We start from the raw sequence: 40,829 nt of genomic DNA, 5'->3' as shown, positions 1-40,829 counted from the left end.
CAGATGTCCGAAGGTCTTCCTGTCCGCCATCGCCCTCGCAGCCCTCGTCATTTACTGGCTATGAGTCCTGAGCCTAGCTCGCTTGGCTATAGGCGAATATGACTATCTTACCAAGTTCGCCCAAAAATGTCCTCTAATGAGTTCGCCAGATTTTGCGGCCCCCCCCCACGCCGCGTCAGCGGCGCCAGGCCCAACGGGAGCGGATCATGCCCATGATCCGGCGACGGGCGGGAGAGCCCCCGCCTCAGCCGTCCATGTCGCCGTGGATGGCGAATTGCTCTAGGCCCGCCGATTGCGCCTCGATCATGCGGTAGCTTTCGCGCACGCCGGCCTCGGTCAGCTCTCGCATCACCGTCAGCAGGGTGTTGGGCGCGTGATCGGCGCAGAGCTCGGCCATATGGGCGAGCTCCTCGGCAGCCACAGGCCGGGCGGCGGCCACATCGGGTGCGCCGTAGTAGCCGACGAAATGATGCGCCAGAAGGTCGGTCAGCGTCTCCAGCTCCGCCTCCTCGATCTTGGTCACCGCAACGAAGGTCACCCGCCCGCCGGTTTCCAGCCCCATCCAGCCGTTGGCAAAGGCCTGGCGCTGCTTGCCGGTCAGATCCGCCTCGCCCCAGTTGGAGAATTCGAACCCGCCCGAGATGCACCACTCCCCGGTGCGCGCGGGGCTGGCAAAGACGTTTTGATCGCTCTCGTCGAAGTGGATGGCGCGGGCCAGGTGCATCACGGGGTCTCCAGAAGTGTTGTCAGGGGAATGAGGTGGGTGGTCTCACCATCGCGCAAGAGCATGCCGAATGCCTCGTCTATGCCAAGGAAGGTGCCGCTCAGGGCCTGCTGCTCGATAGGTTCACCCATGCCATGGGCCAGGCTGCGCCATTCTTCATGCAGCGATTTGGAGCCTTCCTCTTCCCAGCGTGCGATCCAGTGTAGGCAGTGACGTGCCCAGCCTTCGACCAGGGCGGGGGCCGCCACATCGGCGCAGCCTTCGGCATAAAGCGCGGTCTGGTCCGGGGTCTCGCCGCCATCGCCATCGGCGGGCCACAAGGGCAGTTCCAGCCCGATCACCAGCCAGTCCGGCACCTCTGCCGGATCGGTGGTGCTGGCGGCGGCGCGTAACTGCCCGCAGCGGGCACCGTTGATGCGGATGGCGCCATCCCATTCCAGGTGCACGGCCACCTCGGGCGGGGCCAGCGTGCCAAGCGCATTCTGGAACCCCACGCCACAGGTGGGCAGCATTGCCATGGCCTGTGCCAGCGGCACTTCGGGCGCAAAGACCAGTGCCGCGCGCAATGTGTCATGGGCAAGGTTATAGACCACGAGACCCGCATCGCAGCCCAGGACCGCCCGTTTGCAGGCGGTCTCGAACGGATCCTCAAGGCCGGTCACGGCCTCGCCCGACATCAACGGCGGAAAGGAAAGCGCTGTGGCAGTCTCGCTCATGCGGCGCCCCGTGCGATCAGCCCCTTGGCGACATCCTGGAAGGCCTTCGCCTGCGGGCTGTCGGGCTTGCTGACCACCACCGGCGCGCCACCATCGGCGGCCAGGCGCACGTCCAGATGCAGCGGGATCTCCGCCAGGAGCGGCACGTTCAGCTTCTTGGCTTCGGCGGCAACGCCACCATGGCCGAAGATGTGCTCCTCATGGCCGCAGTTCGAGCATATGTGGGTCGACATATTCTCGATCAACCCGACGATCGGCACATGCAGCTGCTTGAACATGTCGATGCCCTTGCGCGCGTCAATCAGGGCGACGTCCTGCGGGGTGGAGACCACGATGGCGCCGTCCACATGGGCCTTTTGCGCAAGGGTCATCTGCACATCGCCGGTGCCGGGCGGCAGGTCCACGATCAGCACGTCCAAGGCGCCCCATTGCACCTGCATCATCATCTGCTGCAAGGCGCCCATCAGCATCGGGCCGCGCCAGACCACGGCCTGATCTTCGTTGGTCATGAGGCCAATGGACATCATGGTGACGCCGTGGTTGCGCATCGGCAGGATGGTCTTGCCATCGGGGCTGGCTGGGCGGCCAGAGACGCCCAGCATGCGCGGCTGCGAGGGGCCGTAGACATCTGCATCCAGCAGGCCCACCCTGCGCCCTTCGGCGGCCAGCGCGCAGGCGAGGTTGGCCGATACCGTGGACTTGCCGACGCCGCCCTTGCCCGAGGCCACGGCGAGGATCCGATCCACGCCGGGGATCTTCTGCGGGCCTTGCGGCTGCGCGGCTTTCTTCGGCTTCAGATCCGGCGGCGCCTTGTCGGAATGGGCGGTCAGCAGCGCCGAGACCTTTTCGACCCCGGCCAGAGCCGTGACCTTGGCTTCGGCCTCATCCCGGATCGGTTCGTAGGTCTTGGCGCGCGCCGGGTCGATCTCCAGCACGAAACGGACCTCTGCCCCTTCGATGTTCAATGCGCGCACGATGCCTGCGGCGACGATATCGCTGCCGCTTGTAGGGTCGGTGATGGTCTTCAGTGCCTCGAGGACAGCTTCACGGGTGAGGGACACGCCGGTCTACTCCTTTGGTATTGTCGTTTGTCGTATTCGGACGGAACACTTGACTGAGATCTAGGTTGCTTCCTAGCATTTCGAATGGCCCGTTTGTTTTTTCTCTATCCGATCCGCTGGTGTTGCGCAGCGATCAATCGGATCAGCCCCGCGCCAGGCCGCCTTGCTGTTCTGGCTGCCGGTATCGTGTTTGTCGCGCTGGTGGCCGCTGTGCCCGCGCGTGCTGAGGATCGTCTGGTGCGGATGGCGGTGCCGGAGGCGCTGGTCGAGACCGGTTTCCTGCGACACCTTCTGCCGCGGTTTTCCCTGAAAACCCAGGTCCGGGTGCAGATCGTTATGCCCGGAGAGGCGGCAGAGGCCGCGCTTGGCACCGAGACGCGCGCGGGCGGAACACCGGTGTTCCAGGCCGGTGCGGACCTGTGGTACCTCACGGTTCTGGACAAGGACCACCCCGGAACCCAGCGATTTCTTGACTGGCTGAATTCCGAGATCGGCGCGCGCACCATCACCGCCTATGCGCCACAGGGCGTGCAGATGTTCACCCTGCCGCAGGTTCAGCGCGCCACGGTCGAGGAGATCTCTTTCGACGGCGATGCCGAACGGGGGCAAAGCCTGTCGCAGGTGATGTGCGGACGCTGCCACGTGGTGGCAGAGGACCGGCGGATGTCCGATATCGGCTCGACCCCTTCGTTTTTTGTGCTGCGCACCCTGCCGGACTGGGATTACCGCTTCCAGGCCTTCTATGCGCTGAACCCGCATCCCGCCTTCACCCAGGTGGAGGATGTGACGCCGCCCTTCCCCGAGGATCGCCCGTCCCCGATCGTGCCGGTCGCCATGACGCTCGACGATCTGGAGGCAATCCTTGCCTATGTGGCCGGCCTCACGCCGGCGGATCTGGGGGCACCCTTGCAGCATCAGTGATCGCGGCGCTTGCTGAGGTAGTCTTCGGTGGTGCGCACGGCGGGGCGATCCTTGCCCGCGAAGGGATTGTTCTGCTGATGGAACTGCGCGTTGACGCGGCAATCATCACACATCTGGATCATCCGCGCCGCATCGGATGTGGCAAACATCGCGTGTTTGCCAGCCAGTTTCTCGGTGATCTTCTCGATGGTGGATTTCACCCCGAACAGGCTGCCGCATTCGATGCAGGCAAAGGGTTCCTCCTCGTGCAGGACCACCTGGCTCAGCGCTTCGGGTTGCAGGTTCAGGCGCGGCTCGTAAGTGATCGCCTGCTCGGGGCAGACGTTGGCGCAAAGGCCGCATTGCAGGCAGGCGTCCTCCTGGAACCGCAGCTGTGGTTGGTCCGGGTTGTCCCCCAGCGCGCCCGAGGGGCAGAGCGACACGCAGGACAGGCACAGGGTGCAGCTGCCCTTATCCACCAGCACCGCGCCATAGGGGGCGTCTTCGGGCAGGGGCAGCATCTCGGCCTCGGGCGCCAATGCGCGGGCCGCCTGGCGGGTGATCTGGCGGCGGGTGCCCATGGGTCGCAGCGGCGCGGCAATCGGCGCAGGCACCTGTGCATCGTATAGCGCATCGCTGAGCGCATCCGGGTCGTTGAGATCCAGAAGCGTGGCCTTCTCGCCTGCGATGGCGCAGGCGAGGTTGCATTCGCGCTCTTGCACCTCCCGGTCTGCCTTGGGCGACAGCAGAATGGACACATGGGCAAAGCCTGCTGCCAGCGCCGCCAGGATCTCGGCGTGGCCGAAGGTGTTCAGCGCCTCCACCTCCAGCGGCAGCACATCGGCGGGCAGGCCGCGGCCAAAGCGCGCCGCAAGGCGGATCATCTCGGCGCCATGGGCATTGACCACCAAGAGGCGCGGCGCATGGCCGCCCGCATCAAGGTAGGCTTTCGCCAGCACCTGGATGCGGCGCATCAGGGTTTCGGTGGGCGGCGCGTCATAGGTGATCGACCCCGAGGGGCAGAGCGAGGCACAGGCGCCGCAGCCGGCACAGATCATCGGATCGATGCTGACGTGATCGCCGCTCGCGGTGATCGCGCCGGTGGGGCAGACGTCAAGGCAGTTGCTGCAGCCCGTCTGGCTGGCGCGGGAATGGGCGCAAAGCAGCGGCTCGCTGCGCACATAGAGAGGTTTCTCGAAGGTGCCGATCAGCTGGCTCGCCGCGAGCACCGCATCGGCCACCGCCTGGACGCCCTTTGGATCGGCGCGCAGGTAGCCTTCGCGTTTTTCATGGGCGGGAAACAGCGGCGTGCCACCGGTCAGATCCAGGATGATATCGCATTCCGAGCGCCCGCCATCGCGGGCATCGCTCCAGGTCCAGGCGCGCCCGGTGACATCGATCTGCTGCAGGGCGTCGATGGTCACGTGGAACTGGCCAAGTGCCCCGCTTGCCTGGCGCAACCGCCCCCGGATCACATCAAAGGCGCGGGTTGCCGGGGCCTCGACCGCATCTGTCAGCAGCACGGTCACACCCAGCGTATCCTGCAGCCGTTCCGCAGCGGCCAGAGCCACGTCGGAGGTGCCGACAATCAGGCACAGCCCTTCGGAGACCACATCCACGGTCTTGGCCGCGGACCGATCCACAGCCGCCTCTGCCACCAGGGCGGACATTTTGGGCAGCAGATCCCCCTTATCGGCGGTCCATCCCCCCCTGTCCCGCAGGTCGAGAAAGGCCGGGACCGGGGCGCCGATTTCCTCCGCGATCTCCTCGAAAAGGCGCTGTTCCTGGGTGCAACAAATCACTGCCTCGCCGGTGGCGATGGCGGCGGCGGCGCTGTCGGTCTGGCGGGTGCAAAGGGCGGAATGCACCTTGGAGCAGGGCAATTCGGTTGCCTGTGACAAGCCTTGCGCATCGATCTTTTGAGATCCGGAACAATCGCATAAAATCAGATGCTTAGTCATATTTTCCTCGCTTGCATCAGGGCTGGCGTGACGGCGAATTTCCGCTGTCAGGGCCTCAGATTAGGCATGATTCGAGGGCCGCGTAAACCGGTTTGGCTGGAGCCGAGGCGCATCTTGCGGGGGCAAATTGCCGGGGTGATTCGCTGGGAATTGTGTACTGCGGTATTCCGACAAAAAAGATCGACATAGACAATTCGACCACGGCGCCTCTCTGGGTCTTGCTGGCTGCCCCAATTTGTCCGGCTGGTGCGAATTATGGCCAGACACCGCACAGCAGGCTTTCACGATAGCGCGATGATGCTGCACAGTTTCGGTGACGCAGGGAGAGCCGGGATCCAACCGACCGTGAACCAGACTTTGGACAAGACCGATGTGATGCCGCTGGGCATCGTCATCCGCCGCACCCCCGGGGTTACCCGCTGGGCCAAATGGTCGTGGCGGGTGTCCGGGGTCCTGCCGGCCGCGAAACCGGCCGATTGGCAGCTCTTGCGCGAAGAGGAGGGCGCCAGCGAATTCCACGCCGCCACCCTGCCGCTGGAGCTGCACCGGGCCGACGCCGAAGCTTACATGCAGGGTCTCACCGCCGAGCCGCCCTGCGTCTACGTGGTCCTGCGCGACAGCGATGATACCGCCCGCCCGCTGGAGGTGACGCTGGTCACCGCCTCTCCGTTCGAGGCGCAGGACTACGCCGACAACGGCGAGGATATGGTGGAGCGGGTGCCGATGCCCTCGGGCCTGGTGGCCTGGGTGCGGGAGTTCACGCTCAAGCATTTCCAGGAAGAGGAATTCAAGAAGCGCCGCCGCGACAAGCGCACCGTGGGCGAGGCAGAGGATGGCGTTGGCGATCCGCGCATCGCGCAGCTGACCGATGTCTACCGCTCGCCCGCGCTGGTCAGGAAGGGGCGCCTGCAATGAGCCGCGATTTCTGGTCCCGCCGCAAGGCCGCCGTGGAGGCAGAGGCCGAAGCCGAAGCCCGCGCCGAGGCTGCCGCCGAAATCGCCGAGCGCGAACAGGCGCTGGAAGAAAAGAGCGACGAAGAGATCCTGGCCGAGCTGGAGCTGCCGGATCCCGACACGCTGGAGCAGGGCGACGATTTCAAGATCTTCCTGCGCGATGTGGTGCCCGCGCGCATCCGCACCCGGGCGCTGCGCCGCCTGTGGCGGCTCAACCCGGTGCTGGCCAATGTCGATGGGCTGGTGGACTACGGCGAGGATTTCACCGACAGCGCCATGGTCGTCGAAGGCATGCAGACCGCCTATCAGGTGGGCAAGGGCATGACTAAACACGTCGAGGAACTGGCCCGCCAGGCCGCCGAAAGGGAAAAGGCGGCAGCAGCCGGGTCAGGGAGTGCGGCAGAGATGGCCGCAGAAGATGCCGCGCCCGCGCTGGACCAAGACGAACAGGTTGAGGAACAGGCCGGTGAACAGGCCGAAGCGCTGGCAGCAGATGCCGCCATCGAACAGGAGGCCCAGGCCGCGATGGCCGAAGATCGGCCGGTTCCGGTCTCTGCGCCCGTCACTTCTGTGCCTGCCACCCAGGTGGCTGACAGAACGGATGAAGCCGGTGATACTGATCCCCTGGACACCCTGCCGCGCCGGATGCGGTTTTCCTTTGATCAGGATCGGGCTGACGCGCGGGTGAGGGCATGAACAAGGAGTACACCATGACAGCCACCGCTGACCCTTCAGCGCCGCTGGTAAGCGAAGAGGACCGCCTGCGCGCGGATCTGTATAATTTCCTGGGGCTGATCCTGTCGGCGCCGCCGGATGAATTCCTGCTGGCCCAGACGGCGGGCCTGCAAGGGGATGACACCGACCTGGGAGTGGCGATCAACGCGCTGGCCAAGATCGCGAAGCTTTCGAAGCCTCCTGCGGTGGAGCGCGAGTTCAACAAGCTGTTCATCGGTCTGGGCCGGGGCGAGCTTCTGCCCTATGCAAGCTATTATCTGACCGGTTTCCTGAATGAAAAGCCGCTGGCACAGCTGCGCCGTGACATGGCGGCGCGCGGCATGACGCGGGCGGCGAATGTCTATGAGCCCGAGGACAACATCGCCTCATTGATGGAGATGATGGGGGCGCTGATTGCGGGACGGTTTGGCGCAGCGGCCAGCCTTGCGGATCAGAAGACCTTCTTCAACACCCACATCGGCCCCTGGGCCGGTCACTTCTTTCTGGATCTGGAGAAGGCCAAGAACTCGGTTCTCTATGCCTCGGTCGGCGCTGTCGGCCGGGTGTTCATGGAGATCGAGGCCGAGGCCTTCCGGATGAGCGCGGAGCAATCCGCATAAACCGGGGCAGAATTGCCTGCCCCATCAACGTGAGCGACCACCAAGGAGGAGACACTCACATGACCAAGAAAGCAGAGGCAGCATCGAGCCGCCGCGACTTTCTGAAAGTCGCCGCAACAACGGCGCCGCTGGCAGCAGTGGCCGTTGCGACGACCGGGGGCGCGGTGGAGGCCGCAGAACCCGATCTTGCAAAGGAGACGATGCAGGATACCGCGCATACCCGCGCCTATTACGAAAGCGCCCGGTTCTAAGGCTCCGTTCGCACATTAATGGCCTGAGGCAACTGGTTGCGTGACGCCCGACCGCCAACAGGTTTTTCGTCAACCCAGCGCGCTTTCTGAGGAGGAAGCAAGCAAGGGAGGTTCTAAATGCTTAGGAAAAAGACCAACGGGGTTGCGAGACGCCCCCAGCGGACCAGTATCCTGTCCAAAGTCGGCGAAACATCCGTCGACCGCCGCGCCTTTTTGCGTGGCTCCGGCCTGGCCATCGGCGGCCTGGCTGCCATCAGCGCCACCGGCGGGTCGGTGACCCAGGCCAATGCGGCCACCGCGGCTGCGGGCGCTGTTGAAACCGTGAAATCCGTCTGCACCCACTGCTCGGTCGGCTGTACCGTGGTGGCAGAAGTCCAGAACGGTGTCTGGGTCGGGCAGGAACCCGGCTGGGACAGCCCGTTCAACCTCGGCGCCCATTGCGCCAAGGGGGCATCCGTGCGCGAACACGCCCACGGCGAGCGCCGCCTCAAGTACCCGATGAAGAAAGAGGGTGGCGAGTGGAAGCGCATCTCCTGGGATCAGGCGATCAACGAGATCGGCGACGGCATGATGCAGATCCGCGAAGAAAGCGGACCTGACAGCGTCTACTGGCTCGGCTCGGCCAAGCACAACAACGAACAGGCCTACCTGTTCCGCAAGTTCGCCGCCTACTGGGGCACGAACAACGTGGATCACCAGGCGCGGATCTGTCACTCCACCACCGTTGCGGGTGTTGCGAACACATGGGGCTACGGCGCCATGACCAACAGCTACAACGACATCCATAACTCCAAGGCGATCTTCATCATCGGCGGCAACCCGGCCGAGGCGCACCCCGTCTCGCTCTTGCACGTGCTGAAGGCCAAGGAGCAGAACAACGCGCCGCTGATCGTCTGCGATCCGCGTTTCACCCGCACCGCGGCCCATGCCGACGAATATGTGCGCTTCCGTCCCGGTACCGACGTTGCGCTGGTCTGGGGCATCCTGTGGCACATCTTCGAGAACGGCTGGGAAGACAAGGAGTTCATCCGCACCCGTGTCTGGGGCATGGACCAGATCCGCGAGGAAGTGGCCAAGTGGACCCCCGAAGAGGTCGAGCGCGTCACCGGCACCCCCGGTTCGCAGCTGCGCCGCGTGGCCCTCACCATGGCCAACAACCGTCCCGGCACCGTGATCTGGTGTATGGGCGGTACCCAGCACACCAATGGCAACAACAACACCCGTGCCTATTGCATCCTCCAGCTGGCGCTGGGCAACATGGGCACCTCGGGTGGTGGCACCAACATCTTCCGTGGCCATGACAACGTGCAGGGTGCAACCGACCTTGGCGTTCTCTCGCACACCCTGCCGGGCTACTATGGCCTGTCCAAGGGCGCCTGGGCACATTGGGCCCGCGTCTGGGAGGAAGATCCGGAATGGCTTGCGGGTCAGTTCGACACGCTGAAAGGCGCTGACGGCAAGGACAAGAGCCTGCAGAACCTGACGGGTATCCCGGTCAGCCGCTGGATCGATGGTATCCTTGAAGACAAGGAGAACATGGATCAGCCGAACAATGTTCGCGCCATGGTACTGTGGGGGCATGCGCCCAACTCGCAGACCCGGATGACGGAAATGAAGACGGCGATGGAAAAGCTGGACATGCTGGTCGTGGTCGACCCGTATCCCACCGTTTCCGCCGTGCTGCATGACCGCACCGATGGCGTCTACCTGCTGCCGGCCTGTACCCAGTTCGAAACCCGTGGCTCTGTCACCGCGTCGAACCGCTCGTTCCAGTGGCGCGACAAGGTGGTCGATCCGCTGTTCGAAAGCCTGCCCGATCACGTGATCATGGCGAAATTCGCCAACAAGTTCGGCTGGGCCGACCGCCTGTTCCGCAACATCGAGATGGAAGACGCGGAAACCCCGAACATCGAAAGCATCACGCGGGAGTTCAACCGCGGCCTGTGGACCATCGGCTATACCGGTCAAAGCCCGGAACGGCTGAAGAAGCACATGGCCAACCAGCACACCTTTGACCGCACCACGCTGCGCGCGGTGGGTGGCCCGGCCGATGGCGACTACTACGGTCTGCCCTGGCCCTGCTGGGGCACCGCCGAGATGAACCATCCTGGCACGCCGAACCTTTACGACATGTCCAAACCGGTCTCCGAGGGTGGTCTCACCTTCCGCGCCCGTTTCGGCGTGGAGCGGGACGGCGACAACCTCCTGGCCGAGGGCGTCTATTCCGCAGGTTCGGAAATCCAGGACGGCTATCCTGAATTCACCATGGCGATGCTGCATGACCTGGGTTGGGACCAAGACCTGACCAAGGCCGAATGGGCGATCATCCAGGCCATCGCCGCCGGTGAATTCACCGATGTCGAAAGCCTGAACCTGAGCGATGCGGATTTCGAGGATGGCGAAACGCCGGATGCGATCCAGGCGATCTTTGCCAAATCGGGCGATGCGATCGGAAAGATCAACTGGAAGACCGACCTGTCGGGCGGCATCCAGCGGGTCGCGATCAAGCACGAATGCGCTCCCTTCGGCAACGCCAAGGCGCGTGCGGTTGTGTGGACCTTCCCGGATCCGGTGCCGCTGCACCGCGAGCCGCTCTACACCAACCGCCGGGATCTGGTTGCGGATTATCCGACCTACGAGGATCGCAAGTTCTATCGTCTGCCGACGATGTACGCCTCGATCCAGAAGAAGGATGTCTCGCAGGAGTATCCGATCATCCTCACCTCCGGCCGTCTGGTCGAATACGAGGGTGGCGGCGACGAGACCCGCTCGAACCCCTGGCTGGCCGAATTGCAGCAGGACATGTTCGTCGAGATCAACCCGCGTGACGCCAATAACCTTGGCGTGCGGGACGGCGAACAGTGCTGGGTCGAAGGTCCGGAGGGCGGCAAGGTCAAGGTCATGGCCATGGTCACCGAACGGGTCGGCGCGGGCGTTGCCTTCATGCCGTTCCACTTCGGCGGTCATTTCCAGGGCGACGACCTGCGCTCGAAATATCCCGATGGGGCTGATCCGTATGTGTTGGGCGAAAGCACCAACACGGCGCAGACCTACGGGTATGACAGTGTGACCCAGATGCAGGAGACCAAGTGTACTCTCTGCAAAATCATGCCAGCGTAAGGAGTTAGAGTAATGGCAAGAGCGAAGTTTCTCTGCGATGCCGAACGCTGCATCGAATGTAACGCCTGTGTCACCGCCTGTAAGAACGAGCATGAGGTGCCCTGGGGGATCAACCGTCGCCGTGTCGTGACCATCAATGATGGCAAGCCCGGCGAACGCTCGATCTCGGTCGCCTGCATGCATTGTTCGGATGCGCCCTGTATGGCCGTTTGCCCGGTGGATTGCTTCTACCAGAACGAGGAAGGGGTGGTTCTGCACTCCAAGGACCTCTGCATCGGCTGTGGCTACTGCTTCTACGCGTGCCCCTTTGGCGCGCCGCAGTATCCGCAGGCGGGCAACTTTGGCAGCCGTGGCAAGATGGACAAATGCACCTTCTGCGCCGGTGGCCCGGAGGAGACCCACTCCAACGCGGAGTTCTCCAAATACGGCCGCAACCGGATCGCAGAGGGCAAGCTGCCCATCTGCGCCGAGATGTGCTCGACCAAGGCGCTGCTGGCCGGTGACGGCGACGTGGTGTCGGCGGTCTACCGCGAACGCGTCGTGGCGCGCGGTTTCGGCACCGGTGCCTGGGGCTGGGGTACGGCTTACGACCAGAAGGGCGGCTAAACCCGCCTTTTCAGGGTAAACTAGGGGATGGCCTGCAATGCGCGGGCCATCCTGCCCTACGTGATTCACAGATGACACACCCGTACGACACACCCGTCCGTACGTACGACAGACTCGAAGGAGTGTGGCTCATGCTGCGCATGGTTTTCGCATTTGTTCTGCAATTGACGCTGCTGGTCGGCGCGGTGCAGGCACAGGACACGACCGCGCCAATCGCGCCGGATCGCAGCGCCACCGGCGGCGCGCAGACGCTTGAAGATATCCTCGCCCGGCAGCGGGGCGAGAGACTGGACGACTCCTTCCGCCGCGATGCCACCGGCAACCCCGAGATCGCTGCCGGTATCACCGAACAGCTGGGCACCCTTGGCGGCGCCTCCGATCCCGAGGTCTGGCGCCAGCTGCGCTATGGGTCGGCCGATGTGACGGTCTCGGCCGGGGGCGAGGTTGCCAGCGTGCTGATGCAGGACGGCGGCATGACCTGGCTTTCCTTCCGCGACGGGCCGTTGCGCAGCTACGGGGGCTGGCTGCTGCTTGGCACCATCGGCGCTCTGGTGGTGTTCTTCCTCTTGCGCGGGCGCATCGCCATAGATGAAGAGCTGACCGGGCGCACCGTAACCCGCTTCAAGTTCATCGAGCGCATGGCCCATTGGACGCTGGCGGGTTCCTTCATCGTGCTGGGTATCACCGGACTTCTGACCCTGTTCGGCCGCGCGCTCATTGCGCCCTACCTTGGCAAGGATCTCAATTCCTTCTTGCTGATTTATGGTAAATGGCTGCACAACTCGGTCGCCTGGGCCTTCATGGTGGCGCTGGTCCTGGTCTTCGTGATGTGGGTGGTGCACAACATTCCGAACCGCACCGACCTGGTGTGGATCCGCCAGTTCGGCGGCATCATCGGCAAGAAACACCCGCCCGCAAAGAAATTCAACGCAGGCCAGAAGGTGATCTTCTGGTCGGTGATCCTGTTTGGCGCCTCGATCTCGGTCTCGGGTCTGTCGCTGCTGTTCCCCTATGAGCTGCCGCTGTTCGCCAAGACATTCGCGGTGCTGAACGATATCGGCGCACCCCAGTGGATCGGGCTTGGCGCCCTGCCGGAACAGCTGTCGCCGCAGGAAGAGATGCAGTTCGCGCAAGCCTGGCACGCCATTATGGCCTTCGTGCTGATGGCGATCATCATTGCCCATATCTATATCGGCTCGGTCGGTATGGAGGGTGCCTATGATGCCATGGGATCGGGGGAAGTGGACGAGGCCTGGGCCCATCAGCACCACTCGATCTGGCTGGAGGAAGAAAAAGCCAAAGCCGCCGCAAGCGCCAAGGGCGCAACCCCGGCGGAATAGGCCTCCACAGACCGAAAGCAGATGCGTCTTCTTGCCAGCCTGACCCTTGTTGCCTGTCTCTGCGCCGGATCGCTTCCGGCGCAGGAATTCGTGACGCTCAAAGGACACGGCGGGCCGATCATGGGGGTGGCGACGGCGCCTTCGGGGCAGGTGGCCAGCGCCAGTTTCGACAATTCCGCAGCGCTTTGGCAGGCGCGCGCGCCGCAGTGGCTGGAGGGCCATGATGCGGCGGTGACGGCGGTCCGTTTTGTCGGGCAGGATCGCCTGGTGACGGGGGGAGACGATTTTGCCCTGCGTCTTTGGGCGCCCGATGGCAGCTCAAAGCTGCTGGGGCGGCACAAGGGCAAGGTGCGCGGGCTGGCGGTGTCAGCCGATGGGGGCGCCATTGCCTCGGCCAGCTGGGATGGCAGCATCGGGATCTGGCCACTGGATGGCGCGCCTGCGCGGATGATTGAGATCGGCAGTGGGGTGAATGACGTGGCCCATGGGCCGGAGGGTCTGCTGTTTGCCGCAACCATGGACGGGCGCGTCCTGCGGATCGATCCCAAGGGGGATGGCGCGCCGCGTCCGCTGGCAGAGCAGGGATTTGGCGTCAACCGCCTGATCGTCGATGCGACAGCAGGCTGGCTCGCCTATGGCGCCGTCGATGGGGCGACGCGTATCATTGACCTGAACGACGGCGCTGCAATCGCGGATTTCACCCTCGACCGCCGCCCGATCCTGGCCATGGCCTACCATGCAGCCACCGGCCAATTGGCGGTGGGTGATGGGCACGGCTATATCATGATGATCGCCACCGGGCAGGGCAGCGCCAACGAGAATGATGGCTGGCGTATCGCCCGTGATTTCCGCGCCACCCGCAAGGGCCCCATATGGGCGCTTGCCTTTTCCCCCGATGGCAACACCATATGGGCCGGAGGGTTGGATGACGTGATCTATGGCTGGCCAGTGGCACTGATGGGAGACTTCGATCCCGCCATGGGGCAGGAGCGCACATTCCTGCGCCCGGCCGACAGCATGCCCAACGGCGAGCGGCAGTTCATGCGCAAATGCTCGATCTGCCACGCGCTGACACCTGGCGACAGCCGAAAGGCGGGGCCGACGCTTTATGCGTTGTTCGGGCGCCGTGCGGGCAGCCTGCCGGGATACCGTTATTCGCCGGTTCTGGATGGATCTGATATCATATGGACCGACGACACCATTGACGCGCTGTTCGATCTGGGGCCGGATCACTATATTCCGGGTTCCAAGATGCCGATGCAGCGCATTACCGCCGCCGAGGATCGCAAGGATCTGGTGGCGTTTCTGAAACGCGCAACGCGACCGGAGGAGTGACAGGATGAAAGCGATGATTGCAGGCTTTGCGGCGATTGCCGTGATTGCCGTGGGGGCGGATCTGGCCTTGGATCGTGCAGGGTTTGCCGCTGATGAGAAATTCTCTGGCCAAGCGGTGCGACTGGATTGAACCAGCCTGTGATCTCTGCCGCCCCGCGCGATGAATACGGCGAAAACCTTGCCGGTGCCTCGATCCTGGTGATCGATGACGAACCGGGCATGCGCAATTTCATGACCAAGATCCTGAGCCCCCGCTGCAAGCGGGTGGAGCAGGCGAGCTCTGCCGCCGAAGCCTCGCAGATCCTGGACAAGGCCCATTTTGACCTGGTGATCCTGGACAATATCATGCCCGGCAAGACCGGCCTTGAGTGGGTGCAGGAACAGCGCCGGGTGGGGCTGTTTGCCGATACCATCCTGGTCACGGCCTATGCGGATCTGGAAACCGCGATCCTGGCGCTGAGGGCCGGGGTGGCGGATTTCGTGTTGAAGCCTTTCCGCGCCAACCAGATCCTGAACTCGGTGGCCCGCGCGCTGGATCGAAAATACCTGCGGCGGGAAAATTACCTGCTGAAGCACGAACTTTCGGCCGAAGGGGCGACGGCGCGGGGGCGGCTGCTGGGGAAATCGGCGGCCATCACCCGGGCGCGGGAGATGCTGACCCGGCTGGCGCCGCTGCCGACACCGGTGCTGTTCACCGGTGCCAGCGGCACCGGCAAGGAGATCGCCGCCCGCACCCTGCATTCCCTGTCGGAACGCGCGGAAAAGCCATTCGTGGCGGTCAACTGCGCCGCCATTGCGCCGGATCGCATCGGGCAGGAGCTGTTCGGGGTGCTGGATGACAACGACCGGCGCCGGGACGGATTGTTCCTGCATGCCGACGGCGGCACCCTGTTCCTGGACGAGGTGGCGCAGATGCCCGATCAGGTGCAGGCGGCCCTGCTGCGGGTGCTGGAGGATCAGCGCGTGCGGCCCGTGGGCGCCGAGCGGGACATCCCGCTGAACCTGCGGTTCCTCTTCGCCACCAATGCCGATCTGGAGCAGGCGGTGGCCGAGGGGCGGTTCCGCGCCGATCTCTATCACCGGATCAACGTGGTGAAGATCGAGATGCCGCCCTTGCGCGACCGCATCGAGGATATCGTGGAACTGGCGGCGCTGTTCATGGAGCAGTTTTCCGCAACCCTGGCCATGCCAGCGCTGGAGCTGGACGAGGAGACGTTGCTCAAGTTCTCGCGCTACGAATGGCCCGGGAACGTGCGCGAGCTGCGCAATCTCATCGAACGTTCGGTGATCCTCGGCGCCTTCCCGGAGGAGTTTTCCGGCAAGGGGTCGGTCACGGGACCTGCGGCGATTGAAACGCTGGACCTGGTCACCCAGCGGCACATCATGCACATGCTGGATGCCTGCGAAGGCAACCGCGCCGAGGCGGCCCGGCGCCTGGGAGTGTCGCGCAAGACCATCGACCGCAAATGCGCCTCCTGGGGGGTGTGACGGGGGGCGGGCCTGACGCAGGGCGGGAGGCTCCCGCGCCTGTTGCATGATTTGCAGGGCAAATCCCGCAAAACAGCCTTGGGCCCAGCGCTGCGCTATTGCGCAGCGCGCTCGTGCATAGATGGCTGCGCTATTGCACAGCGTGGGCGCGTCTAGTCGCGGCGTTCCGGCAGCCAGATCGAAAAGGCAGCCCCGCCTTCGGGGCGGTTCCGGGCGGTGATGATACCGCCTGCGTGCTGGATCAGGGTCTGGCTGATCGACAGGCCGAGGCCGGTGCCTTCGCCCGGTTTGGTGGTGAAGAACGGGTTGAAGACCTCGGCGATATGCGCCTCATCGATCCCGGTGCCGCTGTCCGAAACGGTCAGGCAGGCGCCGGGCGCACCATCGCGATCCTGAGCCGCAAGAGACAGGGTCAGGGTGCCGCCGTCCTTCATCGCGTGGACCGCATTGATGATCAGGTTGATGATCACCTGCTGCAATTCGCCCGGATCGATCCGCACCAGCGGTGCAGCCCCCAGATCACCGGTGACCGTGATGTCATGTTTGGCGATCAGGTGATCCACCAGCACCAGGCAATCGGTGATGACATTCGCGATATCGACGCTTTCCTCGAAGGTGCCGAATTCCGAGGGCCGGGCGAATTGCAGCAGCTTGCCGACGATGGCGCCGATCCGCATCACCTGATTGTCGATGAGGCCCAGCTCGGTCTGCACCTCATCCGCTGCGGGCCCCAGGGTCATCCGCATCACATCGACATTGCCCTGGATCACCGCCACCGGATTGTTGATCTCATGGGCGACACCTGCGGTGATCTCACCGATGGAGGCGAGCTTTTCGTTCAGGACCAGCTGTTTATAGGTCTCTTCCAGCTTGCGGTTGGCGGCCTTCAGCTCGCTGGTGCGCTGATCCACGCGGGCATTCAGCTCTTCGGCCCAATCGCGCAGCTTTTGGTCGCGCTCCTGGATCTGGTCCAGGAGCGTATCCAGATGGCTGGCCACCTGGCCAATCTCGTTGCGGCTGCCCACATCGCCGTTGCGGGCCGCAAGGTCGCCGCGCTCCACCTGTTTCATGGTGTCGGTCATCCGCTCAAGCGGCGCAAAGATCCCCTTGGCCAGCTTGAGAAACAGCGGCGCCGAGATTGCCAGAACCAGAAGGAACACCCCGACGATGGTCCAATAGGCTTCGGATTTTGCGGCATTATAGGGGGCTTCCAGAAAGCCCACATAGAGCATGCCGACACGGGCGCCGAAACTGTCGGTGAGCGGCAGGTAGCCCGAGATATACCAGTCGTTGACCACAAAGGCCCGATCAAGCCAGGTGCGCCCTTCCTCCAGCACCAGGGTGCGCACCGCCGCAGAGACCCGTGTGCCCAGGGCGCGCACCTCCTCGAACAGGCGCACATTGGTGGAGACCCGGGTATCCTCCAGGAACAGCGTCGCCGTGCCCTGCCGGTTGCCGCCGTCCTTGTCGCCGAGATAGACCAGCGCGTTCAGCCTGTCGATGAAATCGAGGTTGCGGTTCAGCAACAGCCCACCGCGCAGGACACCGTTATGGCCGGGCATGATCACCGGGGCCGCGGTATGGACCACCATGCCGCGATCCTCGATCCGGCGCGTGGTTGGGGCGGCGGCTTCGGTTTCGATCAGCGGGATGATGGCGCGTTCCTGCAAGGCTGGCGACAAAAGCGCCAGGTCAGCGGCGGAAAAGATATCGATCTCCGAGGCCAGCCGTCCGCGCGCGGCGGTCTGCACCACGGGCCATTTTCCCTGCGCGCCACTCAGCGCCGTCAGAGGCAGATACTCCAGGAAATCCAGCTGCATCTGGGGTCTGCGATCGCTCAGAAAGCGGCTCACCGCTTCCGGTCCCTCCTTCAGCGCGGTCTCGAAAGCGGTGGATTGCGCCAGGCTCAACAGGCTGTTGGCGCTGCCGGTCTGCAGATGGCCAAGGTACTGTTCGGCGATCCGCAGATCGCTGTCCACCTTGGCGATCAGCACCGCGTCGTAATCCGCGTTCCAACGGGTCATCGCCAGGATCAGCATCAGCGGCATCAAAACGCTGAGTGGTACAAGCGCCAGCAAGAGCAGGCGTAGGCGAACGGATTTCAAGGTGTGGCCCCTCCCATGGCCGGGGCACTGTGACATCGCTTCCATGAGGAGGGCAAGGGGCAGGCCCGCATAATCGACCTGGCAGGGATCAGGCGGGAATGACTTTCCCGGCCCAGTCGAAGACCTGGCCGCTGACACCGGGGTGCAGGTCTGCGATGACCTGCGCCAGACAGCTGGCGGCGTGGTCTGCTGTGAACAGCTTTTCCTTGGGAACCGCGCGGCTGAAGGGCCGGGAGAGATCCGTGTCTACCGTGCCGGGATGCAGACCGGCGCAGATCAGCTGCGGATGGGTGCGCGCCATCTCGATCGCGTAATTGCGCAGAAGCATGTTCAGCGCCGCCTTTGAGGCGCGATAGGCGTGCCAGCCGCCCAGGCGGTTGTCCGAGATCGAGCCCACCCGCGCCGACAGCGCCGCAAAGACCGCGCGGCGGTCGCGCGGCATGCGGGGCAGCAGGTGTTTTGCCACCAGCGCAGGCCCGAAGGTATTGACTGCAAACACCTGCTCAAAGGCTGGCAGGCTCTGTTGTTTCAGGGATTTCTCGGGCCTGAGGGCCGTACCGTCCGACAGAATGCCGGTGGCGACGATCACCAGATCGGGGGCCTCCACACGGGCCGCGAGGGCCGCAAGACTGTCCTCATCGGTGATCTCGGCCTTGTGAGAGATGACCGGACCGGGGGCGGATGCGGTACCGCTGCGGCTGACCGCATGGATGGCTTCCACGCCGGGCTGCGCTGCATAGTGGCGCAGCAGGGCGTCTCCGATCCCGCCGCTGGCGCCAAGGATCACCACCTCTTTGGGGGCAGGCTCTGCAGACATGGATGGCCCTCACATCAGTTTCAGGAACAGGCGACGGGGCAGGACGCGGCCAAGGGTGAAGACCCAGGAGAAGGGCGCGGGAAAGGAGGTGGAAAACCGCCCGCTTCGCATTGCCTGCAGGCAGCGGCGCGCGGCCTCTTCCGGCTCCATGATCTGCGGCATCCTGAATTTGTTCTTGTCCGTCAGGCGGGTGCGAATGAAGCCGGGGTTGATCACCTGCACGCGCACGCCGGTGCCGCGCAGATCTGCCTGCAGGTTCTCGCCCAGGTGCATCAATGCTGCCTTGGAGGCGCCATAGCCGATGGCGCCGGGCAGGCCGGTGTGCCCCGCCAGCGAGCCGATCAGCACGATATGGCCGCTGTCCCTTTGACAGAACTGTGGAACGATCTGCCCCAGCACCCGCATGGCGCCCATGAAATTCACCTGGCACATGGTCTCGACCGCCTCCGGCTGCCAATCCCGCGCCGCCAGCGGATCATAGGCGCCGGCGCAGTAGATCAGCCCATCCAAGGGGCCAAGTGTAGCCATGGCCTGCGACAGGCTGTCGGCGTCGGTGACATCCAGCGGCAGCGATGTGGCATCCCTGAGCCGCGATGCAAGCACGTCCAGACGCGCAGCATTGCGCGCCGACAGGATGAGCCGCGCACCGGCCTCGTCCAGCGCCTCGGCCAAGGCATAGCCCAGCCCCTCGCTGGCGCCAACGATCCACCATCTGCGGCCCTGAAACATCTCAGCCCTCCACCGGCCGCATGGTGGCGATCAGCTCTGCGACCTTGATGCCGAACTTGCGCATTTCGGAGCGGTTGAGGATGGTGCCGTTCTCCATCAGGTACATCCAATCGGTGACGTCCAGCACATGGCCACCTGCATCTTCGGGCAGGCGGATGCGGTAGGACAGCTGCACCGTGGCGCCCAGCTGGCGCCCTGTGCCGGTGCCGATGATGTCGTCGGCGGTGGCGGTGAAATGCCCGTCACTCCCCATGGTGAGGTACCATTTGCGGGCCTGGGTGCTGCCATTGGCGTAAGAGAAATCCTCGCTCAAGGTGCCGCTGCTGCCGTCCCACTCCCCGCGCATCCGCGCCACGAAGCGAGAGACCACGCGCCCGCGTGGCCCGTAGATCATGCCTTCCGAGATCAGATCGCCCGACAGGCGTTCCTGGATGTCAAAGGCGGGGCCAGTGCCCGCGTAATGCTCCAATCGCTGGGAGCGAAAGCCGAAACCGGGCCGCCAGAGGGCCAGCACAAGCGCTGCAACAAGAAGGAGAAGGATCAGTTTCATGAAAAAGAGACCTCGCGCGGCAAGCGCACCACCAGGGCGATTGCCAATAGCTTGATAAGACAGGGAAGAACCGCATAGGCGAGCGTGAGCGCCTGCAGGGCGGTGGCGCTGTTTGGCTGACCCGGCTTGAACCCGCTGAGCTCCAGCAGCGGCAGTAGGATCAGCGCGGCAGCGGCGAGGGCCAGTTTGGCCGCAAAACTCCAAAGGCCAAAGGCCTGCCCGGCCTAAATACCTGCCCGTGCCAGGGCCGAGGAAAACAGGACCGGCAGGATCACCATGTCCGCGCCCAGGGCGGCGCCCGATCCGAGGCAGATCAGGGCAAAGGCCAAGGCGGCGCCCTCGGGCAATGTGGCAGCCGAGATGAAGGACAGGATTGCCAGCGCCATGGCGGGAACCAGCACCTGCCGCGCGCCGTATTTGGCGCTGGCACGGGTCCAGAGGGGAACCGACAGGCCCGCGGCCAGGAAGAACAGGATCAGGAAGGAACCGGCCAGATCCGGCAGGCCCAGCCTTTCCTCCACGAAGAACAGGAACAGGGTGGAGGTCATCGCCACCGGCAGGCTGTTGATCAGCGCCAGCACCAGCAACCGGGTGCCCCCGGCGCCGTGCAACGCGGACAGGGACAATGGCGCTTCTGCGCGGGCAGGCAGGTGCCAAAGGGGGCGCGTCAGCAGCCAGACCAGAAGGCAGATCAGTGCCAGCAGCACGCCAAAGGCGCCGTAGCCCTGACCCGCGGCGCCAAGGACCACCAGAAGCGTCGGGGCAAGCGCGGCCAGGATGATGCCGGTCAGGCTGCCGCCCTCACGCCAAGCGGCCATGCGGATCAGGGCCTCTGACGATCCCGCCAGCGACAGGCTTTGGCCGTAAAAGAGGATGGTGCCCAGGCTATAGGCGCTGAACAGCAGCACCAATGCGACGACCAGCCAGACCAGCGTCCCCGAGGCTGGCAGCAGCGTGTAAAGCAGCAGGAACCCCGCTGCCATGCCAAGGCAGGCCACGGCGGCAAAACGGTTGCGTGCCTCGGGGTGGCGGTCGATCAGCCAGCCAAGCGCCGGATCCTGCACGAAATCAAGCACCCGGATCCCGGCCAGCACCGCGCCCAGCGTCGCCAGGCTCAGCCCCAGCTCGGCGGTGGCATAGCGCGGCAGGTGAATGTAAAGCGGCAACCCGGCCGCCGCCAGCATCAGGGCAAACAGGCTGATTCGGGCGGCGTGCATGTCATTGCCCCCGCAGTTCGGCCGACAGGCGCGCCGAGCGGCTGTTCTCGGAGAGCCAGATACCAAGGAAGCGCTTGCGCAGCCCCTCATGGCGGATCGCGCAGGTGCGTTCTCCGTTCAGATACAATTCCATGCTGTCCGGGCGCACCGACACGGCAGTGAAGACATCGCCCTTGTCGACATCCCGAAAACAGCCGTCGAGCTTGCGGGTCAAAGCCTCAAGATCGGGGCGTGTGCCCTCGATGCGCTGGAGTTCCGACCGGGTCGATTGGGTCAGATCGGCGCGGGTGATGCTGCGGAAATACTCGATCTCCAGCGCCAGGGGGCGGTTCCAGTCGAACCGATTGGCGCCATCCGTGTGCAGGCGCGCGCGATAGACCGCAAGGCCCAGCCAGCGCAGGGTGGCGCTGCCCAGTTCGACCGGCTGTACCAGCCCGTAGCTGCGCAGGTTCGCCAGCGCCGGGGCAGGCAGCACCAGGGCCGCCACAGCTCCGGTGATCAAAACCCTGCGCAGAAGGTCACGCATGGCTCAGCTCCACCTGCACCACATCGGTCTGGCCAACGGCAAAGGAGCCAGCACAGATTTCCAGGTAGTAGCGCCAGTTGCGCAGGAAGGCGGCATCATAGCCCAGCTCCATGATCTTGGGCGCGCGCTCGCCCAGCCGTTCGGCCCAGATCCGGCAGGTGCGGGCGTAGTCCTGCCCGAAGGCAAAGGAGTTGGTCACCTTCAGCCCCGCCTGCCGCGCCTGGTGCGAGATCACCGCATCGGACAACAGCATGCCACCAGGGAAGGTGTACTGGCGGATGTAGTCCGAGGAATTGCGGTAGATGTCGAAATAGCTGTCCTGCACGGTGATGGCCTGCACCAGCGCCTTGCCGCCCTCCGCAAGGCGCGATTTGACGGTTGCGAAATAGCTCGGCCAATAGCGTTCACCCACCGCCTCGATCATCTCGATGGAGACGATATTGTCATAGGTGCCGCTGGATTTGCGGTAGTCGCACAGCTCGATCGCGGCGCGCCCATCCAGCCGCGCATCCGCATAGCCGTGCTGGCTGGGTGAGATGGTGAGCCCGGTCACATGCCGCCCGGTATCTGCGGCACGTTCGGCAAAGCCGCCCCAGCCGCAGCCGATTTCCAGAATGCGCTCACCTCCGGTCAGGCGACTGAGCGCGCGGTCGTATTTGCGGTTCTGGGCGCGCTCCAGATCGTTGTCGCCGGGTGCAAACAGAGCCGAGGAATAGGTCATGCCGCTGTCGAGCCACAGCTGGTAGAACTCATTGCCGACATCGTAATGGGCCTTGATGTTGCGGGATGAGCCACGGATCGAATTGGCGCGCAGGATGCGGTCCACGGCGCGGAACTTCAGCCCGCTCCAGAAGCTCGGGTAGGCAAAATCGCCAAAGTAATCGAGGTTCAGAAGGGCCACCTGGATCAGGGTCTCGATGCTGGAGGTCTCCCACAGGCCCTCGATGTAGGTCTCGCCAAGGCCGATGTCGCCGCGCGCCGCCATGGCGGTGACGGCGGCCCAATCGAACAGGACCATCTCGGCCTCGGGTCCGCCCTGGCCGAAATCATGCACTTCGCCTTCTGGGGTGGTCAGGCGCAGGCTGCCCTTTCGGATGCGGGCGCAGCTGTCGAGGAAATCACGTTTTACGCGGTTGGTAATGAACAGCATCAGCTGACCTCCTGTTTCGGGGGCAGGGGGCGCCGACGATAGGGCGCGCCCTTGAGTTTGAGTTTCAATGCCTGCCAGTGGATCAGGGCGATGGTGCGAAAGGCGCCAAGCGGGCGGCGCAGGCTGGCGCGCAAAAGCGAGGCATTGCTGAGCGGTTGGCGCCGCCCGGCAAGGGTGGCAATCACGCCGTCCGCCCCGTCTTCCAGGGCGATGCGAATGGCGATCCGGTCCGTGCGGATGTCGAAATGGAACCGGTATTCCCCCGCGATCTTCTGGAAGGGCGAGACGTGGAATATCTTGCGCGCCGTGATCTCGTCCGGGCCGGAAATTGGCGCGAACCCGTCCCGATGGCACAGGTAACTGTGGCGGTCTCCGAAGGTGTTGGAGACCTCCGCGATAACGGCGCGCAGATCCTCGCCTTCCATCGCCAGCCAGAAGCTGACAGGATTGAAAGTGTACCACAGAAAGCTGGGTTGCGTCAGCAACAGGATCCGCAGCCCTTCAAGGTTCAGACCGGCGCGTGCAAAGACCTCTTGCGCCCAAGGCAGGCCGCGCCCGGCGCCGACGGGGCCGCCGTGGTTGCGATCATCGACCGAGGCCAGGTTGAAGCGATTGCGCGAAAACAGCCCCGGTCCTGCGTCGCTTTCCGGGTCGATCAGCACGTAATCGACACCATAGCGAAAGGCATTGCGGATGCTGCCGCGCCGCGCGTGTGTGGTATGGCCCGCGATGTGGTCGGGCCAAAGAGGTGCGGCAAACAGGTTCATGCCGTGATCCGCGCGGCTGTTCTGGCCTCGATCGCGCGGGCGACGCGCACGGCACTGGCGAACCCGTCCTCGTGGAAGCCGTGGCGCAGATAGGCACCGGCAAACCAGGTGTTGTTCTGCCCTTGGATTTCCTCAATCTGCTTTTGGGCGCTGAGGGCGGCGCGGTCAAAGATCGGATGGCGGAAGGTGTTGACATCGTAAATGGTGTCGTCACGCACCGGTTGGACCGGGTTCAGAGAGATGAACAGCGGGTCGTCTTCGGGGATGTTCTGCAGGCGGTTCATCCAGTAGGTGACGCCAATCGCCGGGCGGGTATCGCGGGCCTCGGCCTTGTAGACCCAGGAGGACCAGCAGGCGCGCCGTTTCGGCATCTGGGCCTCATCGCGGTGCAGGATCACCTCGTTGTCTTGATAGCGCATATTGCCCAGAAGGGAGGCTTCCCGGGCGGTTGGATCCGCCAGAAGGCGCAGGGCATCGTCGGAATGGCAGGCCATGATCACCTGGTCGAAGTCCTGCGCCTCGCCCGTGGGCAGGCGAAGGGTCACGCCATCGGGGCGCCGTTCGACGGACTGCACCGGTGTGCCGGGGCGCAGGGTGCAGCCCTTGGCCAGAAGATGCGCTTCCAGCCTGCGCAGATATTCGATGCTGCCGCCCTTCACGGTCCACCATTGGTGCTGTCCGGTGGCGCTGAGCAGCGCGTGGTTGCGGAAGAACTGGACCAGGGTGCGGGCAGGAAAGCCGTGGATTTCCTCCATCGGGGTGGACCAGATGGCGCCACAGATCGGCATCAGGTAGTAGCGCTGGAACCAGTCGCCAAGGCGCAGCTCCTGCATCAGCTGACCGATGGTGACATCGTCGCTTTGGGCGGCCTCCACCGCGTGGGCGTTGAAACGCAGGATGTCGCGCACCATCGCGTAAAAGGCCGGACGCGCGGCGTTCAGCGGCTGGCCGAACAGCGACCGGAGGTTCTTCAGCCCGTATTCCACCGCGCCCCCGTCGATGCTGGCGCCAAAGGTCATGTCGCTTTTGACGATGGGCACATCCAGATCGCGGAACATGGCCGTCAGATGCGGGTAGTTCACGAAGTTGAAGACGATGAAGCCGGTATCCACAGGCTGATCGCCCCGGCGCCCGGCCAGCACGGTACGAGCATGGCCACCAAGACGCGGCGCGGCCTCGAACAGGGTCACGTCGTGGCCGGGGGACAGCCGATAGGCCGCCGCAAGGCCGGAAATACCACCGCCGACAATGGCAACGCGCTGGCGAGGAACTGGGGGGGCATCAAATGACATGGGAACTCCGTTGCTTTTCAACCAGTACGCAGGCCCATCGGGGACGGATCAAAACTTTGTCGAAAGGGTGGGAAAACGGCGGCTCTGTCGCGCGACAGGACAAGGGGAAGAAAAAACTTGCGCAGCTGTGATCCGGATGCGAGGCGGCAACGTAATGGACATATGTTGGAACTTGACCCCGATCCCGCACTTGAAGCGCTCGTGCCACCGGTTACGGTGAACGCTGCGGCAGCGCGCCCGCGCGAAAGGGAACAGGTGGACAGAAACAGGCTCTCAGAGCAGACGCAATGGATGCTGGCGGTACGGGACAACCGGGACCGGGCGGCCTTTGGGTGGCTGTTCGATTATTTCGCACCACGGCTCAAAGGGGTGATCTGCCGGTCCGGCATTTCCCAGGGCCAGGCCGAAGACATCGTGCAGGACGTGATGCTGACCGTGTGGCGCAAGGCGCATCTATTCGACCCGCAGCGGGCGCAGGTGTCGTCCTGGATCTACCAGGTTGCGCGCAATCGCCAGATCGATGTGATCCGAAAGGAGCGCCGCCCCGTACCCGAAGAGCTGAAGCAGCCCGAAGAGGTTCAGGAAGACGCAAGTCAGATCGTGGCCCTGGAACAGGAAACCACACGTCTGAGGGATGCACTGAAGCGGCTGAAGCCTGCGCAGCGCGAAATGGTGGAAAAGGCTTACTTTGGCGAGTTGAGCCACACCGATATCCGCGCCGAGACGGGCCTGCCGCTTGGAACGATTAAATCCCGCATCCGCCTGGGGCTGGAACGGTTGCGGCACGAACTAAAGGGAACGGACACTCCATGAGCGGCATTACCCATCATGTTCCTGATGAGCTGCTGATCGCCTATGCTTCGGGCACACTCGATCCGGCCTTTGCGCTGGTGGTGGCGACGCATGTTTCCATGTGTGATGAAAGCCGGGCGCGTCTTGGCGCCCATCAGGCTGTTGGCGGTGCGCTGCTGGACAGTCTTGCCCCGCCCGAGGACCAGGGGATCTCCATCTCCGCCGATATGAAGGCCCGGCTGATGGATGCGCTGGACGATCCTTACGAGGCACCGCCAAGCTATGGCGCCTCCGGCATCTTCCCGGCGCCGGTGATGGAGGCGTTGGGCGGTCTGCCACCCAAGTGGAAACCGCTGGGCGGCGGCGTACGCCAGTCGATCCTGTCGCGTGGGACGGGCGGCAGCGTGCGGCTTCTGTACATCCCCGGCGGCCAGGCCGTGCCTGACCACGGCCACAACGGGCTGGAGCTGACCCTGGTGCTGCAGGGGGCGTTCTCCGATGAGACCGGCCGCTTTGGCGTCGGAGATGTCGAGGTTGCCAACGCTGATCTGGAACATACCCCCATCGCCGAAGAGGGGCCGGCCTGCATCTGCCTGGCGGCGACGGACGCGGCGTTGCGGTTCCGCTCGCTTATCCCGCGCCTGCTGCAGCCCGTCTTCCGTATCTGAGGCGCCGCTGCGGGGCTTTCCCTGCCGCAGAAACCGGCGGGCAGGTGGACCGAGCGCTCCATCTGGGACCCTGGTTCAAGGGTTGTTAAGGTCTGTGGCCTATAAGGGGCACTCCTTACTGGGGAGTGGGGCCATGATGTTACGATTTTTTGGATTTCTTGCTATCGCGCTGAGCGTCCTTGCGGCGGGCATTGTCTATGCCACGCGCAGCAGCGTCTTTGAGGCGATGCGCCGCGAGTCGGTCGACAAGGCGGTGCACCATGCGACCTATATGGCGTCGCAGATCCGCGATCTCCGAGGTCTGCTGAACAGTGCCACCCCCGCTCCCGATCAGTTAGACCAGATCCGTGACCTTCGACACCTAGGCGATGTCTTCCGCTTCAAGCTTTTTGATGCGGCCGGGCGGCTTGTCCTGGTGTCGGATGATCCGTCGCTCAAGGGGGGCTTGCCTCAGGTCCTGGGCGAGCCCGATCCCGAGGCCGTGAAGGTGATCGCATCCCACGTGCCCTTTGCCGAAGTGAAGGACGGCACCGAGAAGCCGAATCGCCCCGATCTATATGCCGAGGCCTATGTGCCACTGGTGGACGCAGAGGGTGAGATCTTCGGCGTGGCCGAGGTCTATATCGATCAGACGGATACCTACGGATATTTCCATGAAAGCTTCAGCCGCTTTGCCGTCCTGCTGACAACGGTCTGTGCGCTGCTGTTCTCGGTTCCCTACATCGGCTACATGCTGCAGAGACGGCGCGCCGAGCATTCACAGGAAGAAGTGGAATTCCTTGCCAGCTACGACTCTCTGACCGGGTTGATGAACCGACGCGAGTTCCTGCAGCGGGCTGATGCCTTGAGGGCCGAGGGAGAGCTGTCGGCCATCTGCTATATGGATGCGGACAAGTTCAAGGCGATCAATGATGTCCACGGGCATGCAGTGGGGGATGCCTATCTCGTTCATCTTGCGGGGATCTTGCGCAGCTGCACCCATCACAATGATCTTCTGGCCCGGTTTGGCGGGGATGAGTTCGTCATCGGCTTCCGGAACCTGGATCACGACGGGGTGGTCGCACGGGTGCGCAGCATTATCGTCAACGCCTCTGAAGAGTTCCATCACGATGATGCGGTCATTGCCGGTTCCATGAGTGCGGGCATTGCGCTGTTGGGCAAGGATACCTGTCTGGATACCACGCTATCCTACGCCGATGCCGCGCTTTATCATTCGAAATCGAACGGTCGGAACACCTTCTCGGTCTACGGCGAGGAAATGGGCGATGAGTATCGCAAGCGCATGGCGCTGCATGCCCGGCTGCGACAGTCGACCAAGGAAAAGAACTTTGCCATCGTCTATCAGCGGCTGGTGGATGCGCAATCAAAACAGGTTGTTGGCTATGAGGCGCTGTTGCGGATGAAGGACGAGGACGGCTCGGAGATTGAGCCCTCCATCTTCATCCCCGTCGCCGAGGAATTGGGCCTGATCGCAGATATCGGCGCCTGGGTGATCCGGAAAGCCACTCGTGAGATCGCGCAGCTGGACGATCACAGCACCGTTGCGATCAACCTCTCGGCGGCGCAGCTGTGCGATGGCAGCCTGCCCGACATCGTGCGCTCCGCGCTGGCAGAGGCTGAGCTGCCGGCGCACCGGCTGGAGCTGGAGATCACCGAATCCCTGCTGTTGGATGACGATCCGGCGGTGGCCTATCAGATCGACTGCCTGAAGGAGATGGGCGTCTCGCTGGCCATGGACGATTTCGGCACCGGCTATTCCAGCCTCAGCTATCTGTGGCGCTTCGGCTTTGACCGGCTCAAGGTGGACCGCTCTTTCGTGACGGCGCTGGACCGCGATCCGGAACGCTCTCGCCAGATCATCGAGGCCATCCTCCTCTTGGGTGATCGTCTCGACATGCGGGTGACGGCGGAAGGGATCGAAACGCGGGAACAGTCCGAGTACCTGTCGCAATTGGGCTGCGACATCCTGCAGGGCTACCTCTATGGTCGCCCCACATCCCTGGACGGGATCGAAACCCCGGAGGACTCCGAGGATCCTGGCACGATTTCGCGCGCCTCCTGAGCCTAGCTCGCCAATGGCATCTGTGCGCTGTGCAACAGCCGCCCCATGTGGCGACCGGTGTCCAGCATCCGGTTGGCAAAGCCCCATTCGTTGTCATACCAGCTGACCACCCGCACCAGACCTTCGCCGGTCACGGCCGTTTGCGCCGCGGCAAAGCAGGAGGAATGCGGGTCGTGGTTGAAATCGACCGAGACCATCGGATCCTCCTCATAGGCGAGGATGCCTGCAAGATCGGTGTCCGAAGCCGCGCGGATGGCGGCATTCACCGTTTCAACCGTGGCAGGGCGTTCGGGCATGAAACTCAGATCCACAACAGATACGTTCGGCGTCGGCACCCGGATCGCCGATCCTTCCAGCCGTCCCTTCAGATGCGGCAGCACCTCTGCAATGGCGCGGGCCGCGCCGGTCGAGGTGGGGACCATCGACAGCGAAGCCGCACGGGCGCGATAGGGATCCTTATGCGGGCTGTCATGGGTGGGCTGATCGCCGGTATAGGCGTGGATCGTGGTCATGTAGCCGGTCCTGATCCCAAAGGCGCGGTCCAGCACCTGCGCCACCGGGGCCAGGCAGTTGGTGGTGCAGGAGGCGTTGGAGACGATCACATCCTCTGCCGTCAGATCCATATGGTTGACGCCATAGACCACGGTACGGTCCGCATCCTTGCCGGGGGCCGAGATCAGCACCCGTTTCGCACCATTCTGCAGATGCGCCGCCGCCGCGTCGCGGGCGGTGAACAACCCGGTGCATTCATAGGCGATATCCACATCCTGCCAGGGCAGATCCGCCGGGTTGCGTTCTCCGCTGAGCCGGATCGTCTGGCTGCCGACCCGCAGCACCCCGCCTGACAGCGCGACAGGCGCGCGCAGACGGCCATGGACGGAATCGTATTTCAGCAGGTGCAGCAGCATCTCCGGCGGTGCCAGGTCGTTGATCGCCACCACTTCGATATCCTTGTCGCCGCGCTCCAAGAGGGCGCGCAGCACGCCGCGGCCAATGCGGCCAAATCCGTTGATTGCGATCTTGAGGGTCATTGTCTCTGTCTCCGTGCGGCGGGCCTGCGGGTGCCCCTTGGGTATGGAATGGAATTTGGTATCGCTAACATTGAGGAAATCGTTATCGATAACGGATTTGAAGATCAACCCCGCTCGCGGAGTTTTGACGCCCAAGGGGCGCAGCCCCTTGCGGCGACGGGCAAAGTGCTGGACGATGCGCCCATGACGAAGAAACTGTTGCTCAAGGATGTTGCGCGCCTCGCCGGGGTCAGCGAGATGACCGCCTCACGGGCGTTGCGCGGGACGGCGGATGTCTCCAAGGCGACGCGGGCGCGGGTCGAGGAGATCGCCCGCACCCATGGCTATGTGCCCAACCGCATCGCCGGGTCGCTGTCGTCGCAATCGGTGAACCTGGTGGCGGTGGTGGTGCCCTCGCTGAACAGCTTCGTCTTTCCCGAGGTGCTGTCGGGCATATCCTCGGTGCTGAAGGAGACGCCCTTGAAACCGGTGGTTGGGGTGTCGGGCTACGAGCTGGAAGAGGAAGAAGAGGTTATCCGCGAAATGCTCAGCTGGCGGCCGTCGGGGCTGATCGTGGCGGGGCTGGAACATTCTGAGGCGACCCGGCGGATGATGGCGCAGGCCGATTGTCCGGTGGTCGAGGTGATGGATGTGGACGGCATCCCGGTGCGCCATTGTGTCGGCATTTCCCACCTTCAGGCGGGGCGCGACATGGCGGCGCAGATCCTGGCGCGGGGCTATCGGCGGATTGGCTTCATCGGCACCAAGATGCCGCAGGATTTCCGCGCCCGTAAACGGTTTGACGGCTTTGTCGAAGGGCTTGCAGAGCAGGGCGTCGCGCTCTTGGATCGCGAACACTATGCCGGAGAAAGCTCGATCCAGACCGGGCGCCAGCTGACCGCGCAGATGCTGGAGCGCAACCCTGACCTTGACTGTATCTACTATTCGTCGGACGTGATGAGCGTCGGCGGGCTGATGCATTGCCTGGGCGCCGGGCTGTCAGTGCCCCAGGATGTGGCGCTGGCGGGGTTCAACAACCTGCAGATCCTGCAAGGCCTGCCGCTGGAGCTGGCCACCACCGATGCCTGCCGCCGCGAAATCGGTGAGAGGGCGGCAAAGATCGTCTTGCAGGCGCGCGACGCAGAAAAGCCGCTTGATCCCATCTGCACGCGGCTTGGCCCGCAGATCAGCCTTGGCCAGTCGCTTTAGCTGCAACTCGGCCCGGGGCTGAGGATCGCCTCCATCCCGGCGGTGCAGAAATCGATCAGCTGGTCCACCTGCGCCTCTGCCGCGCCGGGGCTGAGCGCCTCGATCCGCCAGCCGGTGTTGAGAAAGGCCAGCATGGCGGCGACGGAATAGACCTGGCCGGTGGCGGCGGCCTGCCGTTCGGCGGTCGGGTAGAGCGCCAGGATCTCTTCGATGAACCGGTTCGCGGTGGGGTCGAAACACTCCGCCGCCAGGGGGCGCCAGCGCGGATCGGCGGAGACATGCGCCACCAACCGACCATAGTGCTGCCAATGGGGACCGCCAGTGCGGGCCAGCGTCACATAGGCCCGCGTGAAGGCATCCAGCAGCCCGCGCAGGGTCGCATCCCCCGACTGTTTCAACGCCTCCAGTTCCGCCAGGCGCAGCGCCGCCAGCTCATCGGCGCGGCGGGTGACGGTCTGGTGAAACAACTCTTCCTTGCCGCCGCCATGGTGATGCACCAGCCCCACCTGAACCCCAGCCAGCGCGGCGATGTCGCGCAGCGATGCCCCTTCGAATCCGCGTTCGGCAAACAGCTGTTCGGCAGCATCCAAGATGCGCGCCTTGGTCTGCAGCGACCGGGCCGATGGGGCGCGTTTGCGTTGTTTTTCCACGAAAAACTCCCTGTGACGAAAATATCTTGCCTTATTTTGAACGATTGTTCAATCTAAAGCCGGAGGACAGGGAGGAAACATGACGGAAACGCGCGGGCGCTATGCCCTTATCGGCGCTGGGCCGATGGGGCTGGCTATGGCCAAGGTATTGGTCGAGCAAGGCATTCCCTTTCAGGGGTTTGAGCTGCATTCGGATGTGGGCGGTTTGTGGGACATCGATGGGCCAAAGTCCACGATGTACGAAAGCGCGCATCTGATCTCCTCCAAGCGGATGACGGAATTTGCCGATTTTCCGATGAAGGAGGAGGTGGCCGAATATCCCTCGCACCGGGATCTGAAGGGCTATTTCCACGATTTTGCCGATCATTTCGGGCTGCGGCAGCACTACCATTTTGGCGCCGAGGTGCTGAAGACCGAACCCCTGGGCGGCCCCGGCGAGGGCTGGCGTGTCACCTGGCGCGATGCGGAAGGTGAGCATAGCGAAGACTTCGCAGGGGTGCTGATTGCCAATGGTACCCTGTCCGAGCCGAACATGCCGACATTCCCGGGAGATTTCGCGGGGGAGCTGATCCACTCCAGCCAGTACCGCAGGGCCGAACAGTTCGGCGGCAAGCGGGTGCTGGTTGTGGGCGCGGGCAATTCGGGCTGCGACATTGCGGTGGATGCGATCCACCATGGCGCCACTTGCGATCTGTCGATGCGGCGCGGCTATTACTTCGTGCCAAAATACGTCTTTGGCAAACCGGCGGACACAATGGGCGGGTTGATCCAATTGCCGATGTGGCTGAAGCGGCGCATCGACGGGTTGATCCTGAAATGGTTCGTGGGCGATCCGCAAAAATATGGCTTCCCGAAACCCGACTACCAGCTTTACGAAAGCCACCCGGTGGTGAACTCGCTGGTGCTTTATCACGCGGGGCATGGCGATCTGAAGATCCGCCCCGATATTGACCGGATCGATGGCAACACGGTGCATTTCACCGATGGCAGCCAGGCTGACTATGACATGATCCTCGCCGCGACTGGCTACAAGCTGCATTATCCCTTCATCGACAAGGATCTGCTGAACTGGCAGGGCGCCGCGCCGCATCTCTATCTCAACGCGATGCACCCTGCCCGCGATGACCTGTTCGTCCTCGGCATGGTCGAGGCCAGCGGCCTTGGCTGGCAGGGACGGCACGAGCAGGCCGAGATGGTCGCGCGCTATATCAAGGGGCTGCAAACCGGCAATGCCGAGGCCAAGGCCCTGCAGGCAGAAAAGGCCGCAGGGTTCGAGCGCGCCACCGGCGGCATGGCCTATCTGAAACTCGCGCGCATGGCCTATTACGTGGACAAGGCGACCTATCGCAAGGCGGTCACGGGTTGGATCAAGCGCCTGTCCGGGGCGGGCGCATGAACGGGATTGATGACGTCGCGCTGAATTTCAGCCCCGCCTCCTTGACGCTGCTGAACGGGATCCTCGCGGTGGTGATGTTCTCCATCGCCATCGACCTGAAGCCGTCCGATTTCCACCGGCTGCGGCGGGCGCCGAAACCCTTGATCGTGGGCCTCATCTCACAGTTCCTGGTGCTGCCGGTGCTGACCTTCGCGATGGTCTGGCTCACCAATCCGCGCCCCTCGATCGCGCTGGGGCTGATCCTGGTGGCGGCCTGTCCGGGCGGCAATATCTCCAATTTCATCACCCATCGTGCGGGCGGCAACGCGGCCCTGTCGGTGTCGATGACCGGCTTTGCCACTGTGGGGGCGATCCTGTTGACGCCGGTCAATATCGGTCTGTGGGGCGGGCTGTACCCGCCCACCCGCGCGATCCTGCAACAGACCGAGATCGACCCGGTGCAGATTGCCATCACCGTGGGGCTGATGCTGGTGCTGCCATTGGTGCTGGGCGTGCAGCTCAATATGCGAAAACCCGATCTGACCGCGCGCATTCGCCGCCCGCTGCAATGGCTGTCGATGGGCATCTTCATCGCCTTCATCGTGCTGGCGCTGGCGGCCAATTGGGGTTTCTTCCTGCAGTTTGCCGGCGCGGTTGCCGGTCTTGTGGTGCTGCACAATGCGCTGGCGCTGGGCGGCGGCTGGGTCACGGCGACGCTGGCGGGGCTCTCCCCCTATGACCGGCGCGCGGTGACCATCGAGACGGGGATCCAGAACTCCGGCCTTGGTCTGGTGCTGATCTTTGCCTTCTTCGGAGGGCTGGGCGGCATGGCGGTGGCGGCGGCCTTCTGGGGCATCTGGCATGCCATATCTGGCCTTGCCCTGGCAGCGCTGATGGCGCGGACGGAGGCGGCACGATGACTGAGGGAGCCCTGACCAGGACCGTTCTGATCACAGGTGCTGCCGGCATGGTGGGCCGCGCCCTGCTGCAGGAATTGCAGGGCTGCCGCATCATCGCTTCGGACCTTGCGCCGCCCAAAGACCTGCCCGCAGGGGCGGAGTTCTGCCGCATGGATGTGACCACCGATGATCCCGCCCGTGTTATTGGCGAGGTGAAACCGGATGTGATCGTGCATCTGGCCTCCATCGTCACCCCGCCCAAGGGCAGCGGGCGCGACTTTGCCTATGCGGTGGATGTGGAGGGCACCCGCAAGGTGTTGCAGGCCGCCGTTGCCAACAGGGTGGGGCGCATTGTCGTCACCTCCTCCGGCGCGGCCTATGGTTATCACGCGGATAACCCGGTGCCGCTGCGCGAGAATGATAGCCTGCGCGGCAATCCGGAATTCGCCTATTCCGATCACAAGCGTCAGGTCGAAGAGATGCTGGCCAACTACCGCCGTGGAGCGCCGCAGCTGGAGCAGGTGGTGCTGCGGGTCGGCACGGTTTTGGGAGAAGGCACCGAGAACCAGATCACCGCCCTGTTCCACCGTCCGCGCCTGCTGGCGGTTGCGGGTAGCGAAAGCCCTTTCGTGTTCATCTGGACGCGGGATCTGGCGCGGATCCTGTCTCGGGCCGCAACGGATGGCCCTGCGGGGGTCTTCAACGTGGCAGGGGACGGCGCCATGGGGGTGACGGATCTGGCGCGGGTGCTAAAGAAACCCGTGCTGCGGCTGCCGCCCTTTGTGCTGAAAGCGGCGCTGGCTTTGGCGAAACCCCTGGGGTTGACCCAATACGGGCCCGAGCAGGTGCGGTTCCTGCAATACCGGCCGGTGCTGGACAATAGCGCGCTGAAGGCCGATTTCGGATATACGCCCGAGCTGACCAGCGCCGAAGTCTTTGATCTATGGAGGCGTCAGGCAGGCCTATGAAGACAGCCATTATCTCTGGCGGCGCGGGCGGCTTGGGCCGTGCCCTGTCTGCCGCCTTGCAGGACCGCGGCTGGCGGGTGATCCTGCTGGACCTCGATACCTCGGGGCTGGAGACAAGCGAGCGCCAGATCCCGATTCAATGCGATCTGACCGATGGGGAGCAGCTGCGCCAGGTGTCAGAACAGATCCTGCAGCAATACCCGGTGATTGATCTGGTGATCTACAATGCGGGCATCACCCAGATCGGTGGTTTTGACACCATTGATGAGACGAGCCACCGCCGGGTGTTCGAGATCAACTACTTTGCCGCCGTCGCCATGGCCGGGCATTTCCTGCAGGCGGTGCGGCGCGCGGGCGGCACCCATATCGCCATCTCCTCGGTGGCGGGGTTCACGCCGCTTTTTCACCGCACCTCCTATGCGGCCTCGAAACATGCGCTGGAGGGGTTCTTCAAATCCCTGCGCTCCGAGGAAAAGCCCCACGCGGTTGATGTGCTGATTGCGGCGCCGTCTTTCGTGGCGACCAATATCGGCAATGATCAGCGGCAAAGCGATGGCACCGCCCGACCCGGATCGGCCAGCGACGGGGTGGATTACATGACCCCCGAGGCCGCTGCCCGGGACATCCTGCGCGGATATGACCGGCGGCAGCCGATGATCCCGGTTGGACGCGTGGCGCGTCTTGCCTGGTGGATAAACAGCCTGGCGCCCCGGCTGTATCAGCGGTTGATGGAGCGACAGATCGGCGGCCACGACTCTTGATCAGGCAAGCCGAGTTCAGTCTTCCTCGGTCAGGACCGGCAGGGAAAACCCGGTCTTGACCCGGTTCATCACCACCGAGGTGCGGAACCGGGCGATATTCTCCTCGTCAAAGAAGTGCCGCCTGCTGAAGGCTTCGAAGTCGGGCATGTCGCGGGCGGTGAGGATCAGGATGAAATCCGCATTGCCGGTCACGTAGTAGCATTGCATGACCTCGGGCGCTTCGATCATGCGGCGGCGAAAACGGTCGATGTCGCTGGGGCGCTCGCTTTGCAGGGTGACCTCGACGATCAGGGTCAGGCCGCGTCCCAGCTTGTCCGGGTTCAGAACGGCCACATCGGCGGCCACATAGCCTTGTGAGCGCAGCCGGGAGAGCCGCTTGCGGCAGGCATCCGGGGACAGTCCGACACGCTCCGAAAGCGCATCGGCGGTCAGCCGGTTGTTGCTTTGAATGGCCGCAAGGATCAGCCGGTCGAAACGGTCCATATCGCTGCCTTGGTCCTTCTTCGTCTGCTGAGGGATCCTGTCCGGTTTCCTGTATGATTTGCAAGATTGTTCCGTCTATGATCCGAAATACAGCGTAAGATATGCTACTGCTTCCGTTTTTCGGCCCGGATCGCGCGCATATTTCCCACAAACCGCTGGCGGCACCTACTACTCTGTGGCGAAGATCGCAGGCAGCAAGGGAAGATCGGGCATGGATGGGGGCCTCAGCAATACGCTTGAAAACGATTGGCGGGCGCGGGCCGTGCCCTTGACCGGCCCGGAGGCTGACATTCTGCCCAGCGTGGACGCCGAAGCAGTTGCCCGGTTGCTGGCGCTTTGCCCGCGCCATGCGGTGACGCCCTTGATCGATGCCGTGGATCTGGCGGCGGTGGCGGGTGTTGCGCGGCTCTGGATCAAGGATGAGCGCGCCCGGATGGGGCTTGGCAGTTTCAAGGCGCTGGGCGCGGCCTATGCCATTGCCCGTGAGGCGGCAGAGGTTCGGGAACAGGCAGGAGAGGCCGCCCCGGCCTGGGAGGAGACGCTGAAAGGGCGCACCTTTGCCACCGCCAGCGCAGGCAACCATGGCCTGTCGGTCGCGGCGGGCGCCCGGCTGTTCGGCGCGCAGGCGGTGATCTATCTGGCCAAGACCGTGCCCGAAGCCTTTGCCGAACGGTTGCGCGCCAAGGGAGCCGAGGTGGTGCGCGCGGGCGCGGATTACGAGGCAAGCATGGCTGCCGCCCAGGCTGACGCTTTGGGAAATGGCTGGACGCCTCTCTCGGACAGTTCCTGGCAGGGCTACATGGAGTCTGCGGTGGCGGTGATGGAAGGCTATCTGCAACTGGCCGCCGAGGCGGCAAGCCAGATCGAAGAGGTGCCTACTCATATTCTGCTGCAGGCCGGGGTCGGCGGGCTGGCGGCGGCGGTGGCGGCCTATGCGCGGCATGTCTGGGGCGATGCGCCGCGAATCGTGGTGGTGGAACCCGAGGCCGCACCGGCCCTGATCGAAAGCATCCGTGCGGGGCATCTTGTGGACACCCATGGGCCGGAGTCCGCCATGGGACGGCTCGATTGCAAGACGCCCTCGTTGGTGGCGCTGAACGGCCTGGTGCGCGACGCCGATCTCTTTGTCACCATTTCCGAAGAAGAGGCCGCCGAGGCAGTGAATACATTGGCGGATCACGGCTATGCGACGACGCCGTCGGGCGGCGCGGGGCTGGCGGCGCTGCTGGCGGGGCGGGTGCCCGGCTGCGGTGCCGATGCGCGGGTTCTGGCGATCCTGAGCGAAGGGCCGGAAGATGGCTGACCCGGCGCGCGCTTTTGCCCTGTCCGAACACCGGTGCCGCTGTGATGCGCTGCAGGCCGGGATGGCCTTGGCGGGGATGGATGCGCTGCTGCTGACCACGGCGGCGGATATCTTCTATGTGACAGGTTTTCTCACCCGGTTCTGGGAAAGCCCGGCGCGCCCCTGGTTCGTGGTGGTCCCGGCGAAGGGCAATCCGGTTGCGGTGATCCCCTCCATCGGCGCCGATCTGATGGGGCAGACCTGGATTTCCGATATCCGCACCTGGGATGCGCCGGACCCAAGCGACGATGGCGTCAGCCTTCTGGCGGCGACTTTATGCGATCTGGTACTCGCCGAGGGCGCGATCGGCACGCCCATGGGGCTGGAAACCCAGCTGCGCATGGCACTCAGCGATTACATGGCGCTGACCGCCCGGATCGCACCGCGCCGGATGGTGGATGCGACCGATGTGGTGCAGCGGGTGCGCGAGGTGAAGTCAGAGGCCGAGGTCGCCAAGATCCGCGCCGCCTGCGCCGTGGCGGATCGCACATTCGCCCGCGTGCCGGAGTTTGCAGGTCTCGGGCGTCCGCTGGATGCGGTGTTTCGCGATTTTCAGCGGGTTCTGCTGGAGGAGGGCGCGGACTGGGTCAGCTACACCGCAGGCGGCGCCGGGCAGGGTGGCTATGGCGATGTGATCTCTCCGGCGACGGCGCAGCCTTTGGCGCGGGGCGATGTGCTGATGCTGGACACCGGAGCGGTGCGCGACGGCTATTTCTGCGATTTTGACCGGAACTATGCCATTGGCGCGGTTGCCGCCGACACCGCTCGCGCCCATGCGGCGCTCTATGTCGCCACCGATCTGGCGCTGGAGACCCTGCGCCCCGGAATGACGGCGGCGGATGTGCACCGGATCCTCTGCGACGGGCTGTGCGCAAACGGCGCCACGCCGGGCGGCGGGCGGCTGGGACACGGGCTGGGGGTGACCTTGACCGAATGGCCCTCTTTCACACCCAAGGACCGATCGGTGCTGCGGGCGGGCATGGTGCTGACGCTGGAGCCGGGGGTGGAAATCGCACCGGGCCGCATTCTGGTGCATGAAGAGAATATCGTGCTGCGCGAAGATGGGCCGGAGCTTCTGTCCGCGCGCGCCCCGGCAGAATTGCCGGTTCTGGAGTGAGGGCATGGATCGCTTTCCCTATGACCTGACCGGTCCCATCGGCAGTGGTGCCACGCTGGGGCTGATCGTCCTGCAGGTGGACGAGACGCTGGAACAGGACATGCGCCGCCTTTTGCCGGGCGGCGATGTGGCCCATCACGTGACCCGTATCCCCAGCGGCGATGAACTGACGCCTGATACCATCGCCACCATGGAGCGCACCCTTCCAGCGGCGGCGGCCCTGCTGCCCCCGGCGGCGAAGTTCGATGTGATCGGCTATGGCTGCACCTCGGGCACCACATTGATCGGCGCCGACCGGGTGGCGGATCTGGTGCGCCAGGGCGCCGCCACAGCCCGTGTCACCGATCCTCTGAGCGCGGCTCTGGCGGCGCTGGAGGCCTTGGATGCCCGGTCGCTGGCGATCGTGTCGCCCTATGTGGAGAGCGTCAGCGCCCCGGTGCGCCGCGCCTTCGAGACCCGCGGCCATGATGTGCCCGCCACCGTCTCCTTTGGCGAGGAGGTAGAGGCGCGGGTGGCGCGGATCGACCCGGCCTCGATCCGGGCGGCGGCCGTGTCGGTTGGGCAGGAAGCCGATGCTGTCTTCCTGTCCTGCACCAACCTGCGCACGCTGGATATCATCGACGGCCTGGAAGCGGAGCTGGGCAAGCCGGTCCTGAGCAGCAACCAGGTTCTGGCCTGGCATATGGCGCGGCTTGCGGGCGTCGAGGCCGGGATCACGGGTCCCGGCCAGGTGTTTCGGCTGCCACCGGCAGCGGGCTGATACCGGCCGGGGAGCTGCGCCCTGGCTTAACCGCTTGCCTGCGCCAGCCACAGATACAGGGGCAGGCCGACGGTGATGTTGAAGGGAAAGGTGACCCCCAGCGACATCGACAGGTAGATGCCGGGTTCTGCGCGCGGCAGGGCGATGCGCATGGCTGCGGGCACCGCGATGTAAGAGGCCGAGGCCGCCAGCACCATGAAGAGGAAGCTGCCGCCATCCGACAGGCCGGTCAGCCGCGCCAGCGCCAGGGCCATCAGGGCGCCGATCACCGGCATGGTCACACCGAATGCAAACAGGCCCGGCGTGAGCTGCCCCCGGTTGGAGATCAGGCTGCGCCCGGCGGCCAGACCCATGTCCAGCAGGAACAGGCACAGGATGCCGGTGAAGGGGCCGATGATGAAGGGCGAAATCGTTGCAAGACCGTCTTCGCCGGTGATGGCGCCAATGGTGAAGGCCCCCACCAGGAGAACGATGGATCCATTGGCCAGAAGGTCGCGCCAGAGCCCTTTGGGGGTGTCCTGCTGCTCGCCGCCACGCCGATGCGCCAGCCACAGGGCGGAGAGGATGGCAGGCACCTCCATCGCGGCGGCAACGGCGACCATATAGCCTTCGTAGGCGATGCCGCCCAGCTCCAGCAGGCTGGTCGCGGTGACGAAGGTCACGATGGAGATCGACCCGTAGTGACCGGCAAGCGCGGCCGCGTTCAGAGTGTTGAGCCTGGTCATCACCTTGAGGAGGCCAAAGGCCACGAAGGGGATGACAAAGGACAGCAACACGCCAGCGGCAAGGGTTGCGAACAGATCGGGGCTGAGCCCGTGCTGCGCCAGGCTGGCACCGCCTTTGAAGCCGATGGCCAGTAGCAGGTAGATCGACATGAACTTGGCCGCGCCACTTGGGATCGACAGATCGCTGCGGGCAAAGGCGGCGGCAAGACCCAAGGCAAAGAACAGGATGGTGGGGACCAGCAGATTGCCGGCCAGGCTGTCAATTATCTGTGCCACGGTTTGATTCCTTTATCAGTGGGCGTCTGTCGCGGCCTGATGACTTGATTTTTCAGATAACTAAAATACAAGAATTCTAACTGTTGCATAGTTTGAGGCTATGAATGATGCGGCCAACTCTTCGGCAATTGGAATATGTGGTGGCGGTGGCGCGGCTGGGTCGCTTCGGTCTGGCGGCAGAAACGCTGAACGTCAGCCAGCCGAGCCTTTCGGCGCAGATTGCCGAGGTCGAAGCCGATCTGGGCGCGCGGCTGTTTCAGCGCAATCGCTCCGGGGTGACGCCAACACCGCAGGGCGCGGATGTGATTCGCCGTGCCCAGAAGATCCTGCGCGATGTGGAAGACTTGCGGGCCTCCATCATCGGAGCGGCGCCCTTCGGCGGGCGGGTCCGGCTTGGGGTTCTGCCCTCCATCGGGCCCTATCTGTTGCCGCAGGTGATCAGCGCCCTGCACCTGTCGCACCCGGATCTGCGCTTTATCCTGCGGGACGAGAACACGCAGAATCTGGAACAGGGCCTGAAATCGGGGCGTCTGGACCTGATCATCTCAACGCCGGAAGATCACCCCAACACGTTGCAAAGAAACCTGTTTTCGGAACGGCTGTGGCTGGCGGTGGCGCGCGATGACCCGCTTGCCCGGACCAAAGCCCCGGTGGCTACCCAGGATCTGAAGGGGCGGATATTCCTGACGCTGGACCGGGGGCACCGGCTGTCGCGGATCGTCTATGCGCTGGCCTCGGACTGCGGTGGCATCGTGTCGGATGAATATGAAGGCACCAGCCTGGATGCGAT

At 64.2% G+C, this 40,829-nt stretch carries 39 protein-coding genes and 1 pseudogene (1 of these 40 cut by a window edge); 23 read left to right on the top strand and 17 right to left on the bottom strand.

The genetic code is table 11. The features are described from left to right. Positions 1-244: 244 nt before the first annotated feature. Genes PXK01_RS04565 through apbC form a run of 3 tightly spaced genes read right to left on the bottom strand, consistent with a single transcriptional unit; the run spans position 245 to position 2,501 of the window. Positions 245-724 (bottom strand): DUF6505 family protein, encoded by a 480-nt coding sequence (locus PXK01_RS04565; protein ID WP_274859050.1) that lies wholly within the window; start codon positions 722-724, stop codon positions 245-247. After that, the gene (locus tag PXK01_RS04560) at positions 724-1,440 is read right to left on the bottom strand and encodes a biotin/lipoate--protein ligase family protein (protein ID WP_274859049.1); all 717 of its coding nucleotides are present in this window, start codon (positions 1,438-1,440) and stop codon (positions 724-726) included. Before PXK01_RS04560 ends, PXK01_RS04565 begins: the two co-directional genes overlap by 1 nt. Further along, positions 1,437-2,501, bottom strand: coding sequence for an iron-sulfur cluster carrier protein ApbC (gene apbC / locus PXK01_RS04555; protein WP_274847398.1), 1,065 nt, complete (start codon positions 2,499-2,501; stop codon positions 1,437-1,439). The genes PXK01_RS04560 and apbC overlap by 4 nt, the downstream gene beginning before the upstream one ends. Positions 2,502-2,585: 84 nt before the next feature. Here apbC and PXK01_RS04550 point away from each other — a divergent pair, with 84 nt between their 5' ends. After that, positions 2,586-3,422: a hypothetical protein gene (locus PXK01_RS04550; protein WP_274859048.1), complete on the top strand. Its 837-nt coding sequence runs from the start codon at positions 2,586-2,588 to the stop codon at positions 3,420-3,422. Here PXK01_RS04550 and PXK01_RS04545 read toward each other — a convergent pair. Continuing rightward, positions 3,416-5,362, bottom strand: a complete 1,947-nt coding sequence (locus tag PXK01_RS04545; protein WP_274859047.1) for a 4Fe-4S binding protein — start codon at positions 5,360-5,362, stop codon at positions 3,416-3,418. The two genes, PXK01_RS04550 and PXK01_RS04545, sit on opposite strands and share 7 nt — an antisense overlap. Positions 5,363-5,737: 375 nt before the next feature. Between PXK01_RS04545 and PXK01_RS04540 the strand changes: the two genes are divergently transcribed. From PXK01_RS04540 to PXK01_RS04495, 10 genes are all read left to right on the top strand, one after another. Continuing rightward, the gene (locus PXK01_RS04540; protein ID WP_274859057.1) at positions 5,738-6,277 is read left to right on the top strand and encodes a DUF3305 domain-containing protein; all 540 of its coding nucleotides are present in this window, start codon (positions 5,738-5,740) and stop codon (positions 6,275-6,277) included. Then, on the top strand, positions 6,274-7,011 hold the full coding sequence (locus tag PXK01_RS04535; protein ID WP_274859046.1) for a DUF3306 domain-containing protein: 738 nt from the start codon (positions 6,274-6,276) through the stop codon (positions 7,009-7,011). Before PXK01_RS04540 ends, PXK01_RS04535 begins: the two co-directional genes overlap by 4 nt. Positions 7,012-7,025: 14 nt before the next feature. After that, positions 7,026-7,649, top strand: coding sequence for a TorD/DmsD family molecular chaperone (locus PXK01_RS04530; protein WP_274847402.1), 624 nt, complete (start codon positions 7,026-7,028; stop codon positions 7,647-7,649). A gap of 59 nt (positions 7,650-7,708) precedes the next feature. Continuing rightward, on the top strand, positions 7,709-7,900 hold the full coding sequence (locus PXK01_RS04525) for a twin-arginine translocation pathway signal protein (RefSeq protein WP_274847403.1): 192 nt from the start codon (positions 7,709-7,711) through the stop codon (positions 7,898-7,900). A gap of 117 nt (positions 7,901-8,017) precedes the next feature. After that, positions 8,018-11,020 (top strand): formate dehydrogenase subunit alpha, encoded by a 3,003-nt coding sequence (locus PXK01_RS04520; RefSeq protein WP_274847404.1) that lies wholly within the window; start codon positions 8,018-8,020, stop codon positions 11,018-11,020. A gap of 12 nt (positions 11,021-11,032) precedes the next feature. Further along, positions 11,033-11,626 carry a formate dehydrogenase FDH3 subunit beta gene (gene fdh3B, locus PXK01_RS04515; protein ID WP_274847405.1) on the top strand — a complete coding sequence of 198 codons (594 nt, stop codon included), beginning with the start codon at positions 11,033-11,035 and terminating at the stop codon, positions 11,624-11,626. A gap of 131 nt (positions 11,627-11,757) precedes the next feature. Further along, positions 11,758-12,966, top strand: a complete 1,209-nt coding sequence (locus PXK01_RS04510) for a formate dehydrogenase subunit gamma (RefSeq protein ID WP_274859045.1) — start codon at positions 11,758-11,760, stop codon at positions 12,964-12,966. A 21-nt stretch (positions 12,967-12,987) separates the two neighbouring features. Then, entirely contained in the window at positions 12,988-14,301 is a 1,314-nt protein-coding gene (locus PXK01_RS04505; RefSeq protein WP_274847407.1) for a c-type cytochrome, read from the top strand. A 4-nt stretch (positions 14,302-14,305) separates the two neighbouring features. Next, entirely contained in the window at positions 14,306-14,431 is a 126-nt protein-coding gene (locus PXK01_RS04500) for a hypothetical protein (RefSeq protein ID WP_274847408.1), read from the top strand. Next, on the top strand, positions 14,428-15,789 hold the full coding sequence (locus tag PXK01_RS04495) for a sigma-54-dependent transcriptional regulator (protein ID WP_274847409.1): 1,362 nt from the start codon (positions 14,428-14,430) through the stop codon (positions 15,787-15,789). Before PXK01_RS04500 ends, PXK01_RS04495 begins: the two co-directional genes overlap by 4 nt. A 152-nt stretch (positions 15,790-15,941) precedes the next feature. Here the strand turns inward: PXK01_RS04495 and PXK01_RS04490 are convergent, their stop codons facing one another. From PXK01_RS04490 to PXK01_RS04450, 9 genes and pseudogenes are all read right to left on the bottom strand, one after another. Next, positions 15,942-17,894, bottom strand: coding sequence for a sensor histidine kinase (locus tag PXK01_RS04490; RefSeq protein WP_274847410.1), 1,953 nt, complete (start codon positions 17,892-17,894; stop codon positions 15,942-15,944). A gap of 88 nt (positions 17,895-17,982) precedes the next feature. Then, positions 17,983-18,711, bottom strand: coding sequence for an SDR family NAD(P)-dependent oxidoreductase (locus tag PXK01_RS04485; RefSeq protein WP_274859044.1), 729 nt, complete (start codon positions 18,709-18,711; stop codon positions 17,983-17,985). 9 nt (positions 18,712-18,720) lie between these two features. Continuing rightward, positions 18,721-19,440, bottom strand: a complete 720-nt coding sequence (locus tag PXK01_RS04480) for an SDR family NAD(P)-dependent oxidoreductase (RefSeq protein WP_274859043.1) — start codon at positions 19,438-19,440, stop codon at positions 18,721-18,723. A gap of 1 nt (position 19,441) precedes the next feature. Next, positions 19,442-19,990, bottom strand: a complete 549-nt coding sequence (locus PXK01_RS04475) for a DUF3833 domain-containing protein (RefSeq protein WP_274859042.1) — start codon at positions 19,988-19,990, stop codon at positions 19,442-19,444. Further along, positions 19,987-21,207: pseudogene (locus PXK01_RS04470) on the bottom strand (MFS transporter). The gene PXK01_RS04475 and the pseudogene PXK01_RS04470 overlap by 4 nt, the downstream one beginning before the upstream one ends. A gap of 1 nt (position 21,208) precedes the next feature. Further along, on the bottom strand, positions 21,209-21,733 hold the full coding sequence (locus PXK01_RS04465) for a chalcone isomerase family protein (protein WP_274859041.1): 525 nt from the start codon (positions 21,731-21,733) through the stop codon (positions 21,209-21,211). Then, on the bottom strand, positions 21,726-22,883 hold the full coding sequence (locus tag PXK01_RS04460; protein ID WP_274859040.1) for an SAM-dependent methyltransferase: 1,158 nt from the start codon (positions 22,881-22,883) through the stop codon (positions 21,726-21,728). The genes PXK01_RS04465 and PXK01_RS04460 overlap by 8 nt, the downstream gene beginning before the upstream one ends. Continuing rightward, the gene (locus PXK01_RS04455) at positions 22,883-23,650 is read right to left on the bottom strand and encodes a DUF1365 domain-containing protein (protein WP_274859039.1); all 768 of its coding nucleotides are present in this window, start codon (positions 23,648-23,650) and stop codon (positions 22,883-22,885) included. Before PXK01_RS04455 ends, PXK01_RS04460 begins: the two co-directional genes overlap by 1 nt. Then, positions 23,647-24,942, bottom strand: a complete 1,296-nt coding sequence (locus PXK01_RS04450; protein ID WP_274859038.1) for an NAD(P)/FAD-dependent oxidoreductase — start codon at positions 24,940-24,942, stop codon at positions 23,647-23,649. The genes PXK01_RS04455 and PXK01_RS04450 overlap by 4 nt, the downstream gene beginning before the upstream one ends. Before the next feature lie 162 nt (positions 24,943-25,104). Between PXK01_RS04450 and PXK01_RS04445 the strand changes: the two genes are divergently transcribed. The 3 genes from PXK01_RS04445 to PXK01_RS04435 all read left to right on the top strand — a co-directional run bounded on the left by PXK01_RS04445 (position 25,105) and on the right by PXK01_RS04435 (position 28,464). Continuing rightward, entirely contained in the window at positions 25,105-25,755 is a 651-nt protein-coding gene (locus tag PXK01_RS04445; RefSeq protein ID WP_274859037.1) for a sigma-70 family RNA polymerase sigma factor, read from the top strand. Then, the gene (locus tag PXK01_RS04440; RefSeq protein WP_274859036.1) at positions 25,752-26,402 is read left to right on the top strand and encodes a ChrR family anti-sigma-E factor; all 651 of its coding nucleotides are present in this window, start codon (positions 25,752-25,754) and stop codon (positions 26,400-26,402) included. Before PXK01_RS04445 ends, PXK01_RS04440 begins: the two co-directional genes overlap by 4 nt. A 133-nt stretch (positions 26,403-26,535) precedes the next feature. Further along, a complete protein-coding gene (locus tag PXK01_RS04435) occupies positions 26,536-28,464 on the top strand; it encodes a putative bifunctional diguanylate cyclase/phosphodiesterase (RefSeq protein ID WP_274859035.1) in 1,929 nt (642 codons plus the stop codon). Between the two features lie 2 nt (positions 28,465-28,466). Here PXK01_RS04435 and gap read toward each other — a convergent pair whose 3' ends face one another. After that, on the bottom strand, positions 28,467-29,495 hold the full coding sequence (gene gap, locus PXK01_RS04430) for a type I glyceraldehyde-3-phosphate dehydrogenase (protein WP_274859034.1): 1,029 nt from the start codon (positions 29,493-29,495) through the stop codon (positions 28,467-28,469). A gap of 183 nt (positions 29,496-29,678) precedes the next feature. Here gap and PXK01_RS04425 point away from each other — a divergent pair, with 183 nt between their 5' ends. Beyond that, a complete protein-coding gene (locus PXK01_RS04425; RefSeq protein ID WP_274859033.1) occupies positions 29,679-30,683 on the top strand; it encodes a LacI family DNA-binding transcriptional regulator in 1,005 nt (334 codons plus the stop codon). Here the strand turns inward: PXK01_RS04425 and PXK01_RS04420 are convergent. Next, positions 30,680-31,333, bottom strand: a complete 654-nt coding sequence (locus PXK01_RS04420; protein WP_274859032.1) for a TetR/AcrR family transcriptional regulator — start codon at positions 31,331-31,333, stop codon at positions 30,680-30,682. The two genes, PXK01_RS04425 and PXK01_RS04420, sit on opposite strands and share 4 nt — an antisense overlap. A gap of 79 nt (positions 31,334-31,412) precedes the next feature. Here PXK01_RS04420 and PXK01_RS04415 point away from each other — a divergent pair, with 79 nt between their 5' ends. From PXK01_RS04415 to PXK01_RS04400, 4 genes are read left to right on the top strand one after another with little or no spacing between them, the layout of a single operon-like run. Further along, positions 31,413-32,729, top strand: coding sequence for a flavin-containing monooxygenase (locus tag PXK01_RS04415; protein WP_274859031.1), 1,317 nt, complete (start codon positions 31,413-31,415; stop codon positions 32,727-32,729). Continuing rightward, on the top strand, positions 32,726-33,628 hold the full coding sequence (locus tag PXK01_RS04410; RefSeq protein WP_274859030.1) for a bile acid:sodium symporter family protein: 903 nt from the start codon (positions 32,726-32,728) through the stop codon (positions 33,626-33,628). The genes PXK01_RS04415 and PXK01_RS04410 overlap by 4 nt, the downstream gene beginning before the upstream one ends. Then, positions 33,625-34,575, top strand: a complete 951-nt coding sequence (locus PXK01_RS04405) for an SDR family oxidoreductase (RefSeq protein WP_274859029.1) — start codon at positions 33,625-33,627, stop codon at positions 34,573-34,575. The genes PXK01_RS04410 and PXK01_RS04405 overlap by 4 nt, the downstream gene beginning before the upstream one ends. After that, entirely contained in the window at positions 34,572-35,336 is a 765-nt protein-coding gene (locus PXK01_RS04400; protein WP_274859028.1) for an SDR family NAD(P)-dependent oxidoreductase, read from the top strand. Before PXK01_RS04405 ends, PXK01_RS04400 begins: the two co-directional genes overlap by 4 nt. Before the next feature lie 15 nt (positions 35,337-35,351). Here the strand turns inward: PXK01_RS04400 and PXK01_RS04395 are convergent, their stop codons facing one another. Then, positions 35,352-35,819 (bottom strand): Lrp/AsnC family transcriptional regulator, encoded by a 468-nt coding sequence (locus PXK01_RS04395; RefSeq protein WP_274859027.1) that lies wholly within the window; start codon positions 35,817-35,819, stop codon positions 35,352-35,354. Positions 35,820-36,030: 211 nt separating this feature from the next. Here PXK01_RS04395 and PXK01_RS04390 point away from each other — a divergent pair, with 211 nt between their 5' ends. The 3 genes from PXK01_RS04390 to PXK01_RS04380 are packed head-to-tail and all read left to right on the top strand — an operon-like array spanning position 36,031 to position 39,038. Then, a complete protein-coding gene (locus tag PXK01_RS04390) occupies positions 36,031-37,122 on the top strand; it encodes a pyridoxal-phosphate dependent enzyme (RefSeq protein ID WP_274859026.1) in 1,092 nt (363 codons plus the stop codon). Beyond that, a complete protein-coding gene (locus PXK01_RS04385) occupies positions 37,115-38,278 on the top strand; it encodes a M24 family metallopeptidase (RefSeq protein WP_274859025.1) in 1,164 nt (387 codons plus the stop codon). The genes PXK01_RS04390 and PXK01_RS04385 overlap by 8 nt, the downstream gene beginning before the upstream one ends. A 4-nt stretch (positions 38,279-38,282) precedes the next feature. Next, positions 38,283-39,038 (top strand): maleate cis-trans isomerase family protein, encoded by a 756-nt coding sequence (locus PXK01_RS04380; protein WP_274859024.1) that lies wholly within the window; start codon positions 38,283-38,285, stop codon positions 39,036-39,038. Between the two features lie 26 nt (positions 39,039-39,064). Here the strand turns inward: PXK01_RS04380 and PXK01_RS04375 are convergent, their stop codons facing one another. Continuing rightward, positions 39,065-40,039 (bottom strand): sodium-dependent bicarbonate transport family permease, encoded by a 975-nt coding sequence (locus PXK01_RS04375; RefSeq protein WP_274859023.1) that lies wholly within the window; start codon positions 40,037-40,039, stop codon positions 39,065-39,067. A 104-nt stretch (positions 40,040-40,143) separates the two neighbouring features. Here PXK01_RS04375 and PXK01_RS04370 point away from each other — a divergent pair, with 104 nt between their 5' ends. After that, on the top strand, positions 40,144-40,829 hold the 5' portion of the coding sequence (locus PXK01_RS04370; RefSeq protein ID WP_274859022.1) for a hydrogen peroxide-inducible genes activator. It continues 241 nt past the right edge of the window; only the first 686 of its 927 coding nucleotides appear in the window; it begins with the start codon at positions 40,144-40,146; its stop codon lies beyond the right edge, outside the window.

The organism is Phaeobacter sp. PT47_59, from assembly GCF_028890025.1.
In the GTDB taxonomy this organism is placed as follows: domain Bacteria; phylum Pseudomonadota; class Alphaproteobacteria; order Rhodobacterales; family Rhodobacteraceae; genus Phycobacter.
This window is presented reverse-complemented; position numbering and strand designations above follow the sequence as displayed.

What these genes read in the sequence shown, in the direction of transcription:
- PXK01_RS04445 (WP_274859037.1), top strand. Translation starts at nt 25,105, where the DNA reads ATGTTGGAACTTGACCCCGATCCCGCACTTGAAGCGCTCGTGCCACCG.
- PXK01_RS04460 (WP_274859040.1), bottom strand. Translation starts at nt 22,883, where the DNA reads ATGCTGTTCATTACCAACCGCGTAAAACGTGATTTCCTCGACAGCTGC.
- PXK01_RS04530 (WP_274847402.1), top strand. Translation starts at nt 7,026, where the DNA reads ATGACAGCCACCGCTGACCCTTCAGCGCCGCTGGTAAGCGAAGAGGAC.
- PXK01_RS04380 (WP_274859024.1), top strand. Translation starts at nt 38,283, where the DNA reads ATGGATCGCTTTCCCTATGACCTGACCGGTCCCATCGGCAGTGGTGCC.
- PXK01_RS04395 (WP_274859027.1), bottom strand. Translation starts at nt 35,819, where the DNA reads ATGGACCGTTTCGACCGGCTGATCCTTGCGGCCATTCAAAGCAACAAC.
- PXK01_RS04425 (WP_274859033.1), top strand. Translation starts at nt 29,679, where the DNA reads ATGACGAAGAAACTGTTGCTCAAGGATGTTGCGCGCCTCGCCGGGGTC.
- PXK01_RS04450 (WP_274859038.1), bottom strand. Translation starts at nt 24,942, where the DNA reads ATGTCATTTGATGCCCCCCCAGTTCCTCGCCAGCGCGTTGCCATTGTC.
- PXK01_RS04505 (WP_274847407.1), top strand. Translation starts at nt 12,988, where the DNA reads ATGCGTCTTCTTGCCAGCCTGACCCTTGTTGCCTGTCTCTGCGCCGGA.
- fdh3B (WP_274847405.1), top strand. Translation starts at nt 11,033, where the DNA reads ATGGCAAGAGCGAAGTTTCTCTGCGATGCCGAACGCTGCATCGAATGT.
- PXK01_RS04550 (WP_274859048.1), top strand. Translation starts at nt 2,586, where the DNA reads ATGGCCCGTTTGTTTTTTCTCTATCCGATCCGCTGGTGTTGCGCAGCG.
- PXK01_RS04500 (WP_274847408.1), top strand. Translation starts at nt 14,306, where the DNA reads ATGAAAGCGATGATTGCAGGCTTTGCGGCGATTGCCGTGATTGCCGTG.
- PXK01_RS04455 (WP_274859039.1), bottom strand. Translation starts at nt 23,650, where the DNA reads ATGAACCTGTTTGCCGCACCTCTTTGGCCCGACCACATCGCGGGCCAT.
- PXK01_RS04535 (WP_274859046.1), top strand. Translation starts at nt 6,274, where the DNA reads ATGAGCCGCGATTTCTGGTCCCGCCGCAAGGCCGCCGTGGAGGCAGAG.
- PXK01_RS04485 (WP_274859044.1), bottom strand. Translation starts at nt 18,711, where the DNA reads ATGTCTGCAGAGCCTGCCCCCAAAGAGGTGGTGATCCTTGGCGCCAGC.
- PXK01_RS04440 (WP_274859036.1), top strand. Translation starts at nt 25,752, where the DNA reads ATGAGCGGCATTACCCATCATGTTCCTGATGAGCTGCTGATCGCCTAT.
- PXK01_RS04385 (WP_274859025.1), top strand. Translation starts at nt 37,115, where the DNA reads ATGGCTGACCCGGCGCGCGCTTTTGCCCTGTCCGAACACCGGTGCCGC.
- PXK01_RS04415 (WP_274859031.1), top strand. Translation starts at nt 31,413, where the DNA reads ATGACGGAAACGCGCGGGCGCTATGCCCTTATCGGCGCTGGGCCGATG.
- gap (WP_274859034.1), bottom strand. Translation starts at nt 29,495, where the DNA reads ATGACCCTCAAGATCGCAATCAACGGATTTGGCCGCATTGGCCGCGGC.
- PXK01_RS04565 (WP_274859050.1), bottom strand. Translation starts at nt 724, where the DNA reads ATGCACCTGGCCCGCGCCATCCACTTCGACGAGAGCGATCAAAACGTC.
- PXK01_RS04410 (WP_274859030.1), top strand. Translation starts at nt 32,726, where the DNA reads ATGAACGGGATTGATGACGTCGCGCTGAATTTCAGCCCCGCCTCCTTG.
- PXK01_RS04480 (WP_274859043.1), bottom strand. Translation starts at nt 19,440, where the DNA reads ATGTTTCAGGGCCGCAGATGGTGGATCGTTGGCGCCAGCGAGGGGCTG.
- PXK01_RS04540 (WP_274859057.1), top strand. Translation starts at nt 5,738, where the DNA reads ATGCCGCTGGGCATCGTCATCCGCCGCACCCCCGGGGTTACCCGCTGG.
- PXK01_RS04510 (WP_274859045.1), top strand. Translation starts at nt 11,758, where the DNA reads ATGCTGCGCATGGTTTTCGCATTTGTTCTGCAATTGACGCTGCTGGTC.
- PXK01_RS04435 (WP_274859035.1), top strand. Translation starts at nt 26,536, where the DNA reads ATGATGTTACGATTTTTTGGATTTCTTGCTATCGCGCTGAGCGTCCTT.
- PXK01_RS04560 (WP_274859049.1), bottom strand. Translation starts at nt 1,440, where the DNA reads ATGAGCGAGACTGCCACAGCGCTTTCCTTTCCGCCGTTGATGTCGGGC.
- PXK01_RS04475 (WP_274859042.1), bottom strand. Translation starts at nt 19,990, where the DNA reads ATGAAACTGATCCTTCTCCTTCTTGTTGCAGCGCTTGTGCTGGCCCTC.
- PXK01_RS04390 (WP_274859026.1), top strand. Translation starts at nt 36,031, where the DNA reads ATGGATGGGGGCCTCAGCAATACGCTTGAAAACGATTGGCGGGCGCGG.
- PXK01_RS04545 (WP_274859047.1), bottom strand. Translation starts at nt 5,362, where the DNA reads ATGACTAAGCATCTGATTTTATGCGATTGTTCCGGATCTCAAAAGATC.
- PXK01_RS04400 (WP_274859028.1), top strand. Translation starts at nt 34,572, where the DNA reads ATGAAGACAGCCATTATCTCTGGCGGCGCGGGCGGCTTGGGCCGTGCC.
- PXK01_RS04405 (WP_274859029.1), top strand. Translation starts at nt 33,625, where the DNA reads ATGACTGAGGGAGCCCTGACCAGGACCGTTCTGATCACAGGTGCTGCC.
- PXK01_RS04520 (WP_274847404.1), top strand. Translation starts at nt 8,018, where the DNA reads ATGCTTAGGAAAAAGACCAACGGGGTTGCGAGACGCCCCCAGCGGACC.
- PXK01_RS04525 (WP_274847403.1), top strand. Translation starts at nt 7,709, where the DNA reads ATGACCAAGAAAGCAGAGGCAGCATCGAGCCGCCGCGACTTTCTGAAA.
- PXK01_RS04465 (WP_274859041.1), bottom strand. Translation starts at nt 21,733, where the DNA reads ATGCGTGACCTTCTGCGCAGGGTTTTGATCACCGGAGCTGTGGCGGCC.